Origin of the sequence: Streptomyces monashensis, assembly GCF_001866665.1 — a bacterium.
Lineage (GTDB): Bacteria > Actinomycetota > Actinomycetes > Streptomycetales > Streptomycetaceae > Streptomyces > Streptomyces monashensis.
Genome location: NZ_MLYO01000029.1, coordinates 56,568 through 114,238, shown reverse-complemented (window position 1 = coordinate 114,238; position 57,671 = coordinate 56,568). Strand labels below are relative to the sequence as shown.

The 57,671-nt window shown below is 71.6% G+C and carries 45 protein-coding genes and 1 riboswitch (2 of these 46 cut by a window edge); of the genes, 16 read left to right on the top strand and 29 right to left on the bottom strand.

The genetic code is table 11. From position 1 onward, the window contains the following. Together BIV23_RS17920 and budC are read right to left on the bottom strand one after the other, a co-directional pair. Window positions 1-40, bottom strand: the 5' portion of a protein-coding gene (locus BIV23_RS17920; RefSeq protein WP_071381880.1) for an alpha/beta hydrolase fold domain-containing protein. 926 nt of this gene lie to the left of the window's left edge; only the first 40 of its 966 coding nucleotides appear in the window; the start codon lies at window positions 38-40; its stop codon lies beyond the left edge, outside the window. A gap of 20 nt (window positions 41-60) precedes the next feature. Continuing rightward, a complete protein-coding gene (budC, locus tag BIV23_RS17915) occupies window positions 61-828 on the bottom strand; it encodes a meso-2,3-butanediol dehydrogenase (RefSeq protein WP_071381879.1) in 768 nt (255 codons plus the stop codon). Between the two features lie 122 nt (window positions 829-950). Between budC and BIV23_RS17910 the strand changes: the two genes are divergently transcribed. From BIV23_RS17910 to BIV23_RS49630, 7 genes are all read left to right on the top strand, one after another. Continuing rightward, the gene (locus BIV23_RS17910; protein WP_245790560.1) at window positions 951-1,496 is read left to right on the top strand and encodes a TetR/AcrR family transcriptional regulator; all 546 of its coding nucleotides are present in this window, start codon (window positions 951-953) and stop codon (window positions 1,494-1,496) included. A 502-nt stretch (window positions 1,497-1,998) separates the two neighbouring features. Then, window positions 1,999-2,904, top strand: a complete 906-nt coding sequence (locus BIV23_RS17905) for an oxidoreductase (RefSeq protein WP_071381877.1) — start codon at window positions 1,999-2,001, stop codon at window positions 2,902-2,904. Window positions 2,905-3,664: 760 nt separating this feature from the next. Continuing rightward, the gene (locus BIV23_RS17900; RefSeq protein ID WP_071381876.1) at window positions 3,665-4,042 is read left to right on the top strand and encodes a pilin; all 378 of its coding nucleotides are present in this window, start codon (window positions 3,665-3,667) and stop codon (window positions 4,040-4,042) included. 365 nt (window positions 4,043-4,407) lie between these two features. Further along, window positions 4,408-6,051 carry a TrbL/VirB6 family protein gene (locus BIV23_RS50365; RefSeq protein ID WP_071381875.1) on the top strand — a complete coding sequence of 548 codons (1,644 nt, stop codon included), beginning with the start codon at window positions 4,408-4,410 and terminating at the stop codon, window positions 6,049-6,051. Between the two features lie 5 nt (window positions 6,052-6,056). Further along, window positions 6,057-7,010 carry a PrgI family mobile element protein gene (locus BIV23_RS17890; RefSeq protein ID WP_071381874.1) on the top strand — a complete coding sequence of 318 codons (954 nt, stop codon included), beginning with the start codon at window positions 6,057-6,059 and terminating at the stop codon, window positions 7,008-7,010. After that, complete coding sequence (locus BIV23_RS17885; protein ID WP_071381873.1) at window positions 7,007-8,869, top strand: VirB4 family type IV secretion system protein; 1,863 nt, start codon at window positions 7,007-7,009, stop codon at window positions 8,867-8,869. The genes BIV23_RS17890 and BIV23_RS17885 overlap by 4 nt, the downstream gene beginning before the upstream one ends. Window positions 8,870-9,518: 649 nt before the next feature. Beyond that, window positions 9,519-10,271 carry a hypothetical protein gene (locus BIV23_RS49630; protein WP_071381872.1) on the top strand — a complete coding sequence of 251 codons (753 nt, stop codon included), beginning with the start codon at window positions 9,519-9,521 and terminating at the stop codon, window positions 10,269-10,271. Window positions 10,272-10,736: 465 nt separating this feature from the next. Here the strand turns inward: BIV23_RS49630 and BIV23_RS17875 are convergent, their stop codons facing one another. The 5 genes from BIV23_RS17875 to BIV23_RS17855 all read right to left on the bottom strand — a co-directional run bounded on the left by BIV23_RS17875 (window position 10,737) and on the right by BIV23_RS17855 (window position 16,688). Beyond that, window positions 10,737-11,387, bottom strand: coding sequence for a thymidine kinase (locus BIV23_RS17875; protein ID WP_071381871.1), 651 nt, complete (start codon window positions 11,385-11,387; stop codon window positions 10,737-10,739). A 217-nt stretch (window positions 11,388-11,604) separates the two neighbouring features. Further along, entirely contained in the window at window positions 11,605-12,798 is a 1,194-nt protein-coding gene (locus BIV23_RS17870) for an alkaline phosphatase family protein (protein ID WP_071381870.1), read from the bottom strand. Then, a complete protein-coding gene (locus BIV23_RS17865) occupies window positions 12,798-13,385 on the bottom strand; it encodes a DUF5998 family protein (protein ID WP_071381901.1) in 588 nt (195 codons plus the stop codon). The genes BIV23_RS17870 and BIV23_RS17865 overlap by 1 nt, the downstream gene beginning before the upstream one ends. Window positions 13,386-13,449: 64 nt before the next feature. Then, the gene (locus tag BIV23_RS17860) at window positions 13,450-13,821 is read right to left on the bottom strand and encodes a hypothetical protein (protein ID WP_071381869.1); all 372 of its coding nucleotides are present in this window, start codon (window positions 13,819-13,821) and stop codon (window positions 13,450-13,452) included. A 32-nt stretch (window positions 13,822-13,853) separates the two neighbouring features. Then, window positions 13,854-16,688: a bifunctional acetate--CoA ligase family protein/GNAT family N-acetyltransferase gene (locus BIV23_RS17855; protein WP_177239932.1), complete on the bottom strand. Its 2,835-nt coding sequence runs from the start codon at window positions 16,686-16,688 to the stop codon at window positions 13,854-13,856. 176 nt (window positions 16,689-16,864) lie between these two features. On the opposite strand from BIV23_RS17855, the gene BIV23_RS17850 reads away from it, so the two are divergent. Further along, window positions 16,865-17,146, top strand: coding sequence for an HPr family phosphocarrier protein (locus BIV23_RS17850; protein ID WP_071381868.1), 282 nt, complete (start codon window positions 16,865-16,867; stop codon window positions 17,144-17,146). A 184-nt stretch (window positions 17,147-17,330) separates the two neighbouring features. Here BIV23_RS17850 and BIV23_RS17845 read toward each other — a convergent pair whose 3' ends face one another. The 4 genes from BIV23_RS17845 to BIV23_RS17830 form a co-directional block, all read right to left on the bottom strand. Then, the gene (locus tag BIV23_RS17845; RefSeq protein WP_071381867.1) at window positions 17,331-18,017 is read right to left on the bottom strand and encodes a GntR family transcriptional regulator; all 687 of its coding nucleotides are present in this window, start codon (window positions 18,015-18,017) and stop codon (window positions 17,331-17,333) included. Between the two features lie 217 nt (window positions 18,018-18,234). After that, entirely contained in the window at window positions 18,235-18,975 is a 741-nt protein-coding gene (locus BIV23_RS17840; protein WP_071381866.1) for a M23 family metallopeptidase, read from the bottom strand. A 12-nt stretch (window positions 18,976-18,987) separates the two neighbouring features. Further along, window positions 18,988-19,146: riboswitch (cyclic di-AMP (ydaO/yuaA leader) on the bottom strand. 210 nt (window positions 19,147-19,356) lie between these two features. Continuing rightward, window positions 19,357-20,739, bottom strand: coding sequence for a M16 family metallopeptidase (locus BIV23_RS17835; protein WP_071381899.1), 1,383 nt, complete (start codon window positions 20,737-20,739; stop codon window positions 19,357-19,359). Between the two features lie 17 nt (window positions 20,740-20,756). Next, complete coding sequence (locus tag BIV23_RS17830; RefSeq protein ID WP_071381865.1) at window positions 20,757-22,151, bottom strand: M16 family metallopeptidase; 1,395 nt, start codon at window positions 22,149-22,151, stop codon at window positions 20,757-20,759. Window positions 22,152-22,420: 269 nt separating this feature from the next. Here BIV23_RS17830 and BIV23_RS17825 point away from each other — a divergent pair, with 269 nt between their 5' ends. After that, on the top strand, window positions 22,421-24,880 hold the full coding sequence (locus BIV23_RS17825; protein ID WP_071381864.1) for a DNA gyrase/topoisomerase IV subunit A: 2,460 nt from the start codon (window positions 22,421-22,423) through the stop codon (window positions 24,878-24,880). Here BIV23_RS17825 and BIV23_RS17820 read toward each other — a convergent pair. Then, window positions 24,877-25,947 carry a CobW family GTP-binding protein gene (locus BIV23_RS17820; protein WP_071381863.1) on the bottom strand — a complete coding sequence of 357 codons (1,071 nt, stop codon included), beginning with the start codon at window positions 25,945-25,947 and terminating at the stop codon, window positions 24,877-24,879. The genes BIV23_RS17825 and BIV23_RS17820 overlap by 4 nt on opposite strands. 65 nt (window positions 25,948-26,012) lie before the next feature. Continuing rightward, on the bottom strand, window positions 26,013-27,179 hold the full coding sequence (locus BIV23_RS17815) for a citrate synthase/methylcitrate synthase (RefSeq protein WP_071381862.1): 1,167 nt from the start codon (window positions 27,177-27,179) through the stop codon (window positions 26,013-26,015). A gap of 125 nt (window positions 27,180-27,304) precedes the next feature. Here BIV23_RS17815 and BIV23_RS17810 point away from each other — a divergent pair, with 125 nt between their 5' ends. From BIV23_RS17810 to BIV23_RS17795, 4 genes are all read left to right on the top strand, one after another. Beyond that, complete coding sequence (locus BIV23_RS17810) at window positions 27,305-28,561, top strand: citrate synthase (protein WP_071381861.1); 1,257 nt, start codon at window positions 27,305-27,307, stop codon at window positions 28,559-28,561. A 77-nt stretch (window positions 28,562-28,638) separates the two neighbouring features. Continuing rightward, entirely contained in the window at window positions 28,639-29,580 is a 942-nt protein-coding gene (locus BIV23_RS17805) for a ferredoxin family protein (RefSeq protein ID WP_071381860.1), read from the top strand. Between the two features lie 87 nt (window positions 29,581-29,667). Further along, on the top strand, window positions 29,668-31,365 hold the full coding sequence (locus BIV23_RS17800; protein ID WP_071381859.1) for an ATP-binding protein: 1,698 nt from the start codon (window positions 29,668-29,670) through the stop codon (window positions 31,363-31,365). Continuing rightward, a complete protein-coding gene (locus tag BIV23_RS17795; RefSeq protein WP_071381858.1) occupies window positions 31,362-32,042 on the top strand; it encodes a DUF7342 family protein in 681 nt (226 codons plus the stop codon). The genes BIV23_RS17800 and BIV23_RS17795 overlap by 4 nt, the downstream gene beginning before the upstream one ends. Before the next feature lie 18 nt (window positions 32,043-32,060). Here the strand turns inward: BIV23_RS17795 and BIV23_RS17790 are convergent, their stop codons facing one another. The 3 genes from BIV23_RS17790 to BIV23_RS17780 form a co-directional block, all read right to left on the bottom strand. Continuing rightward, window positions 32,061-33,116 (bottom strand): ABC transporter substrate-binding protein, encoded by a 1,056-nt coding sequence (locus tag BIV23_RS17790; RefSeq protein ID WP_071381857.1) that lies wholly within the window; start codon window positions 33,114-33,116, stop codon window positions 32,061-32,063. 67 nt (window positions 33,117-33,183) lie between these two features. Next, the gene (locus BIV23_RS17785) at window positions 33,184-34,047 is read right to left on the bottom strand and encodes an ABC transporter permease (RefSeq protein ID WP_071381856.1); all 864 of its coding nucleotides are present in this window, start codon (window positions 34,045-34,047) and stop codon (window positions 33,184-33,186) included. Next, a complete protein-coding gene (locus BIV23_RS17780) occupies window positions 34,037-34,852 on the bottom strand; it encodes an ABC transporter ATP-binding protein (protein WP_071381855.1) in 816 nt (271 codons plus the stop codon). The genes BIV23_RS17785 and BIV23_RS17780 overlap by 11 nt, the downstream gene beginning before the upstream one ends. 158 nt (window positions 34,853-35,010) lie before the next feature. Here BIV23_RS17780 and BIV23_RS17775 point away from each other — a divergent pair, with 158 nt between their 5' ends. After that, a complete protein-coding gene (locus BIV23_RS17775; protein ID WP_071381854.1) occupies window positions 35,011-35,703 on the top strand; it encodes a response regulator in 693 nt (230 codons plus the stop codon). A gap of 16 nt (window positions 35,704-35,719) precedes the next feature. Here BIV23_RS17775 and BIV23_RS17770 read toward each other — a convergent pair whose 3' ends face one another. The 6 genes from BIV23_RS17770 to BIV23_RS17745 form a co-directional block, all read right to left on the bottom strand. Next, the gene (locus BIV23_RS17770) at window positions 35,720-37,312 is read right to left on the bottom strand and encodes a solute symporter family protein (protein WP_071381853.1); all 1,593 of its coding nucleotides are present in this window, start codon (window positions 37,310-37,312) and stop codon (window positions 35,720-35,722) included. Further along, entirely contained in the window at window positions 37,309-37,857 is a 549-nt protein-coding gene (locus BIV23_RS17765) for a DUF485 domain-containing protein (protein ID WP_079173216.1), read from the bottom strand. Before BIV23_RS17765 ends, BIV23_RS17770 begins: the two co-directional genes overlap by 4 nt. A 69-nt stretch (window positions 37,858-37,926) precedes the next feature. Continuing rightward, window positions 37,927-38,619: a response regulator transcription factor gene (locus BIV23_RS17760; protein WP_071381851.1), complete on the bottom strand. Its 693-nt coding sequence runs from the start codon at window positions 38,617-38,619 to the stop codon at window positions 37,927-37,929. Continuing rightward, on the bottom strand, window positions 38,616-39,767 hold the full coding sequence (locus tag BIV23_RS17755; protein ID WP_071381850.1) for a sensor histidine kinase: 1,152 nt from the start codon (window positions 39,765-39,767) through the stop codon (window positions 38,616-38,618). The genes BIV23_RS17760 and BIV23_RS17755 overlap by 4 nt, the downstream gene beginning before the upstream one ends. Further along, a complete protein-coding gene (locus BIV23_RS17750) occupies window positions 39,764-40,285 on the bottom strand; it encodes a DUF1453 family protein (RefSeq protein WP_071381849.1) in 522 nt (173 codons plus the stop codon). The genes BIV23_RS17755 and BIV23_RS17750 overlap by 4 nt, the downstream gene beginning before the upstream one ends. 746 nt (window positions 40,286-41,031) lie before the next feature. Beyond that, window positions 41,032-43,155, bottom strand: a complete 2,124-nt coding sequence (locus BIV23_RS17745) for a DNA gyrase/topoisomerase IV subunit B (protein WP_071381848.1) — start codon at window positions 43,153-43,155, stop codon at window positions 41,032-41,034. Between the two features lie 439 nt (window positions 43,156-43,594). On the opposite strand from BIV23_RS17745, the gene BIV23_RS17740 reads away from it, so the two are divergent. Further along, a complete protein-coding gene (locus BIV23_RS17740; RefSeq protein ID WP_071381847.1) occupies window positions 43,595-43,825 on the top strand; it encodes a DUF7455 domain-containing protein in 231 nt (76 codons plus the stop codon). 101 nt (window positions 43,826-43,926) lie between these two features. On the opposite strand, the gene BIV23_RS17735 is transcribed toward BIV23_RS17740, so the two are convergent. The 7 genes from BIV23_RS17735 to BIV23_RS17705 all read right to left on the bottom strand — a co-directional run bounded on the left by BIV23_RS17735 (window position 43,927) and on the right by BIV23_RS17705 (window position 55,841). Beyond that, window positions 43,927-44,787, bottom strand: coding sequence for a serine protease (locus BIV23_RS17735; protein ID WP_071381846.1), 861 nt, complete (start codon window positions 44,785-44,787; stop codon window positions 43,927-43,929). Window positions 44,788-44,910: 123 nt separating this feature from the next. Then, the gene (locus tag BIV23_RS17730) at window positions 44,911-46,452 is read right to left on the bottom strand and encodes an RNA polymerase sigma factor (RefSeq protein WP_071381898.1); all 1,542 of its coding nucleotides are present in this window, start codon (window positions 46,450-46,452) and stop codon (window positions 44,911-44,913) included. Between the two features lie 467 nt (window positions 46,453-46,919). Then, window positions 46,920-47,807, bottom strand: coding sequence for a FadR/GntR family transcriptional regulator (locus tag BIV23_RS17725; protein ID WP_071373124.1), 888 nt, complete (start codon window positions 47,805-47,807; stop codon window positions 46,920-46,922). Between the two features lie 162 nt (window positions 47,808-47,969). Further along, a complete protein-coding gene (locus BIV23_RS17720) occupies window positions 47,970-50,534 on the bottom strand; it encodes an ATP-binding cassette domain-containing protein (RefSeq protein ID WP_071381845.1) in 2,565 nt (854 codons plus the stop codon). Window positions 50,535-50,694: 160 nt separating this feature from the next. Then, entirely contained in the window at window positions 50,695-51,453 is a 759-nt protein-coding gene (locus BIV23_RS17715) for an NUDIX hydrolase (RefSeq protein WP_071381844.1), read from the bottom strand. 129 nt (window positions 51,454-51,582) lie between these two features. After that, on the bottom strand, window positions 51,583-53,772 hold the full coding sequence (locus tag BIV23_RS17710) for a glycogen debranching N-terminal domain-containing protein (RefSeq protein WP_245790559.1): 2,190 nt from the start codon (window positions 53,770-53,772) through the stop codon (window positions 51,583-51,585). Window positions 53,773-54,278: 506 nt separating this feature from the next. Then, window positions 54,279-55,841: a DUF4192 domain-containing protein gene (locus BIV23_RS17705; RefSeq protein ID WP_071381843.1), complete on the bottom strand. Its 1,563-nt coding sequence runs from the start codon at window positions 55,839-55,841 to the stop codon at window positions 54,279-54,281. Window positions 55,842-55,984: 143 nt separating this feature from the next. On the opposite strand from BIV23_RS17705, the gene BIV23_RS17700 reads away from it, so the two are divergent. After that, window positions 55,985-57,671, top strand: the 5' portion of a protein-coding gene (locus tag BIV23_RS17700) for a RecQ family ATP-dependent DNA helicase (RefSeq protein ID WP_071381842.1). Its footprint extends 479 nt past the window's final position; only the first 1,687 of its 2,166 coding nucleotides appear in the window; its start codon is at window positions 55,985-55,987; the stop codon falls past the right edge of the window.

The window sequence follows — 57,671 nt, the reverse complement described above, 5'->3', positions numbered from 1 at the left end:
CCAGCGCGGCTGCGAGTTCGGGGTCGATGCCGTAGTCCATGGTCTCTTTCCTCTGCGGGATCAGAACAAGGGGGGCTGGCCGCTGCCGGCGGTGATGCCGCCGTCGACGGGCAGGATGGTTCCGGTGATGAAGCGGGCGTCGTTGGAGGCGAGGAACGTGACCGCGCCGGCGATGTCGGCCGGGGTGCTGTAACCGGTGAGCGCCCGGCGCTGGTTGAACCGTTCGACCAGGTCCGCTGCCATGGGGTGATCGGCGTGTTCCGCCCCGATCGTCAAGGCCGGGGCGACGGTGTTGACGCGGATGCCGAACGGGCCGAGGTCGAAGGCGAGCCCGCGGGTGAAGTTCACGACGGCGCCCTTGGCCGCGTTGTAGGCGGTGAGCATCCGGTCGCCGCCCAGCCCGGAAGCCGAGGCAATCTGCACGATGCTGCCACGGCTCTGCTTCAGGTACGGCAGCGCCGCCTGTGCTCCGAAGAAGCAGCTGTCCACATCGGTGCTCATGACCAGCCGCCAGTCGGCGAGCGTGGTCTCCTCGAACGCCTTGCCCAGACCCACGCCGGCGTTGGACACCAGCACGTCCAGGCCGCCGAACCGGTCCGCGCCGGCTTCGGCCATCGCCCGCACTTCGTCCTGTTGGGTGACGTCGGTGGCCACCGCCAGCGTCCGGTCCGCCCCGAGTTCGGCCGCGAGTGCCTCCAGCCGGTCCTTCCGGCGCGCCGCGAGTACGACGTTCGCTCCCTCCGCGGCGAATCGCCGGGCAATGCCCACACCGATCCCGGAGCTCGCGCCGGTGACGACCACCGTCTTTCCATCGAAGCGCCGTTCCACGTGAGCGACCTCCCAAATATGTGTCAGTCACTGACTCAAAACCTGTCAGGCACTGACACTACGTTGAGTCAGTCACTGACGCAACGTGCTACGGTTGGCGCATGCCAAGAAGTGGGGAAGCGGTGCGCCAGCGACTCCTGCAGGCCGCCCTTGAGCTGTTCACCGAGCGGGGCTTCGACCAGACACCGGTCGAAGCCATCGCCGCCCGTGCCGGTGTCACCGAGCGCACCTTCTTCCGGCACTTCGCCGACAAACGCGAGATGTTCTTCGACCGCGAGAGCGAGCTCCGCGACCTACTCGTCCAGGCCGTCGCCGCCGTCCCGCACGGCACGAAACCGCTGCCGACTCTGCGTGCCGCCTTCCACGAGTCAGTGCCCCTCTTCGAACGCAACCGCCCGATCACCGAGCCCGGCGCCCGCCTCGTAGCCGAAACCCCAGCCCTGCAGGAACGCTCCCTGGCAAAGCGGGCCATGTTGGTCACCGCGCTGACCGATGCGCTGCGGGCCCGCGGCGTCGACGCCCGGACCGCGCCGCTGTGCGCCCAGGTCGGCATGGACACCTTTGCCATCGCCACCCATCGCTGGATGCAGGACCCGTCGGTCCCCCTCCACGACCAGCTCGACCAGGCATTCCGCGAACTGCGGCTCGCCACCGCTGCCCTCAAATAGCCAAAACCGCCGATTCGGGTACGGCCGGGCCCACGCGCCTCGGCCCGGCGGAATCGGCGTCACGGCCGGGTCGGCGTTGCCGGACCGAGGGTGTGGACGAGCTGTGACACCGGCTCAACTGGTGAAGTTGATGGGGCTATTTGAAAATCCCCACCCTGTACTCAGGCACGGGACGGACCTGCTCGCCTCGCTTCCCCACTCGCTGCCCCGGGCAGGTTGCGTTCCTTCTGGCTCGTCTGAGCCACGTTCGACCGGCGGGGTGGTGATCGCCTTGCCCGCCTGCACGGGACGCAGCCTCCGCCGTCTGCCGCCTCGGCAGGGCAGCGGCACAAGGTCTGAATGCTTCTCCCGACCGACGCTCTCTTGCCAGGTCCAACGGCAGTGCGGCGATGGTTAGTTCCCGATAAAGATGTGACGTTTCGCCCAGCCAAAAGACCTGTCGCAGTACACCGTGACGGCCCCATACTCCGGGACCTGACGAACCGACGGGTGAAGGAGCACGGTGAGCGCAGCAGCGGCAGCAGGGACCTGGAAGCTCGGGGACCTGGAGGTGAATCGCATCGGCTACGGCGCGATGCGGCTGACGGGCAACGGCATGATGGGCAACTCAGACGGCGCGCCGATCGACCGCGATGTCGCCGTCGGCCTGCTGCACAGCGCGTTCGAGCAGGGGGTCAACCACGTCGACACGGCCGCCTTCTACTTCTCACCACTGCGGTCCGCGAACGAGCTCATCAACCGCGCCCTCTCGTCCTGGTCCGGCAATGTGGTCGTGGTGACCAAGGTCGGCCCGGGGCGTGATCCCTCCGGCAAGTGGCTCGACGCGGTCCGCCCCGATCAGTTGCGTGGCCAGGTGGAGGAGAACCTGCGTCAGCTCGGTCGGGACTGCCTGGACGTGGTGAACCTGCGCGCCGGTGGCCCCCGCACGGCCTCGATCGCCGAGCATTTCGGCGCTCTCGCCGAGCTGCGCGAGGCCGGCCTGGTTCGGCACCTCGGGCTCTCCGCTGTCCTGCCTGAGCACGTGACCGAGGCCCAGAAGATTGCGCCTGTGGTCTGCGTGCAGAACTCATACGGCCTGGACTGGCGCCGTGCCGACGAGAGCGGGCTGGTGGACCTGTGCGGGGAGCAGGGCATCGCCTTCGTCCCGTTCTTCGCAGTCTCCGGCCTGCGGCGCGAGGCAGCCGCAGGCCAGGAGCACGACGCGCGGGTCCGCTCCGTCGCTCGCGCCCACAACGCCACGCCGACCCAGGTACGGCTCGCCTGGACCCTCCACCGCGGTCCGCACGTGCTGGCCATTCCCGGTACCACGAACCCGGCGCACCTCGCGGAGAACATCGCCGCCGGAAGCCTGCGCCTGACCGAAGACGAATGGGCTCTCCTCGGCAAGCCGGACGAGGGCACTGTCTGAGACTCCGCTCCCGATGCTCGGTGAAATTCCCCAGTCCGTTGAGAACTGGACCGAGTGGGGCGAGGAGTCTCACTGGTCGTTTTCAGGAATCGCCATCAAAGTAGAGGATCGTGCGCCGCAGGGAGTCCGGACACCGAGTGGTCACGGCGTCGTGGCGGGCTCTCATCACGGAGAGTGTCGCCGAGAGACTCCCTCATCACGTCGGCTCCTGCGCGACGACCGCACCTTCAGGCCGGACTTCAAGACATACCGCAGGCCCGTCGACGAAATGGGCAATCTGCCGACCGTCCTTACCAGATGACATCTCCGTCGGCCGGGTGGCACCGAGGTGCTGCCGCTTCTCATGAGCATCGAACACAGCGCGGCTGCAGTGCCTCCCGAAGCCATGACCAACTGCTGCCGAAAGCGGTGAACAAAGCCACCGGCCGGGTGATCTCCCGTGGCCGGATGGCAATTCCCTTCATCGAGCTCCCTATTCACGTATGACGGCGGCCCAGCCCGGCTCGGGCCAGGCTGCCCGTTCCGATCCGGGGCGGCGACCGATGCCCCGGGCCGGGCGCCGTACGGCGTGTGGTGAGCACGACCGTCTCGTGCTGACACCCGAGAAACCCGTTCCGCCGCACCCCGCAAGGAGGCCCGGCCCCGGGCCCAGGGTTCTACTCACCGCGCGTCTAGTTCTCCCACGCCGCCCTTCGGGCGCTCCGTCTCCTGTTCCCCTTTTCCGTCCTGTCCGGCTGTGTGCCCGTGGAGGTTTGCTGCCATGTTCGCAAGGCTCCGTTGGCCTTATCAGCCGGTGGACCGGTCGCTCGGCCGCTGGTTCCTCCGGCTGGGATTCGTCGCGACCTGCACCGTTTCGGCGCTCCCGGCAGACCCGCCTTACGTATGGGCGGTCGCGGACATCCCGACCGTCATCACGAATCTGCGGAACTGGATCGTCGGCATCCTCGCGGGACTCGCCACCCTGTTCCTGACCTTCGGTGGACTGCGCTACCTGATGGCCGGCGGCGATCCCGGCGAAGTAGAGGCCGCCAAGCGGGGATTGAAAGCCGCCGCCATCGGTTACGGACTGGCGATCCTGGCGCCGGTCGTCGTGACGGTGTTGCAGGGCATCGTCGGGGCAGGCGGAGGCAAGCAGTGATGCGCGAGGGGCGTGTGGCCCGTGCCCTGACACTGCTGTTCCTGGCTGCTCTCGTGCTGGTTCCGCTCGCCCAGCCGGACTCCGCATACGCCGTGGGCCTGGTTGCCCTGGGCCAGGCTTCCCCTGAACCGCCTCAGCCCGAACCGCGGCCCGCACCCGGCCCCGTGGCGCCCTCCCCCGCCCCTGAGCCTGGACCGAGGCCGAATCCCACCCCAGGGCCCACGCGACCCGCAGGCCACCCCGCGTCAAAACCAGAACAGCCGTCGCCCACCGAACCGGCGCCGGGAGCCAGCCCTTCGGCGTGCGAGGCCACAGGCGTCGGCTGCGACAAGGACAGCGGCTGGGGCTTTCTCGACATCCCCGGCATGATCGTGAACGCGGTCACCTCGTTCCTCGGCACGCTGATCGAGCAGGTCATGAAGCCGATCCGCGAGTTCCTCGCCGACACCCTGCTCGCCACCCCCGACGTCACCCAGCACGCGGACATCAAGCGGTTGTGGACCTGGACGCTGGGCACCACCGCCGGGATCTATGTGCTGTTCGTGACCGCGGGCGGCATCACGGTGATGGGCTACGAGACCGTCCAGACCCGCTACACCCTGCGGCAGATCGCCCCACGCCTGCTGCTCGGGATGGCCGCGGCGACTGCCTCGCTGACCATGATGGGCAAGGCGATCGGCCTGTCCAATGCCCTCGCCCACGCGATCATGGCCAGCGACCTGTCCGACGCCGGACAGGGCATGGTCGAACGCGTCCTGCCCTTCACCCTGTTCGGTACCCCCGGGCTGCAGCTGTACCTGCTCATCCTGGCGATCGTGACGACGGCACTCGTCCTCGCCGTGCTGATCGGCTTCCTGGTGCGTGTCGCGGTGATGGCGCTGCTGGCCGCAGGCGCGCCCCTGATGCTGGCGTGTCACGCGCATCCGCTGACCGATCCGGTCGCCCGCCTGTGGTGGCGCGGGCTGGCCGGCTGCCTGGTCATCCAGGTCGCCCAGTCGATGACGTTCGTCCTCGCGCTGAAGCTGTTCTTCGCCCCTGGTGCCACCGCCCTGGGCATCCCGAAGGCCGACCAGCTCGGCACCGTGCTCGCCGGTGTGGCCCTGTTCTGGGTGCTGTTCAAGATTCCCGGCTGGACGTTGCAGGTCGTCCTGCGCGGCACACCCGCGCACCAACCGCACGCGCCCGGAGTACGGATGCTCAGGCATCTGGCGATGTACCGGCTCATCAACCACTACCTGCCAGGCATGTACCCACCGCGTCGCCGCCCAGGCGGAGGAGGCCGCGGGCCGGGCCCGGGCCGCGGCGGCCCTGGCGGCGGCGGTGGCGGAGGAGGCGGTGGAGGTGGCGGAGGTGGTGCACGCCGGGGCCGGGTCGGCCCCGGCGGCGGAGGAGGCCGTCCTGGACGGGGCAGGCGCGGGCCGGGTGCAGGCGGCCCGCCTGCCCCTGGACCCGGGAGTGGGGGCGGGCACGGCCGTGGCCGCGCCCTGCCCGCTCGCGGACCAGCGGGCCCGCCCCGTCCCGGTGGCCGCCCGGGGCCAACTGGTCAGCCCGCACCCGGTGCTCCGCCCGGACCGGGCGGGCGCCGTGTCGGCGCACCGCCGGTTCCCGCCACGGCCGGGACTCCTGTCGGCGCTGCCCCACCTCGCCAGACGCCGCAGCGCCGCAGGCCCGGTGTGGCTCCCGCTGTCCGCACGCCGAGAGGTCCCCGCGCTGTGATCCATCCCGCCCAAGCCCGCCAGACCCGGCAACTGGCCCTGCCCGTCACCACCCCGCGCGCCCCGACTCGGCCGGCAAGGGCCACTCAGCTCTGGCTGCCCATCCGCGCCGAGCGCGTACCGACCCCACCTCCGGCGACCCGCGCCATGCCAACTACTCCACCTCCAGCGGTGCGGCCCGCCCCTGCGGCTCGAGCGCGCCAACTGGCCCTGCCCATTCCCGCCCGCCGCGTCCACGTGCGGCCACCGCGCCCCATGCAACTGCGCCTGCCCCTCGAACCACCTCGGAGGTAACCCGCATGAATCAGCACGACGATGCGGCAGACGCCCCCTACGCCACCCGCATTCCGGCAGACATCTCCCGCCCCGACCGCCTCCTGGGACCTTTCACCGCCGGGCAAACGGCCGTTCTCACAGTCGCGGCGCTCGCGCTGTACGGCGGCTGGTGGGCCGCACACCCCTTCATGGCGCCACTCGCGTACGTGGTCCTCGTCATCCCGGTCGCCGGCGCGGTGGCCGCCCTCGCGCTCGGCCGGCGGGAGGGCATCGGCTTGGACCGCTTCCTGCTCTCCGCGCTCGCCCATGCCCGCGCGTCGAAACGCCAGGTGCACGCCCCCGAAGGAATGCCCGCGTTGCCGACCGTCGTTCCCGGCCGCTGGGCCACAGCCGCAGGCCCGCCTCCGGATGCGATGCGTATGCCGTACGACGGCATCACCTCTGAAGGGGCGCTCGACCTGAACCGGGAGGGAAGAGCGGCCCTGGCCACGTGCTCCACGGTCAACTTCGAGCTGCGCTCAGCGGCCGAGCAGCAGGCCCTGACCGCTGCGTTCGCTCGCTGGCTCAACTCCCTGACCGGCCCGACCCAGTTGCTGGTGCGCTGCCACCGCATCGACTTCGCCTCGCTGGCCGCCGCCCTACAGCAGGATGCCGCCGCGCTGCCGCACCCTGCGTTGGAGCGGGCCGCCCGGGCGCACGCCGATTTCCTCACCGACCTCGCCGCCAGCGGCAACCTGCTCGGTCGGCAGATCGTGCTGGTCGCCCGCGAAGAAGCCGCCGCACCCGGCATACGAGGCCACTCCGGCGAAGGACGGGCACGTCAGCGTGTGGCAGAGGCTGCCCGCGCGCTGGCCGCCGCCGAGATCACCGTCACCGCGCTGGGCGCCGATGAGTGCGCCGAGTTGGTCGGTGCGGCCTGCAACCCCGACACCCCCGCCCCACCCGAGAACGGACCGGAAAGTGAGGCCCTCGTATGACCCGGTTCCGCTTCCGCCCCCGTGATACCACTGTCGATACGCCGATCGTGGACGGCGCCCACCTGCTGGAGGTGGCGGGCCCCGAGGCCATCGAGGTGCACGCCCGCGCCCTGGCCATCGGAGCGCACCTGGCCACCACGCTCGTGGTCACCGGCTACCCGGCCGAAGTCACCGCCGGCTGGCTCGCCCCGCTGCTGAACTTCCCCGGCCATCTCGACATCGCCCTGCACATCGAGCCCGTCCCCAACCCGGTCGCGGCCGCCGGGCTGAAGAAGCAACGTGCGCGCCTGGAGTCCGGCCGCCGTACCGGTTTCGACAAGGGCCATCTGGACGACCCGGACGTTGAGGCCGCCGCCTCGGATGCCGCCGAACTCGCCTACCGGATCGCCCGGGGTGAGGGAAAGCTCTTCCACGTCGCCCTCTACCTGACCGTGCACGCCGCGGACGAGGAGGCCCTGGCCGAGCAGGCCTCCGCCGTCCGGGCGATCGCCGAATCCCTCCTCATGACCGTCGCCCCGACCACTTACCGGGCCCTGCCGGGCTGGCTGGCCACCCTGCCCCTCGGCATCGACACCCTGAAGATCCGCCGAACCTTCGACACCGCCGCACTTGCCGCCTGCTTCCCCTTCACCAGCCCCGACCTGCCGATCACCACCGACGAAGCCGGCATCGCGTCAGGAGTGCTGTACGGGCTGAACGCGGTCTCGGGCGCTCCTGTGCTGTGGGACCGCTTCGGGCAGGACAACTACAACTCCATCACCCTGGCCCGCTCCGGCGCCGGCAAGTCCTACCTGACCAAACTGGAGCTGCTCCGCCTGCTGTTCACCGGCGTCACGGCCTCGGTCATCGACCCGGAGAACGAGTACGTCCGCCTCGCCGAAACCGTCGGCGGCCACGTCATCGCGCTCGGCACCGACGGCGTACGCCTCAACCCCTTCGACCTACCCGCGGCAACGGACGGCAGCGAGGACGTCCTGACGCGGCGCGTGCTCTTCCTGCACACCTTCCTCGCGGTCCTTCTCAGCAGCGACCTGAACGCGGCCGAGAAAGCCGTGCTGGACCGGGCTATCCTCGCCACGTACTCACGCGCAGGCATCACCACCGATCCGCGCACCTGGCAGCGCACCCCGCCCACCCTCACCGACCTCGCCGCTGTCCTCAGCGAAGACGGGATCGAAGCGTCAGCTGATCTCGCCAACCGGCTTGCCCCCTTCACCACCGGCTCGCATTCAGCGCTGTTCAACGGCGACAGCACGGCCTCCACCACCGGGCATCTCGTCGTATTCGCTCTGCGTCAGCTTCCCGAAGAGGTCAAGGCACCAGCCATACTCCTGGCGCTGGACACGATCTCGCGGCAGGTCACCCACCGCACGCAACCTGGCCGGCATCTGGTCGTGGTGGACGAGGCGTGGCTGCTGATGCGCGACGGCGCTGGCGCCGGCTTCCTGTTCCGCATGGCCAAGACCGCCCGTAAACGCTGGACCGGTCTTGCGATGGTCACCTCGGATGCCGACGACGTCCTCGCCTCTCCCCTCGGGCGGGCCATCGTCTCCAACGCGGCCGCCCAGATCCTGCTGCGCCAGGCCCCGCAGGCCATCGATGTGATCAGCGACAACTTCCATCTCTGCCACGGCGAGCGGGAGTTCCTGCTTTCCGCGACGCGCGGCGAGGCCCTGCTGCTGACCGGCGACCGCCGTCACAAGGTCGCCCTGATCAGCGTCGCTGCACCGGGCGAACACGAAGTGATCACTACAGATCCGGGCGAGCTCGCCGCCCGTGATCTGGCAGGCGAGGATCCCGAGGCCGACGGCCTCTATACCGATGCGCGCTTCCTGCACGACACGGGATGGGAGTCATGACGGCGCACATCCCCCACGTCGTCTCTCGGCAGGGCGACCCGCTGGTGGACTTCCTCACCGATCCGGGCAGTTTCTGGGGCACGATCGGCGACCGCGGCATCGGCTGGATCGGGGCCCATGCTCTCGTCCTCGCCCCGTGCGCGGCCGTCGCCGTGGCCAGCGGTTCCGCGCTCAGGTATCGCGTGCGCCTGTGGCGCGAGCGACGCCTCGCCCAGGGCTCCCGCTGTGTGGAGATTCTCGCGCCGCCCAAGGTCGCCGTCCGGGGCGGTGAAGTCCTGTGGGCGCAGCTCGCCGGTCTCCTGCGCCCCTGGTGGCGCCGTATCACCACCGGGCAGCCGCATCTCGCCTTCGAATACGTCTGGTCCCACACCGGGCTGTCCATCCGGCTGTGGCTACCCGGCACCGTGCCGCTGGGCCTGGTACGCCGCGCCGTCGAGGCCGCCTGGCCAGGCGCCCACACCCGCGTCACCGCGCCGACCCTGTTCCTCCCTCCCGGTCACAGCGTGAGCGCCGGGCGGCTGCGCTCCGCACGTCCCGACGTGCTGCCGGCGACGAGGGCTGCTCAGTCGTCGAAGCGGCAACGGCCCTCGCCTGCGCGCACTCCGCAAGCCGGTTCACGGCCCGGCTGGTCGCGGCCGACTCCACGGACGTGCTGTGGGAACGCGGCAGTAGCGGAATCTACGACCCGCTGTTCCGCACCGTGCCCGGCGTCTTCGAGACCTGGAACGCGGTCCGCATCCTCCGCGAGACCCGCAAGGCCCTCCGCCCGGTGCGCGAACAGTATGAGAAGCGGGGAGTAGCCGTCATTGACGATGGAACGTTCCTTCTCGCCCACCTCGTCTTCCGGCAGTTGCTGGACGAAGACGCCAACATCGCCGAACCCGACCCCTCCGGCCCAGACGCCACCACGTGGTACGCCAAGTCGAGTTCCCGAATCCCCGACCTGCTAGCCCGCACGGTTCCCGTGCTACTCGGAGTTCTCGATGCCCGGCACGGAACCCGCACCAGCCTCAAGCAGGTCTGCATCGATGACACGGAGTGCGCCGCCCTCGTGGCCGACATCCTGAACGTCCTCGCTGCGGGCGGCGAGACCCAGGACATCTCCTCATACCTCCGCAAGGACGAACGGCCACGTAGGCCCCGCCGCCCCAACTCGGTCCACGTGATCGTGAACCAGCGAGCGCTCCCGGAGGGTGCGCCACTCCGGCTCAGCCTCTACGTCCCGGCCGAGCAGGAAGCGTTGGAAGCCTGGCTCGGCGGACCCCACCCGGTCCCGCGCGACCTGGACCGCAAGCACCAGCAAGGCCCTCGTCTGGGAGTACGACCGTCAGCGCTACTCCCCCAGCGGCCTTGTCTCCCGCATGTGGGAGCTGGCTGGTTGGGAGGAGCGCCCGGTGTCTAACCAGGGCACCGCGCGCTGGATCACCCAGGACGGAGAAACCCTCGCCGAACTCGCCGAGCGCCTTCTCAGCAGCCTCGAAGGAGCCAGCGGCGAGTGAGTGCCGCGTAGCCCGCCCTCTCGCTGGCACCTCGCGCCCGGACCAAGCAAACGCTCGGCGCCAGCAAGAGGGCAGCCTCCGGGCGCCCCCGCATGCCACTGTGCACACAGCCGGATAGGTGACGTCGCCGGCCCACCCCGTATCCGTCACACGACCCGCGTCTTCGGTAGGTGCCCTGACAAGGTCACCACGAGCGAATCTCCGCAGCTCACAGCGGGTGCGCCGCGACCAGCCCTCACGAGCGGCTCCCGTCCAGGACTCGAATCTGCGTCCAAGGACACCCTCCCGAGCCCACGGTCCAGAACCTCCCGCTCCCCACGACCAGCGCGGCCGACAAGCAGGTTGACGCGCCTACCGCCGGCCAGAGGTCAAGTGGCGGTGACCGGCAGCACGTCCGGCGACAGCGCCGCCGCTCGCGCCGTGGCGCTCGTCATGCGTCTGCGGTGATGACGTCGACAGAGCACCTCGTACCCGACCTCCGCCGCCGACTGAGCCACATCACCCACAACGACCTGCTCCCCCTCCACGACCATCTCCCCGCCCACCGTGCGCGCATTGTGCGTGGCCCGAGCACCGCACCAGCACATCGCCTCAACCTGCAAAGTCTCCAGGCGATCGGCAAGTTCGATCAGACGCTGCGAACCGGGGAAGAGCCTCGTCCGGAAGTCGGTGGTGATGCCGAACGCGAAGACGTCCAGCTCCAAGTCGTCCACGATCCTGGCCAGTTGATCGATCTGCCCGGACAACAGGAACTGGGCCTCGTCCACGATCACGTAGTCGACCCGGCCACCCCGAGACAACTGCTCCACCACATATCCGTACAGATCCAGCCCCGGCCCGGCCTCCACCGCGTCGGTCACCAGCCCCAGACGCGACGACAGCTTGCCCACACCCGCACGGTCATCACGCGTGAAGATCAACCCCTGCAGACCACGCGCCGTTCGATTGTGTTCGATTTGTAGCGCCAAAGTTGACTTCCCGCAGTCCATAGTCCCTGAAAAGAACACCAACTCGGACATCAGAGACTCGGAACCTTTCGAGTCGAAGAAAGACGACAGACATCGCCAATACGGGCAAATGCACCATCAGGTGACACCACACCGCCCACGACACGGCCGCCCGATGGCGAATACCCAAGCAAGTCAGTCGACTTCCCGCAGTCCATCGTTCCGGAGAAGAACACCAGCTCGGGCATGAGGAGTTGAACACCTTTCGGCGAGTAGTCGGGGGCGTGCGTCAGGAGCGGACTTCGAGCAGCGGGACGAGCTGCTCGGCGGGGGTCATCGAGCCGTGGTTGCCGACGAGCGCCGACTCCTTCGGCTCCCGCTCGGTGGCGATGATCAGGACGTCGTCGTGGGCGGCCGCGACCACGTCCCCGAGCCGGTCGTACACCCGCTCGTCGATCCGCGGTCCGAACCAGCCCGCCGCGATCGCCTCGTCGCGCGAGGCCACCCAGAACTGCTCGCCGAGGACCTCGCGCCAGCAGGTCAGTACGTCGATCTCGGCGCCCGGCACCGCGTACACGTGCCGTGCCCGGCCCTCGCCGCCCAGCAGGGCGACCCCGGCGCGCAGCTCCCAGTCCGTGTCGAAGTCGAAGCGGTGCTCGTCGTCGAACGGGACGTCGACCATGCCGTGGTCGGCGGTGACGTAGAGCGCGCTGCGCGGGGGCAGCTGCTCGGCGAGGCGCTGGGCGAGCCGGTCGACGTACATCAGCTGGCCGCGCCAGGTGTCGGAGGCGACGCCGTAGCGGTGGCCGGAGCCGTCCAGCTCGGAGTAGTACGTGTAGACCAGCGAGCGGTCCCCGGCGGCCAGTTGCTCGGCGGCGGCGTCCATGCGCTCCTCGCCGCTCAGCCGGCCGTGGAAGGTGCCGCCGCTGAGCGCGATCTTCGTGAGCGGGGTGTGCTGGAAGGCGGGCGAGGAGACCTGGGCGGAGTGCACCCCGGCCTCGTGGGCCAGCTGGAAGACGGTGGGGTATGGCTGCCAGGGGCGCGGGTCGGTGTACGGCTGGAAGCGGAGCTGGTTCATCAGCTCGCCGGTGGCCGGGTTGCGGGCGCTGTAGCCGGGCAGGCCGTGGGCGCCGGGCGGCAGGCCGGTGCCGACCGAGGCGAGGGAGGTCGCGGTGGTCGCCGGGTATCCGGCGGTGAGCGGGCGGCCGGTGCCGCCGCGCGAGCTGCCGAGCAGGGAGGTCAGGAAGGGGGCCTCGTCGGGGTGGGCCCTCAGCTGCTCCCAGCCGAGCCCGTCGACCAGGAGGACGCAGACCCGGTCGGCCGGGGTCAGTTCCCCGATCGTGGCGGTCATGCCGGGGACGCCCATGCCCGCGGCCAGGGTGGGCAGCAGGTCGGCGAGGGAGCCGGTGCCGTACTCGGGCAGTGGGGCGGTGTCCAGGGCGAGGGGTTCCGGGTGGTCCCAGGCGGAGGTGAGCTGGGACATCAGCGCGTGAGGTCCGCGGTCGCCTCCGAGACGGCCTGCGCGAAGGCGAGCGCCTGGCGCACCGTCTCCGGGCCGTCCCCGGCCTCGCTGACGCGCAGGCTGAGGTCGTCCGCCGTGGAGTTGCCGGTGTAGCCGTGGTCGGCGTCGCAGTTGGGGTCGCCGCAGGCGGCGGGCTCCAGGTCGATGCGGCTGACGGCGCCCCAGCCGATGGTGAGCACGACCTCGCGGGGCAGGGTGCCCGGGGTGTACTGCTCGGGGTTCGCGACGACCCGGCTGACCACGACCGAGGAGATCCGGCCGAGCTTCACGGACTCGGTGGAGGTGGTGGCGTACGGGGTCGGGGAGGTGCTGTCGGCGGCCTGCTCGTCGGTGTGGCTGACGATGAAGCGGTTGCCGGTGAGGACCAGGACGGTCACATGGCGGCGCACCTCGTTCTGGTCGAACGTGGTCTCCTGGTGGACCAGGTACGACCGGATCGGCTCGCCGCCCACAGCGGCCTCCACCGCCTCGGCCACGAGGGCCGGGTAGTAGCCGCTGCGCTCGATCGCCGCGCGCAGCCCCTGGGTCGTCGTACTGGTCTTGGCCATGGCGTCCATCCTAATCCGTGGGCAGGGCCGCTCCGGGCCAGTCACCGGGACCGGGGCGGGCCGTTCACGCGCGCGTGGCCCGCTCGTCGTCGTCCCGACGGACGAACCCCGGCACGATGTCCAGTCGCTCGGCGGCGATCAGGCAGGAGACCGGTCCGGGCCCGCCGGCGTCGGCCTCGAACGCGACCACGACGGGCGGCTCCCCGCCGAGCGCCCGCCGCAGCCGCGCGGTCTCCTCCGCCGTGGGCTCCCGGAAGACGGGGTCCTGGAAGGCCGCGGGGCACGAGACGAAGCACGGGTCGGTGAGGACCACCTCCAGGCCGTGGTGGTACGTCAGGTCGTGTCCGGCGGCCAGCCGCAGCCGGCCGCCGTCCCAGACGATCACTTCCCAGTCCCACCAGCTGCCCTCGGGCAGTACCCGCCCCGCGATCTCCACCGTCCCCTCCGCTCGCCCCGTTCGGCCGGCCGTCAGTACGCCGGCATCGTGCGCGGCCCGAGGTCGTCGCGGGCCGGCGGGGGTGCGAGGCGGACGGTGGCGCCGAGGACGCCGACGCCGTGCGGGGCGACGACGACCGGTTCCAGGGTGACGGCGACCACCTCCGGGTGGTCGTCGACCAGCCGGGACACCCGCAGCAGCAGCTCCTCCAGGGCAGGGGTGTCGACGGGGGTGGAGCCGCGCCAGCCGAACAGCAGCGGAGCCGTGCGGATCGCGCGCACGAGCGAGGTCGCCTCGCGGTCGGTGACCGGGATCAACCGGTGCGCCATGTCCCCGAGCAGCTGGGAGGCGGCCCCGGCGAGCCCGAAGGACAGCACCGCGCCGGCGGCGGGATCGATCACCGCGCGGACGACCGTGTCGACACCTCGGGGCGCCATGCCCTGCACCACCGGCCGCAGCTCCTCCGGCGCCCCGAACAGCTCGGTCAACTCGGCGTACGCCCGGCGCAGTTGCTCCTCGTCCGCGAGATCGAGGCGTACGCCGCCCAGGTCCGCGCGGTGCCGCAGATGGGGGGCGGTGGCCTTGAGGGCCACGGGGTAGCCGAGGGTGCGGGCGGCCTCGGCGGCGGCGTCGGCGGTCGGGGCGGGCAGGGCCTGGCGGACGCGGATGCCGTACTTGCCGAGCAGCTCGCAGGTCTCGGCGGCGGAGATCGTGAGCCCCTCCCCGCGCGCGAGCAGCCCTCCGATCAGCCGCGCGGCACCCTTCTCGTCGATGTCGTCATACTCGGGCACCTTCCCGGGCTCCGCCGCCTCCCGCCGCCACTGCCCGTACTTGACGGCCTCGGCGAGGGCGCGCACCGCGCGTTCGGCGGCGGGGTAGGCGGGGATGGCCTGGGCGGACGCCGCTGGGTCGGTGGGCAGCCGTTCCGCCGGGCGGAAGGGTGGGGCGGCGCCCTCGGTGCCGGGAGTACCGGGCGTCTTCCCGACGGCCTGCGGTGCCGTGCTCGCCGCGGCCGACAGGGCCTCGGCCAGTCCCCCCAGCTCCACATGCACCACCAGCACCGGCTTGCCCGGCACCGCCGCCGCGGCCGACCGCAGCGCCTGCGCCAGCTCGGCGTCCCCCGGCGAGCCCTCTCCGATCGCGGGGATCGCGGTGACGACGACGGCGTCGCACGTCTCGTCCGCCAGCGCGGCCCCCAACGCCCGGTGGAAGTCCGCCGCCGTCGCCCCGGTCGTCAGGTCCAGCGGGCGTGACGGCCGCAGCCCTTCGGCGAGGCAGCGGTCGTACGCCAGCACGCCCAGCGACTCGGAGTTGCCGAGGATCGTCACGCGCGGCCCGGCCGGCAGGGGCTGCCGGGCGAGCAGCAGGCCCGTGTCGACCAGCTCGGTGATCGTGTCGACGCGCAGCACGCCGGCCTGCCGGAGCAGGGCGGAGACGGTGGCGTGCGGCAGCCGGGTCGCCCGCACCGCGTGCCCCTGCGGGGCGGAGCCGACGCCCTGCACGACGACCAGCGGCTTCGCCGCCGCCGTGCGCCGCGCGAGCCGCGTGAACTTGCGCGGGTTGCCGATGGATTCCAGGTACATGAGGGCGACGTCGGTCTCGGGGTCGTCGTACCAGTACTGGAGGACGTCGTTGCCGGAGACGTCGGCGCGGTTGCCGGCGGAGACGAACGTGGAGACGCCCGTGACCCCGGTGACGCCTCCCCCGCGCCGGTGCAGCCGGGACAGCAGGGCGATGCCGATGGCGCCGGACTGGGCGAACATGCCGATGCGGCCGGGGCGGGGCATCTCGGGGGCGAGCGAGGCGTTCAGCCGGACGTCGGGGGCGGTGTTGATGATCCCGAAGGCGTTGGGGCCGATGAGCCGCATGCCGTACGCGCGCGCGTGGCGCACGAGCGCCCGCTGCCGCTCCCGCCCGTCGGGCCCGCTCTCGGCGTATCCGGCGGACAGGACCACGAGCCCCTGCACGCCGTGCTCGCCGCACTCCGCGACCACCGCGGGCACGTGATCGGCCGGCACCGCGATCACCGCGAGGTCGACCGGGCCGTCGATGTCCCGCACCGAGCGGTGCGCGGGCACCCCGTCGATCTCCTTGCGGTCCTCGGCGAAGGCCTGGTTCACGGCGTGCAGCAGGCCGCCGTAGCCGCCGTCGCGGATGTTGTCGAGGACGCTGCGGCCGACGCCGCCGGGGGCGCGGCCGACGCCGATGACGGCCACCGAGCCGGGTGCGAGGAGCCGCCGTACCGAGCGGGCCTCGGCGCGCTGTTCCCGCGCGCGCTGGACCGCGAGCGAGCGGTCGGTCGGTTCGAGGTCGAACTCCAGGCGGACGACGCCGTCCTCGAAGCTGCGCTTCTGGGTGTACCCGGCGTCCGTGAACACCTTGATCATCTTGGTGTTGGCGGGGAGCACCTCGGCGGCGAAGCGGCGGATGCCCCGCTCGCGCGCGACGGCCGCGATGTGCTCCAGCAGCGCGGAGGCGACGCCGCGGCCCTGCTGGGCGTCCTGCACCAGGAAGGCGACCTCGGCCTCGTCGGAGGGCGCGGAGGCGGGCAGGCCGTCGGCGCCGATGCGGTCGTAGCGTACGGTGGCGATGAACTCGCCGCCGATGGTGGCCGCGAGTCCCACCCGGTCCACAAAGTCGTGGTGCGTGAAGCGGTGGACGTCCTTGGCGGACAGTCGTGGGTACGGCGCGAAGAAGCGGTAGTACTTCGACTCGTCCGAGACCTGCTCGTAGAAGCTGACCAGGCGGTCGGCGTCATCAATGGTGATGGGCCGGATGCGCGCGGTGCCCCCGTCGCGCAGCACCACGTCCGCCTCCCAGTGGGCGGGGTACTCGTACCGGTCCTGCCGGTCCGCCGAGCTCTGCATGGGCCCCAGAGTACGGCTCGCGTCCGACAACGGCGCGAGGCAGTCTGTGGGGGACGCACGTCGGATCGAGGCCGCGATCCGATGTCACACCGGAGGGGACGAGGGTCCGCTCCGGGCACGCTTCACGATATGGGAAACTGGTCTAGACAACCCTGAACACCGAAGGGCAGCAACACATGGCTGAGCGCCGCGTCAACGTCGGCTGGGCCGAGGGCCTCCACGCCCGCCCCGCCTCCATCTTCGTCCGAGCCGCCACGGCCGCAGGCGTCCCGGTGACGATCGCCAAGGCTGACGGCAACCCCGTCAACGCGGCCTCCATGCTGGCCGTCCTGGGTCTGGGCGCCCAGGGTGGCGAGGAGATCGTCCTCGCCTCCGACGCCGAGGGCGCGGACATCGCCCTGGACCGTCTGGCCAAGCTGGTCTCCGAGGGCCTGGAGGAGCTGCCCGAGACCGTCTGAGCCGGCCCGCCCGGAACACCGAAGCCGCGTCGCCCTTTCCGGGCGGCGCGGCTTCGCCGTTTGGCACCGCTTTTTGTGAATGCCCGAGCGTGAATGCCCGGGCAGGCACGTGCGAACACACCGGAATTCAGGCGGCAGGAATACACCTCCGCCGAATTACTCTTCTTTGTATACGGCGCTCGTGTTAATGACGCAGGCCGCTCATGTTTACGGCGTGTTGCGAAGTTCTCACGCCCTCGCCGCCCACGGAAAAGCGAAGCCGGTGCGCGGCCGTCGCGCGCTCGCCGTGCAGGGCCGTGAGCGCCCGCGCGCGCTCGCCGTCGCCGCGCGCCACCGCGTCCACGATCGCGCCGTGCTCCGCCCAGGACTCGACCGGGCTCGGCAGCGCCTCCACCGCGTACATCCAGGCGATCTTGTGGCGCAGCTGGGTCAGCATTGAGGTCAGCGACGGGCTCGCGCAGGCCTGGGCGAGCGTCTCGTGGAACCAGCCGCCCAGCGACCGGAGATCCTCGCTACTACCCCGCCTGGCCCGCTCCTGACCCAGTCTGACCAGGCCACGCAGCACCTTCAGATGCGCCTCCGTGCGCCGCTGCGCGGCCCGGGCGGCGCCGAGCGGCTCCAGGAGCATCCGCATCTCCAGCAGGTCGGCCGCCTCCCGCTCGGTCGGCTCGGCCACGCACGCGCCCGCGTGCCGGCGCGTCACCACGAATCCCTCCGCCTCCAGCGTGCGCAGTGCCTCGCGGACGGGCACGCGCGAGACGCCGTAGCGACGGGCCAGGACTTCCTCGGTGAGGCGGCTGCCGCGTTCGTGGACACCGGCGACGATGTCGTCCCGGATCGCCGTGCATACCGAGTGCGCCGGAATACGCATGACCGACCTCCGCCTTAATCCCCGTGACGCGTCGACGATGGACGCGTGTTCCGTGACTCTATTGCAATGAGCCAGAATTTCCGACGGCGGGCCGGAATCCATGGATATTTTTTGGACAGCGGCTCCCCTGAGCGCACTGCGGACACCGCGGAAAACGACGAAAGCCCCGGCTCGGTGAGCCGGGGCTTCGGATGCCGTGTCGCGTGCGCCGTGCGCGTCAGACGTTCACGCCGTGCTTGCGGAGATAGGCGACCGGGTCGACGTCCGAGCCGTAGTCGGGGGTCGTACGGGCCTCGAAGTGCAGATGCGGGCCGGTGACGTTGCCGGTCGCGCCGGACAGGCCGATCTGCTCGCCCGCGGTGACCTGCCGGCCCACCGTGACGCCGATGGACGACAGGTGGCCGTACTGGGTGTACATGCCGTCGGCCATCCGGATCACGATCTCGTTGCCGTACGCGCCGCCCCAGCCGGTGGAGACGACGGTGCCGGAGCCGACCGCATGGACGGGCGTGCCGACGGCCGCGTGGAAGTCGATGCCGGTGTGCGAACCGGAGGACCACAGGGAGCTGCTGGCCTTGTAGCCCGTGGAGACGTACGAGTCCGTGATCGGGGCGACGAAGCGGTTCAGCCGCTCGCGCTCGGCCTCGCGTGCGGCGCGGGCCCTGGCCTCCCGGATCTCCTGGGCCCGCCGGGCCGCGGCCTGCTCGGCCGCCTTCTGCGCGGCGGCCTGCCGCTGGGCGGCTGCCTGCGCGTCGATCTGCTCGGCGATGTCGTCGCCCACGCTGATCACCGGGGTGAGGCCGGTCTGCTCGACGGAGTTCTGGGCGGCGGACGCGGGGGACGCCGCGAGCGTGCCGATGACACCGGTGGTGAGAGCCGCGACGCCGGCCGCCTGAGCGGCGGTGCGCGTGACCCGGCCGGGCTTGCGGTGCTTCCCGGTGGCGCACATGAACGCCATGGAGTGGCTGGTCCTTTCCTTCCCTCTCGCCTACCGGGTTAGCTGACGGGTTCGGAGCAGGAAGGTCTCCTACGGCCGCCACGCGCACGCGTGGGCGTCCGATTCACCCCAGGGGACTGGGTCCCCGGCTCCCCTGGCTCGCGCCGTACGGGGACTCGGCGATGGCTGTCCGGTGCCGCGGGCGCGGCGCACTGCCTGACGAACAGCCCGGACGACGCTAGGCGGGCCTGGCGCCGGTCCCCAAACCGAACCGGGCTTTTGTAGCGCATCCCACAGGGCAGACAGGCAACCTCCGCCTCAAATCGGGCATCTGGAGAAGAGAGCGGAACAGCAAGGGGCCCTGACGACCCGTAGGCGGTCAGGGCCCCACGCGTGCGTGCCCTACTCGGCCGCGACCACGCTGACTTCGCCGATGCCGAGCGCCTCCACCGGCGCCTTGATCTGCGAGGCGTCACCGACGAGGACGGTCACCAGGCCGTCCACCGGGAAGGCGTTCACGACGGCGGCCGTGGCCTCCACCGTGCCCGTGGCGGCCAGCTGCCGGTACAGCGTCGCCTGGAAGTCGTCGGGCAGGTGCTGCTCGACCTGGTCGGCCAGCGTGCTCGCGACGGCCGCCGCCGTCTCGTACTTGAGCGGCGCCACCCCGACGAGGTTCTGCACGGCCACGTCCCGCTCGGCGTCGGTCAGGCCCTCCGCCGCGAGAGTGCGCAGCACCTTCCACAGGTCGTCCAGCGCGGGACCGGTGTTCGGCGTGTCCACCGAGCCGCTGATGGCGAGCAGGGAGGCGCCCGTAGCCCCTCCGGGAGAAGGGGGCGCGGACCGCAGGACCTGGCCGAAGGCGCGCACACCGTAGGTGTAGCCCTTCTCCTCGCGCAGGACGCGGTCCAGGCGGGAGGTGAGGGTGCCGCCCAGGCAGTACGTGCCGAGCACCTGCGCGGGCCACACGCGGTCGTGCCGGTCGGGGCCGACGCGGCCGATGAGCAGCTGCGTCTGGACCGCACCGGGCCGGTCCACGATGACCACGCGGCCGGTGTCGTCGGCGGTCACGGCCGGCACGGGCCGGGGCTGCCCCGGGGTGCCGCTCCAGGCGCCCAGGGTGTCGCCGAGCAGGGCGTCCAGGTCGATGCCGGTGAGGTCACCGACCACGACCGCGGTGCCCGTCGCGGGGCGCACATGGCGGTCGTAGAAGGCGCGTACGGCGGCCGCGTCGATCTTCTCGACCGTCTCCTCGGTGCCCTGGCGCGGGCGCGACATGCGCGAGGTCGCCGGGAACAGCTCCTTGGACAGTTCCTTGGCGGCCCGGCGGCTGGGGTTGGCCAGCTCGTGCGGGATCTCGTCCAGGCGGTTGCGGACCAGCCGCTCGACCTCGCTCTCGGCGAACGCGGGCGCGCGCAGGGCGTCGGCGAGCAGGCCGAGCCCCTTGGCGAGGCGGGAGGCGGGCACCTCCAGGCTGATGCGGACGCCCGAGTGGTCGGCGTGCGCGTCGAGCGTGGCGCCCGCGCGCTCCAGCTCGGCCGCGAACTCCTCGGCGGAGTGCCGGTCGGTGCCCTCGGAGAAGGCCCGCGCCATGATCGTGGCGACGCCGTCCAGACCGGCCGGCTCGGCGTCCAGGGGCGCGTCGAGCAGCACCTCCACGGCGACGACCTGCTGGCCGGGGCGGTGGCAGCGCAGCACCGTCAGGCCGTTGTCGAGCGCCGCGCGCTCGGGAGCCGGGAACGCCCAGGGCCTGGCCTCGCCGGGCCGCGGCTGAGGGTGGAAGTCCATGCTGGCGAGCTGCTCGGTCACTTGGCCGTCTCCTCGTTCTCGTTGCCGGCCTCTACGGTCGCTTCCTGCTCCGGGTCCTCGGGCACGTCGGCGTCAGGGGCCTGTTCCGGGGACTTCGGCTCGTAGACGAGGACCGCGCGGTTGTCGGGGCGCAGGCGGGCCTCGGCGACCTCCTGGACCTCCTCGGGGGTCACCGCGAGAACGCGCTGCACGGCCGTGAGGGCGAGCTGCGGGTCGCCGAACAGGACGGCGAACCGGCACAGTTCGTCGGCGCGGCCGGACACCGTGCCGAGCCGGTCCAGCCACTCGCGCTCCAACTGGGCCTGGGCGCGCTCCATTTCCTCCGGCGTGGGACCCTCCTCGGCGAACCGGGCGAGCTCCTCGTCGATGGCGGCCTCGATGACCGGCACCTCGACGTCGCCGGAGGCCTTCACGTCCAGCCAGCCCATCGAGGGCGCGCCGGCGAGGCGCAGCAGGCCGAAGCCGGCCGCCACGGCCGTACGGTCGCGGCGCACCAGCCGGTTGTAGAGGCGGGAGGACTCGCCGCCGCCGAGGACGGTCAGGGCGAGGTCGGCCGCGTCGCACGCGCGCGTGCCGTCCTCCGGCAGCCGGTAGGCGGCCATCAGGGCGCGCGCCGGGACCTCCTCGACGACGACCTCGCGCTTCTGCTCGCCGATGACGTCGGGCAGGGAGCCGTCGCGGGGCGCGGGCTTGCCGTCGTGCGCGGGGATCGAGCCGAAGTACTTCTCGATCCAGGCGAGGGTCTGTACGGGGTCGATGTCGCCGACCACGGACAGCACGGCGTTGTTCGGCGCGTAGTAGGTGCGGAAGAACTGGCGGGCGTCCTCCAGTGTGGCCGCGTCCAGGTCCGCCATCGAGCCGATCGGCGTGTGGTGGTAGGGGTGGCCCTCCGGGTACGAGAGGCCGGTCAGCTTCTCGAAGGCGGTGCCGTAGGGGACGTTGTCGTAGCGCTGGCGGCGCTCGTTCTTGACGACGTCCCGCTGGTTCTCCATGGATTCGTCGTCCAGGGCGGCCAACAGCGAGCCCATGCGGTCGGCCTCCAGCCAGAGCGCGAGCTCCAGCTGGTGGGCGGGCATGGTCTCGAAGTAATTGGTGCGCTCGAAGCTGGTGGTGCCGTTCAGCGAGCCGCCTGCGCCCTGCACCAGCTCGAAGTGACCGTTGCCCTTCACCTGTCCCGAGCCCTGGAACATCAAGTGCTCGAAAAGGTGAGCCAGGCCGGTACGCCCCTTGACTTCGTGGCGGGAGCCGACGTCGTACCAGAGGCAGACCGCCGCCACCGGGGTCAGGTGGTCCTCGGAGAGCACCACGCGCAGACCGTTGGCCAGGCGGTGCTCGGTCGCTGTCAGGCCCCCGGAGCCTGCCTCGGCTGTGGTCGTGTGACCCATGGGCATGTACGTCCCTTCGCGAGCGGTGGCGGTTGTGCTAACCGCGGTTTTCCTGCCGTGCCTGCCACTGTATGCAAAGCGCGCGGGACCTCGGCGAAGTTCCCGCGGGCCGTACGCCCACAGCGGATCGCGCACGCCGTGCCGGACGGGCGCCGAGGCGGCTTTCGGCGGCCGACGGGGCCGCCGTTACCGGGTCGTGGCACGGGTTGTCAGTGCCTCGGTCCACAATGGTCGGCGTCAGATCCGTCAAACGCTTCAGCAAGGAGCCAGGCAGGATGGCCCGCCGCAGCACGAAGACCCCGCCGCCCGACGACTCGTACGAGGAGAAGATCCTCGACATCGACGTCGTGGACGAGATGCGTGGCTCCTACCTCGAGTACGCGTACTCGGTCATCTATTCGCGCGCCCTGCCGGACGCCCGTGACGGCCTCAAGCCGGTGCACCGCCGGATCGTGTACCAGATGAACGAGATGGGCGTGCGCCCCGACCGCGCCTACGTGAAGTGCGCGCGTGTCGTCGGCGAGGTCATGGGCAAGCTGCACCCGCACGGCGACGCGTCGATCTACGACGCCCTGGTGCGCATGGCCCAGCCGTTCTCCATGCGCGTGCCGCTCGTCGACGGCCACGGCAACTTCGGCTCGCTGGGCAACGACGACCCGCCGGCCGCGATGCGGTACACCGAGTGCCGGATGGCCGAGGCGACGGGCCTGATGACCGAGTCGATCGACGAGGACACGGTCGATTTCGCGCCCAACTACGACGGCCAGGAGCAGGAGCCGGTGGCCCTGCCGGCCGCCTTCCCGAACCTGCTGGTCAACGGCTCCTCGGGCATCGCGGTCGGCATGGCGACGAACATGCCGCCGCACAACCTCGGCGAGGTGATCGCGGCCGCCCGCCATCTGATCCGGTACCCGAACGCCGACCTGGACGCGCTGATGAGGCACGTCCCGGGCCCGGACCTGCCCACCGGCGGCCGGATCGTCGGCCTCGACGGCGTCCGCGACGCGTACGCGACGGGCCGCGGCACCTTCAAGATCCGTGCCACGGTGTCGGTGGAGACGGTGACGGCCCGCCGCAAGGGCCTGGTTATCACCGAACTGCCCTTCACGGTCGGCCCCGAGAAGGTCATCGCGAAGATCAAGGACCTGGTCAACGCGAAGAAGGTCCAGGGCATCGCCGACGTCAAGGACCTCACCGACCGCGAGCACGGCCTGCGCCTGGTCATCGAGATCAAGAACGGCTTCGTGCCGGAGGCGATCCTGGAGCAGCTGTACAAGCTCACCCCGATGGAGGAGTCCTTCGGCATCAACAACGTGGCGCTGGTGGACGGCCAGCCGCTCACGCTGGGCCTGAAGGAGCTGCTGGAGGTCTATCTCGACCACCGCTTCGACGTGGTCCGGCGGCGCAGCGAGTTCCGCCGCACCAAGCGCCGCGACCGGCTGCACCTGGTCGAGGGTCTGCTGACCGCGCTGGTCGACATCGACGAGGTCATCCGGCTGATCCGCTCCAGCGAGAACTCCGCGCAGGCCAAGCAGCGCCTGATGGAGCGCTTCTCGCTGAGCGAGATCCAGACGCAGTACATCCTCGACACGCCGCTGCGCCGGCTCACCAAGTACGACCGCATCGAGCTGGAGGCGGAGAAGGACAGGCTCACCGCGGAGATCGAGGAGCTGACCCGGATCCTGGAGTCCGACGCGGAGCTGCGCAAGCTGGTCTCGGCCGAACTGGCCGCCGTGGCCAAGAAGTTCGGCACCGACCGGCGTACGGTCCTGCTGGAGTCCGCGGGCGCCCCGGTGGCCGCGGTGCCGCTCCAGGTGGCCGACGACCCGTGCCGGGTGCTGCTGTCCTCGACCGGGCTGCTGGCCCGTACGGCGGCCGACGAGGCGGTCCCGGAGGGGGCCGACGCGAAGCGCGTCAAGCACGACGTGATCGTCTCGGCGGTGCCGGCGACCGCGCGCGGTGAGATCGGCGCGGTGACCTCGGCGGGCCGGCTGCTGCGGATCAACGTGGTCGACCTGCCCCAGCTGCCGCCGACGGCGAGCGCGCCGAACCTCGCCGGGGGCGCCCCGCTCGCGGAGTTCGTGTCCCTGGAGGACGACGAGACGGTGGTCTGCCTGACCACGCTCGACGAGTCGTCCCCGGGCCTCGCGCTCGGCACGGAGCAGGGCGTCGTCAAGCGGGTGGCGCCCGACTACCCGTCCAACAAGGAGGAGTTGGAGGTCATCACGCTCAAGGAGGGCGACCGGATCGTCGGCGCGGTGGAGCTGCGCACCGGCGACGAGGACCTGGTGTTCATCACGGACGACGCACAGCTGCTGCGCTTCCAGGCGTCCATCGTGCGCCCGCAGGGCCGCCCGGCGGGCGGTATGGCGGGCATCAAGGTCACCGACGGCGCCAAGGTGATCTCGTTCACGGCGGTCGACCCGGCCGCCGACGCGGTGGTCTTCACGGTGGCGGGCTCGCGCGGCACGCTGGACGACTCCGTGCAGACGACGGCCAAGCTGACCCCGTTCGACCAGTACCCGCGCAAGGGCCGGGCCACGGGCGGCGTGCGCTGCCAGCGGTTCCTGAAGGGCGAGGACTGCCTGTCGCTGGCCTGGGCGGGCCCGGTTCCCGCGCGCGCGGCCCAGAAGACCGGTGCCCCGGCCGAGTTGCCGGAGCTGGACCCGCGCCGGGACGGCTCGGGTACGTCGCTGCCGAAGACGGTCTCGGTGGTCGCGGGACCGGCCTTCTAGGCCGGCGGGTCCTGCGGCCCGGCCTCCGTCTCCTGAGGCCCCTGGACGTACCTCAGGACGCCCCACATGCCGTGTTCGTCGGCGTGTGGGGCGTCGTTCCTGGCCGCCTCCAGCTCCTTGCCCAGGGTGCCGGTGTCGATGCCGGAGCCGATCAGCACGAGCTGGGTGAGCCGGTCGCCGGCCCCGGTCCAGGGCTCTGGGTAGAAGCGCAGGAACCGGCCGACGGCGTGCACGGCGTACCGGTTGCGAGTGTCGTACGGCCCGAAGTCGACGTATCCCTTGATCCGGTACAACCCCTCGGGCCGGCTGTCCAGGAACCGCATGAGCGCGCGCGGGTCCATGGGCAGGTCGGAGGTGAAGGACAGGCTGTCGTAGCCGGTGTGGAGATGACCGGTGTGGTCGTCGTCATCGGTGTGGTCGTGCAGGTCGTCGAAGGACAGCTGCCCGATGCGCTCCCCGCTGGGCTTGCAGTCGAAGAGGAACTCCGGGTCGATGCGGCCGTAGGTGGCCGGGACGACGGCTGCGCGGTCGGCGAGGGACTGCACGAGGCCGAGCACGCGCTCGCGGTCCGCGGCCCGGTCGAGCTTGTTGACCACCACGAGGTCGGCGAGGGCGAGGTGCCGGTCGACTTCGGGGTGGCGGGCCCGGGTGTCGTCGAACTCGGCGGCGTCGACGACCTCGACCAGGCCGCCGTAGACGATCCCGGGGTGCTCGCTGGCCAGCACCATCCGCACGAGTTCCTGCGGCTCGGCGAGTCCGCTGGCCTCGATGACGATCACGTCGATGCCGACGCCGGGGGCGGCGAGCCGGTTCAGGTAGACGTCGAGCTCGCTCGCGTCGACGGCGCAGCACAGGCAGCCGTTGCCGAGCGAGACGGTCGAGTCGCCGAGGGCGCCGGCGACGGCCATCGCGTCGATCTCGATGGCCCCGAAGTCGTTGACGATCGCGCCGATCCGGCTGCCGCCGCTGCGGTGCAGGAGGTGGTTGAGGAGCGTGGTCTTCCCGGAGCCGAGGAATCCGGCGAGTACGACGACGGGGATCTGCTGCGGGGTGCTGCTGTTGCCCAACGGGCGCCCTCTCTCACGTGGACCGACTGCCGGTCCAGGATAAGAGCGGCGCCCCGGGGCCGGGCTCACGGCTGAGCCGGCACCGCCACCGGGGGCTCCGGCCCGACGTAGCGGGCGACGGGACGGATGATCTTCGAATCGGCAGCCTGTTCCAGGATGTTGGCGCTCCAGCCCACCACCCTGGCCGCCGCGAAGGTGGGGGTGAACATCTCGCGGGGCAGACCGCACAGTTCCATGACCACGCCGGCGTAGAACTCGACGTTGGTGTGGAGTTCGCGGCCGGGCTTCAGCTCGGCGAGGATCGCCTCGACCTTCCGCTCGACCTCCACCGCGAACGCGACACGCGGGCCGCCGAAGCTCTCGGCGATCTCCCGCAGCATCCGTGACCGGGGGTCCTCCGTGCGGTAGACGGCATGTCCGAACCCCATGATCCGGTCGCCGCCGAGCACCCGTGCGCGGATCCAGGAGTCGATCCGGTCCGGTGTACCGATGGCGTCCAGGGTGTCCAGGGCCCGGCTGGGCGCGCCGCCGTGCAGCGGCCCGGACAGGGCACCCACGGCCCCGGTCAGGCAGGCCACCACGTCGGCGCCGGTGGAGGCGATGACCCGGGCGGTGAAGGTTGACGGGTTGAATCCATGGTCAATGGTGGAGATCAGATATTGCTCGACCACACGGGCGTGCCGCGGCTCGGGTTCCTCGCCGGTGAGCATGTACAGGTAGTTGGCCGCGTGGGCGAGGTCCTCGCGCGGCTCGACCGGATCGAGTCCCTGCCCGAGCCGGTACAGGGCGGTGAGCAGGGTGGGTACGGCCGCGCAGGCGGCCAGGGTGTCGGCGCGGCGCCGGCCGGCGTCGATGTCGTACACCGGCCGCATGCCCTGGGACGCGCCCAGCAGTGACAGGGCCGTGCGCAGCCCGGACAGCGGGCCGGAGACCCGGCTCGCGGCGGCGATCGCGGGCAGCGCGGCGCGGGCCTCCGCGGGCAGTCGGCGCAGCGCGGCGGTCTCGGCCGCGAAGGCGGCCCGGCGCCGCGCGTCCGGGAGCGTGCCGTGGACCAGGAGGTGCCAGACGTCCTCGAAGCCGCGGGTCCGCGCGAGTTCGACGGCCGAGTACTGGCGGTAGTGGTAGAAGCCCTGCTGTCCCCGGACGTCACCGATCTCGGTCTCGGTGACGACGACGCCCGCGAGGCCGCGCGGGGCCTCGATGAGCGGAGTGGCGGTCCTGTTGACGGACATGGATTCCCTCCCTGTTTTCCTCCCTGGACTTGATCCGACTGTCCATGCTTGACTGTTTTCTTGTCAACGTTGATTGAATCAATATATCACTATCAAGATGTGCAGAGACGGCTACGGTGACCCCCATGCGCGATCACGAACCCGCCCCCGGCCGCCCCGGGCGAAGGCTGACCACCAAGGAGACCGCCGAACTGCTCGGTGTGAAGCCCGAGACGGTCTACGCGTACGTGAGCCGCGGCCTGCTCAGCAGCAGACGCGAACCAGGTGGCCGGGCCAGCACCTTCGAGGCGAAGGAGGTCGAGGCCCTCGCCCGGCGCAACCGGCGTGAGGCGGCCGGGACTCCGGGCTCCGGCGGCGACCTGTCGGTGCGGACCCGCATCACGCTGATCGAGCAGGACCGCTACTTCTTCCGCGGCGTGGACGCCGTCGAGCTGGCCCTGCGCCACTCGTACGAGGAGGTCGCGGAATGGCTGTGGACGGGCCGGCCGGCTCCGGGGGTCGCGTTCTCCGCCCCCGCCGCCACGGTCGAGGTCGCCCGCCGCGCGGTGAACGCCCTGTCCGAGCACGCCTCCCCCACCGACCGGCTGCGGGTGGCGGCGATCGCCGCGGCGGCCGAGGACCCGCTGCGCTTCGACCTGTCCGAGGACGCGGTGCTGAACACCGCGCGGATCCTCATCCCCACCCTCGTCGCCGCGCTGCCCCCGGTCCGGCACACCCACAAGGACGACGGCCCGCTGGCCCACCGGCTGTGGGGCCGGTTGACCGGACACCCCGCCGACGAGGCGTCCCTGCGGGTGCTGGACACCGCGCTCGCCCTGCTCGCCGACCACGACCTGGCCGCGTCCACGCTCGCCGTCCGGGTCGCCGCCTCGGCCCGGGCACACGCCTACGCGGCCGTCTCGGCCGGGCTCGGCGTCCTGGAGGGCCCGCTCCACGGTGCCGCGAGCGGCGGCGCCCACCGCATACTGCTCGACGTGCTCGACCAGGGCACGGCGGTCCCGGTGATCGCCGACGAACTGCGTGCGGGTCGCCGTGTTCCCGGACTCGGCCACCGGCTGTACGCGGGCGAGGACCCCCGCGCGCGCGTGCTGTTCGGTCTCCTGGAGCAGGTGCCGAGCGCGGAGTCCGCCCTGCTCGCCGCCCGGGACATCGTCGCCACGACCGCCCGGCACACCCCGCTGCACGCCAACGTCGACCTGGCCCTCGCGGTGTTCACGGCGTCCAGCGGCATGCCCGCCACGGCCGGCGAGACGATCTTCGCGGTCGCCCGGACGGCGGGCTGGATCGCGCACGCGCTGGAGGAGTACGGCGAGCGCCCACTGCGCATGCGCCCCGTCGGCCACTACGTCGGCACCCGACCGCCGCAGCCCCTGCCGGACTAGGACCCGCGCCCCCCGCCGGAGCAGTACATGGCACGGCCGGAAGTCGCCCCACACGGAGTCAGGTTAGGCTCACCTCTGTGAGTAGGTGCGCGACCGTCTCCCGGAGCCTCGACGAGCCCGTTTCCGGCACGGCGGCCACGGCGACGACGTGGCTGCTGCTGGAACAGCCCGGCCCGTGGGGTGCCAAGGCGCTCACTTCGAGCCATCTGGACCCCCGGCTGGGCCGGGCGCTGGAGCGGGCAGCCGAGGGAACCGGCGTCCGCGTGGCCCTCATACGGCGCCCCGGGCGGCACGCCGACCCCGGCACGCCGCCGCTGCGGCATGTGTACGCGGCCCACACCGTTCCGGGAAACGTGTGGCTGCACAGCGCCACCGTCCGCGCCCCGGAACGGCTGCTGGACCTCGATTTCACCGCTCTCGGCGCGGGCGACCACGACTCGTTCGGCGCCGTGCTCGACGGCCGCCCGCATCCGCGCGAACCGCTCGCGCTCGTGTGCACCAATGGCAAGCGCGACCGCTGTTGCGCCCTCCTGGGCCGCCCTCTCGCCGGCGAGCTGGCCGCCTCGGGGGTGCGCGGGGTCTGGGAGGTCACCCATCTGGGTGGACATCGCTTCTCGCCGACGGTGCTCGTCCTGCCGTACGGCTACGCCTACGGCCGCGCCGGGGCGCACACCGTCAAGGAGGCCCTGCACGGCGTCCGGGAGGGGCGCGTGGTGGTCGAGGGATGCCGGGGGTGCTCCGCGTGGGAACGGCCCGGCCAGGCGGCCGAGCTGGCCGTCCGGACGGCGGCGGGCGAGGACCGCGCGGACGTTTTGAGCGTCGCACGGACCGATGGCGCGGCCCCGCACTGGGAGGTCACCGTCGCCCATACCGACGGCCGTCTGTGGCGAGTCACCGTGGCGCAGGGGGCGTCGCTGCCGCCGCGCGCGGAGAGCTGTGGCGCGGAAGTGCTCGGCACGCCCGCGCGGATGGACGTGACGGCGGTGCGCGAGCTGCGGCCGACGGCAGTGGCGAGCTGAGCATGGCCCCATCGTTCAAGAATTGGTCAAGAGATCCCCACCACAACCCCTGGGGCACACGGGACCTTCCCACGTAACGTCGTCCCCATGAGCCCCCGTCCCCCCGCCCGCCGTCTGCGCCTGGGTCTGCCGCGACGGGCGTTCTCCCAGGTGCTGCTCATGCAGGTGACGATCGCGGCGGGAGTGGCGGTGCTGGCGACCGGGCTGTTCCTGGCGCCGCTGAGCAAGCAGCTGGACCACGAGGCGATGCGCCGCGCGCTGGCCATCGCCCAGACCACGGCCCAGGACCCGCAGATCGCCGAGGGCGTGCTGACCACCGAACCGACGACGAACGGACCGGTGCAGCGGGAGGCGGAACGGATCCGGCGGGCCACCCGCGCCGAGTACATCGTGGTGATGGACCGGCGGGGCGTGCGCTGGTCGCACACCACGCCGTCGGAGATCGGCGCGCACGTCTCTACCGACCCCCGCGAAGCCCTGGCCGGCCGGCAGGTCATGGAGATCGACGACGGCACCCTGGGCCGCTCGGCCCGCGGCAAGGTGCCGCTGTACGACGCCGGCCACCGGATCGTCGGCGCGGTCTCCGTCGGCATCGCGTACGACAGTGTGCGGGCACGGCTGATCAGCGCGATCCCGGGGCTGTTCGCGTACGCCGGGGGCGCACTCGCGGTGGGCGCGCTGGCCGCCTGGGTGATCTCCCGCCGGGTCCAGCGGCAGACCCGTGACCTGGCTTTCTCCGACATCTCGGCGTTGCTCGCGGAGCGCGAGGCGATGCTGCACGGCATCCGCGAGGGCGTGGTGGCCCTCGATCGCGGCGGCCGCGTCCGGCTGCTCAACGACGAGGCGCGGCGGCTGCTGGGCATCGGTGACGAGGCGGTCGGCCGCACGCCGGACGAGGCACTCGGCGAGGGCCGTACGACCGATGTCCTGACCGGTCGCGTCACCGGTACCGATCTGCTCACCGTGCGCGGTCAGCGCGTCCTGGTCGCCAACCGGATGCCCACCGGCGACGGCGGCGCCGTGGCCACCCTGCGCGACCGCACCGAACTGGAGCAGCTCGGGCGCGAACTGGACTCCACCCGCGGGCTGATCGACGCCCTGCGCGCCCAGGACCACGAGCACGCCAACCGCATGCACACCCTGCTCGGGCTGCTGGAACTGGACATGTACGACGACGCCGTGGAGTTCGTCGGCGAGGTGGTCGGCGACCACCGGGTCACCGCCGAGCAGATCACCGAGAAGATCCAGGACCCGTTGCTGGCGGCGCTGTTGGTCGGCAAGGCGACCGTGGCGGCCGAGCGCGGCGTCGCCCTGTGGGTGTCGGAGCGCACCCGGCTCCCGAACGGGCTGGTCGATCCCCGGGGCCTGGTCACGGTCGTGGGCAACCTGGTGGACAACGCCCTGGACGCGGTCGCGGGCACGCTCCACGCGCGCGTGGAGGTCGAACTGCGCACTGAGGGGCGTGCGGTCGTCCTCAGGGTGCGCGACACCGGCCCCGGCATCCCGGCGGACCAGCGGGAGTTGATCTTCACAGAGGGCTGGTCCACCAAGGAGCCGCCCGCGCACGGCAAACGGGGCCTCGGGCTCTCGCTGGTGCACCGGCTGGCCGAACGGCAGGGCGGCAGGGCGACGGTGGGGACCGCGGACGGCGGCGGTGCCGAGTTCACGGTGGTCCTGCCCGAGGCGCTCCCCGAGCCGGAACCGGACCTGGAACCGGCGCTCACGGGATCGGCCGCACCGGCTCCCGAGCACACCCCCACCGCCGCCGAGGAGGAGACGCGATGATCGAGGTCCTGGTCGTGGACGACGACTTGCGCGTCGCCCGTGTCAACGCCGCCTACGTCGAGAAGGTCCCGGGCTTCCACGTGGCGGGCGAGGCGCACAGCGCGGCCGGAGCGCTGCGTCTGGTGGAGACGCTGGCGCGGGTGGACCTGGTGCTCATGGACCACTATCTGCCGGACGACACCGGGCTGTCGGTCGTCCGTGAGATGCGCCGGCGCGGCCATCAGTCCGACGTGATCATGGTGACGGCGGCACGGGACGTGTCGACCGTGCAGGCCGCCATGCGACACGGGGCGCTGCAGTACCTGGTGAAGCCGTTCGCCTTCGCCGGCTTGCGGAGCAAGCTGGAGGCGTACGCGGAGCTGCGGCGTACCCTGAACGGCGGCGGGGAGGCCGAACAGGCCGAGGTGGACCGAATCTTCGGCGCGCTGTCCGCGCCGTCGGAGCCCGGCCTGCCCAAGGGCCACTCCCCCACGACGGCCGAGCTGGTGCGTCAGGCACTGATGCATGCTCAGGAGCCGCTGTCCGCACAGGAGATCGCCGAGCGGACGGGGGTGAGCCGGCAGACCGCCCAGCGCTATCTGAAACTCCTGGAACGCACAGGACGGGCGCGGCTCACTCTCAAGTACGGCGACGCGGGCCGCCCCGAACACCGTTACGTGTGGGCGCCCCGCGTCTGAACGGGCATGTCTTGCCTGCTACTTGGCGGCCTTCACGAACTCGGTCGTGTACGTCTTGCTCAAGTCGACCTTGGCGTTCTTGATGTTGGGGTTGAACGACTTGAGGACCTTCTCCACGGTCTCGGGGCCGCCCTCGGGCATCACGCCGTCCTTGGTGAACATCGGCAGGGTGCTCTTGACGGCCTGGGTGTAGAGCGCCTTGTCGCCCTGGGAGTAGTCGGCGGGCATCTTGGCGGCGATCTCGTCGGCGCTGTGGGTGGACATCCACGTGAGCGTCTTGACGAATGCATTGACCAACTTCTGGACCGTGTCCTTGTGTCCGTTCACCCAGTCCGTCTTCATGTACAGACTTGACGAGGGGTACGGCCCGCCCAGCGCCTCCTGCGAGCCCTCGGGGGTGCGCATGTCGAGGAGGATCTTGCCCGCCTTCTTGTCCAGGATCGTCGCGACGGTCGGATCGGTCGTCATGCCGCCGTCGATCGCGCCGTTCTGGAGCGCCGCGATGAAGGTCGGCCCGGCGCCGACCGAGACCGGCGTGAACTCGCTGACGTCGACGCCGTTCTTGACCGCCAGGTACTTGGTGAGGAAGTCGGTGGAGGAGCCCAGGCTGGTCACGCCCAGCTTGCGGCCCTTGAAGTCCTTGGGCGACGTGAGATCGCCCGCCGCCTCGGCGGAGACGACCTCGACCTCGCCGGGCGCGTGGGAGAGCTGCACGACCGACTCCACCGGCTTGCCCTTCACCTGGAGGTCGAGGGTGTGGTCGTAGAAGCCGACCGCTCCCTGCACCTGGCCGGAGACGAGCGCGGTCTCGGCCTGGACCCCGGCGGGCTCGCTGAGCAGCTGGACGTCGAGTCCCTCCGCCCGGAAGTAGCCGAGGCGCTGCGTGAGCATCGCGGGCAGGTAGATGACCTTGTCCAGGCCGCCGACCATGATCTTGACCGACTCGCCCTTGCCGCCCCCGCCGCTGCCGGTGTCGGCCGTGGAGCTTGCCGCGTCGTTGGCGCAGGCGGTGAGCGAGGAGAGGGCGAGGAGTCCGGCGGCGGCCAGGGAGGAGTATCTGGCGGTCTTGCGCATGGCGGTGTCACGTCCTTGTGAGAGGGCGGTGCGGGAGAGGCGTGGGGGGCTGGTCCGAGGAGGCCGGTCAGTCGTCGGAAGCGGCGGGCTTCCAGCGGAAGATGCGGCGCTCGGCGAAGGTCAGCAGCCCCTCGGCGACGAGGGCGACGACCGCGAGGATGACCATCGCGGCGTAGACGCCGGCCGCGTTGAAGGTGTTCTGCGACTGCGAGACGAGCAGGCCGATGCCCTTGGTGGCGCCGATGTACTCACCGACGATGGCGCCGATCAGCGCGAATCCGAAGCTGACGTGCAGGCTGGTGAAGATCCAGGAGGTGGCCGACGGGATGACCACCTGGAGGGTCACCCTGCGGTCGCTGGCGCCCAGGATGCGGGCGTTGGCCACGAGGTTGCGGTCCACCTCCCGGGCGCCCTGGAAGGCGTTGAAGAACACCGGGAAGAAGACGAGCACGACGGCCGAGGCGACCTTCGAGGAGGGGCCGAGGCCGAACCAGATCAAGAAAATGGGTGCGAGGACGATCCTGGGGATCGAGTTGAGCACCTTGATGTATGGACCAAGCACCTCGGCGAGCAATCTGATCCGCCCGAGCGCAATACCGAGCAGAACACCGGCGATCACACCGATGATCCAGCCGAGCAGTGCCTCGTAGAGCGTGTACCAGATCTGTTCTCCCAGGGAACCGAGCGCGGTGCCGTGCATCACCCAGGTCCAGATCTGGTCCCAGATCTTCGAGGGCATCGAGAAGTTGAACGGGTCGATCACCTTGGCACGGGACAGTCCCTCCCACAGGCCGAGGACGGCGACCAGGAGCACCACGCGCACGGCGTTGACGAAGACCTTGCGGCGGCGGGCGGCCTGGGCGCGGCTCTGCGCGCGATCGGGAACCTTCGCGGTCTCGACGGCCGGTGTGCTGATCACGTCAGGCGACACGGGCGGTACCCCTCTCGCGGGTGATGCGGACCTCTTCGCCGAGCGACTCCCAGATCTCGCGGTAGATCTCGATGAACCGCGGCTCCAGGCGCACCGATTCGACCTTGCGCGGCCGTGGCAGAGCGATGTCGAAGACCTGCTTCACGGTCGCGGGTCCGGCGGTCATCACGACCACCCTGTCGGCGAGCGCGATGGACTCCTCCAGGTCGTGGGTGACGAAGACGACCGAGGCGCCCGTACCCTCCCACAGCTCAAGCAACTCGTCCGACATCAGCGCCCTGGTCTGCACGTCGAGCGCGGAGAACGGCTCGTCCATCAGCAGGATCTGGGGGTCGTTGACGAACGTGGCGGCGAGCGCGACACGCTTGCGCTGACCGCCGGAGAGCTGGTGCGGGTAACGGTCCTCGAAGCCGGCGAGTCCGACCCGGGCCAGCCAGTCCCGCGCCTTCTCCTTCGCCTCCGTCTTCGGCACGCCCCGGAAGCGCGGGCCGGCCATGACGTTCGACAGCACCGTGCGCCAGGGGAAGGTGGCGTCCTGCTGGAAGACGAAGCCGACCTTGTCGCCGACGCCACAGACCGGCTCCCCGGCCACCAGCACCTCGCCCTCGCTGGGCTCCTCCAGGCCGCTGACCAGCGTCAGCGTGGTGGACTTGCCGCAGCCGGTCGGTCCTACGACGGCCACGAACTCGCCGCGCCGCACGGTGAGGTCCAGGCCGCGCACGGCGGTGTGCAGTCCCCCGGACGGGGTTCTGAAGGTCTTGCTCGCGCCCCGCAACTCGATGGCGGGGCTGGTATGTGCGCTCATGGCCCGGGACGGTAGGTGTGGCCCCGGCCGCAGCAGGAGTCTTGTGGGCACAAGCCGTTCTTTTGCTCGCAAGAGCCTGTTGTGATCTTTTTGCTCGCGCTACAACTGCGGAGCCGAAACACGGGCTTAACGCTCGTCGGCCTTGAAGGAGAGGCCTGATGATTGACGTCCTGGTCGTGGACGACGATTTCCGCGTCGCAGAGATAAACGCCAAGTACGTGGGAAAGGTTCCCGGGTTCCGGGTGACCGCCCGCGCGCACAGCGCCGCCCAGGCGCTGGCGGCCGTCGAACGCGGCAGCGTCGACCTGGTGCTGCTCGACCACTTTCTGCCGGACCGGACCGGCCTCGACCTCGTTCACCGCATGCGTGAGCAGGGCCACCGCACGGATGTCATCATGATCACGGCGGCCAGTGAGGTGACGACCGTTCAGCAGGCGATGCGCCTGGGCGCCCTGCACTACCTGGTCAAACCGTTCACCTTCGCCGCGCTGCGCACCCGCCTGGAGTCCTACGCCGCCCTGCGCCGCACCGTGGACCGGGTGGGCGGCCACGGTCTGACGGGCCAGGAACAGGTCGACCGCATCTTCGGGGCACTGCGCACGGCCCCCGCACCGTCCGCGCCCGGCCTGCCGAGCGGCCACTCGGAGCCCACGACGGACCTGATCTGCGGCGTCCTGCACCACGCCGGCCAGCCGCTGTCGGCCCACGAGGTGGCCGCCAGGACCGGCCTGAGCCGCTCCACGGCCCAGCGCTACCTCCGCCACCTGGAACAGGCGGGCCGACTGCGCCTCTCCCTGAAGTACGGCGACACCGGCCGTCCGGAGCACCGCTACGCCTGGGTGGCGCCGTAGCGATCCTTCCGGCGCGCTACGCGGCCCCGGCACCGGTCAGCGACCGCACCTCGGTCTCGGCGTACTTGGCCTCGTCCGCGACCTCGGCCGAGGTGACCGTGCCCAGCCAGCCGGCCACGAAGCCGAGCGGGATGGAGACGATGCCGGGGTTCTGGAGCGGGAAGTACTGGAAGTCGACGCCCGGGAACAGCGAGTCCGGGCTGCCGGAGACCACCGGGGACAGCAGGACGAGCCCCAGCGCCGGGATCAGTCCGCCGTACACAGCCCACACCGCGCCGCGGGTGGTGAAGCAGCGCCAGAATAGCGAGTACAGCAGCACGGGCAGGTTCGCCGACGCCGCGACCGCGAACGCCAGGCCCACGAGGTAGGCGACGTTGAGGTCACGGGCCAGCAGGCCGAGCGCGATCGCCACGACGCCGATGCCGAGCGCCGCGAACCGTGCCACCACGACCTCGCCGCGCGGTGTGCCGGACCTCCGTCGCAGCGATGCGTACAGGTCGTGCGCCACCGAGGCCGACGAGGCGAGCGTGAGGCCGGCGACCACGGCGAGGATCGTGGCGAAGGCGACGGCGGCGACGACTGCGAACAGAACCGTTCCACCGGTGGAGCCCGCGCCGCCGCCCAGGTCGAGGGCGAGGAGCGGCACCGCCGTGTTCCCGGCGGCGTTCGAATCACGCACGGCATCCGGCCCGACCACCGCGGCGGCGCCCAGGCCGAGGACGATCGTCATCAGGTAGAAGCCGCCGATCAGCCCGATGGACCACACAGCGGAACGGCGGGCGGCCCGTGCGGTGGGCACGGTGTAGAAGCGGGACAGGATGTGCGGGAGCCCCGCCGTGCCCAGCACCAGGGCGAGCCCGAGGCTGATGAAGTCGAGGCGGGCGGTCCAGCTCCCGCCGTACTTCAGGCCCGGCGCCAGGAACGCCCTGCCGTGACCGCTGCGGTCCGCCGCCGTGAGGAGCAGCCGGTCGAAGTCGCCGTGGAAGCGCAGCAGAACGAGCACGGTCAGCACGACCGTCCCGCTGAGCAGCAGCACCGCCTTCACGATCTGGATCCAGGTGGTGGCCCGCATCCCGCCCAGCGACACATAGATCACCATGAGCGCGCCGACCACGATGACCGTCCAGGCCCGGGCCGCCCCACCCGTGCGCCCCAGCAGCAGAGCCACCAGGCTGCCCGCGCCGACCATCTGCGCCACCAGATACAGGACGGACACCGTCACCGAGGACGTTCCCGCGGCGATCCGCACCGGCCGCTCGCTCATCCGCGCGGCGACCACGTCGGCCAGGGTGAACCGCCCGCAGTTGCGCACCAGTTCGGCCACCAGGAACAGCACCACCAGCCAGGCCACCAGGAAGCCCACGACATACAGCAGCCCGTCGTATCCGTAGAGCGCGATCAGCCCCGTGACGCCGAGGAAGGAGGCCGCCGACATGTAGTCACCCGCGATGGCGAAACCATTTTCCATCGGGGAGAACAACCGTCCGCCCGCGTAGAACTCCTCGGCCGAACCGCGCCGTCGCCGACTCACCCACGTCGTGATCCCGAGAGTGACGGCCACGAAAGCGCTGAACAGCAGTAGCGCCAGCGTCTGATGGCCCCCGGTCACGAGGCACCTCCCCGCGCCTCACGGGTCAGTTCCTGGGTGTCCCAGCGCAGCTCCAGCGCCGCCCGGTCCCGCCGCAGCCGCGCGTGCCGGGCGTAGGCCCAGGTGAGCAGGAACGTGGTGAGGAACTGTCCGAGCCCGGCCAACATGCCCACGTTGACCGCTCCCGCCACGGGCCGGGCCATGAGTCCGGGCGCGGCCGTGGCGGCGACCACATACCCCACGTACCAGACGAGGAAGGTGACGACTCCCGGCACGACGAACCGCCGGTACCTGCTGCGCACCTCCTGGAAGGCCGCGCTGCGCTGCACCTCGACGTACACGTCACGCGCGCGCAGCGACGGTCCGCTCTGCTCCCCGCGAGCGGACGGCACCACCGACGCCGGCATGCCCGCGCCGTCCAGCTCGCCCCAGCCGGACGCCAGCGTGTCGTACCAAGGGTCCCCGTACATCGCGTCGTGCGAGGGCGTGCCGTGCTCTTCCTGGCTCCCGCCCGAACTCTCGGGACCGTCCCCGGATCCGCGGGCACGGTCGTTGCTTGACTGCATGCCCAAGGATGGACAGATCGGGAAGATCCCTGACTCTTCTTCCCCCGGCTCTTCACCCCATCAGGTGATTCACTGCGTGGGCGGCCTCACCAGCCCCTTGCCGTAGGCGTAACGCACCGCCTGTGCCCGGTCCTTGAGGCCCGTCTTGGCGAAGAGGTTGTTGATGTGCGTCTTCACCGTCGCCGTCGACACATGCAGCCTGCGGGCGATCTCCTGGTTGCTGAGCCCGTCGGCGATCAGCACCAGGACCTCGGTCTCGCGTGCGGTCAGCCCGTCGGGCGCGACATCGGTGGGCGCCGGCTCGGGCGGGTGCTCGGGCTGCGACAGCCGTTCCAGCAGCCTGCGCTGCACACTGGGCGACAGCCCCGCGTCCCCCGACAGCACGCTCTCCACGGCCCGCACGATCTCGTCGCCGCCGGCATCCTTGGTCAGATAGCCGCGGGCACCTGCGCGCAGCGCGGGGAACAGCGACTCGTCGTCCGCATACGTGGTGAGCACGACGACCTGGGTCCCGGGGTACTGCGACCGGATCCGCCGGGTGGCCTCCACGCCGTCGCAGCGGGGCATCCTGAGGTCCATCAGGACAACATCCGGCGCGAGTTCGCCCACCAGCTGCACCGCCTCCTCGCCGTCTCCCGCCGCACCGACGACCTCCACGCCGGGCAGCAGCCCGAGGAGCATCACGATGCCTTCCCGGACCACGGTCTGGTCGTCGGCGACCACCACCCGCGCGGGCTTCTTCTCTCCCTCCGCCTCGGTCATACCGGCACCTTCAGCGTCACCACGAACCCCTCCTCGTCCGGCCCCGCGTCCAGTGAGCCGCCCAGCAGCTCGGCACGCTCGCGCATACCCAGCAGACCGTACCCGCCGCCGGATCCGGTGAGTTCGCCCGGCAGACCGCCCGAGTCCCTCACGTTCAATGTCACTTCGTGGTCGCTGTAGTCGAGCCGCAGCTGCACCTTGGCGCCCTGGGCGTGCTTGCGGATGTTGGTGAGCGCCTCCTGGGCGACCCGGCGTACGGCCTGGGAGGCCTCGGCCGACAGTGGTCTGCGCTCACCCGTGACAGTGACCTCGGCGCCGTCGGCTCCGGTGACGAGTTCGCTCAAGAATTGCTCCAGCGGGGTCAGTTCGCCCCGCAGCGCCGACAGCGCCTGCCGGGTCTCCGCGAGCCCGTCGCGGGCCATTCCGCGCGCGGCCACCACGCGCTCCAGGATCCGTTCGCGGTCGGCGCCGTTCTCGATCAGCAGCCGGGCCGCCTCCAGGTGCACGAGCTGAGCCGAGAGGCTGTGGGCCAGCACGTCATGGATCTCGCGCGCGATCCTGGTTCGCTCGGCCAGTGCCGCGGACTCGGCCTCGGCGGCCCGGGCCGCCCGCTCCTGGGCGAGCAGCCGCTGCGCGTTGCCGCGGGCTTCGGCGTCCAGCCGCAGGACGTATCCGGCGAGGGCCATGCCGGCCACCGTGGCGGCCGTGGTCAGCCAGACGTCGTTGTTGAACGCGGAGTACGACGCCAGGGCCACCGAGGTCACGGGCACGGCCGCCGCGAGCGGCAGCCGCTCCAGGGCGCTGATCCCGCATCCGCACCAGAGCAACAGGGCCGGTCCTCTGAACCCCGTGGCCTCGGCGGCGACCGCGATGGCCAGGAGCACGCCCATGAGCGCGAGGGAGGGCACCAGCCGGTGCTGGTAGGTGGTCCGGAAGAAGGCCCAGGAGACGGCGGCGGCCAGGAGGACTCCGGCCGCTGCCGCGAGCCCTCCGGCGAGGCCGACGTGATTCTGGTTGAACGCGCCCCACAGGAGCAGCGCGAGCACGAGGAGCCGCACGGCCCAGGCGAGCATGCGCCGGGGCCGGCTGATTCCCGCACGGCCGAGCGCCTCGCGCGACGGCCAGCGGGTCCAGAGGTTCTCCGTCACACGCTCTCCTTCCGGGCCGTCCACATGTCGTCACCGTACGCCGGGGAGGGACGGGTCGCGGTGCCGAGGGACTGGGCCCGCCAGACCAGGACGCCGCCGCGGACCAGCAGGGTGCCGGCGAGGCCGAGCATCAGGGCCGAGCTGTCCTGGTGCAGGCCCAGCGCGGTGCCGAGGGCGTAGATACCGATCCGCAGGACGATGCCCACGGCCCACACGGCGCCGCTCGCCTTGGTGCTCTTGGTCCACACGACGCCGTCCGGAGCGGTCCAGATGCGGGTCGTCCAGGCCCAGCCGGCGCCCATGGCCAGGCCTATGAGCATCTCCACCGCGAGCAACGCGGCGGACTCCGTGCGGTGATGTGCGTCGAGGATGCCGGGCTCGCGCAGCGCGACGACGGCGAGGATCACGGGGATCAGCCACCAGCGCCGGTCGGTGTTGATCGAGCGGGCACGGAACTGCCGCGCGATCACTATGGCGACCACGGCCACGATCACCAGCACGTTGACGAGCGCGGACATCAGAGCCTCCGTGAGCGAGAAGGTGGTGCCGGAGCATGCGCTGCCGACACCGACGACGCTACGGAAACTCCCAGGTCCGGAGATCGGAGCGGAGGTGGATCACGGGTGGAAACCTCGGGCGGCTCTTCTCCACCCACGGGTGTAGAGGCCGGGCGGAGGAGACTCAGGGACGGGGCGGAGCAGGAGGTGCCGGGGCAGGGCTCGGGATGCCACGGGACGTGGTGCTGCACCTGGCAGGGGTGCACCGCGGGCCGGGTCACAGCGGGAGATCGGCAGGGCGTCGGGGCCCCGAATCCGGGTGGGGGTGACAGCTCGGGGGCGACGGGATGCGGAGGACCTGGGGCAAGGTGTCGTGGGAGTGCGACGGCCGACCCCGATCAGCCGGGGAAGGCAACGGGGACTCGGCTGAGCCGACGGACGCCACGACGGCCGGCGGGCGCGGTTCTCGGGCGCGCTGGCCGCTCTGGCGGCCCGGGCCCGCCAGAGCGGCCAGAGACCTGCGTCCGGGCGGACTCGGTCGGCCCTGCCGGTCCGCCCTGCCGGTCCGACCGCGCACCGGACCACCACAGGAGGCAGCCCGGACACGCGCCCCGCAGCCACCGCGACTCGGACGCGCACCGAACCGCCACCGCTCGCCGGCCCGGGGCCAGGGCCCCGTATCCCTGCCCTGCCCGCACGATGCGTCGGGTCCGCCTCGCCCCGGCCTGCCCGGGCACTCTCCGGTCGGCCGGAGCCCGGCGCAGTGGCTACGCGTCGATGCGCGAACGGTCCAGCGTCGCCGCCGAGCTGGAGATGAACTCCTTGCGGGGTGCCACGTCGTTGCCCATCAGCAGGTCGAAGACCTGTTCCGCGGCTTCCAGGTCGGCGAGGTTGATCCGGCGCAGGGTGCGGTGGCGCGGGTCCATCGTGGTCTCGGCCAGCTGGTCGGCGTCCATCTCGCCCAGACCCTTGTAGCGCTGGATGGAGTCCTTGTACCGGACGCCCTTGCTCTGGAACTCCATGAGCTTGTCCCGCAGCTCGCGGTCGGAGTACGTGTAGACGTACTTGTCCTGGCCCTTCTTGGGCTGGACGATCTCGATCCGGTGCAGCGGCGGCACCGCGGCGAAGACCCGGCCGGCCTCGACCATGGGCCGCATGTAGCGCTGGAAGAGGGTGAGCAGCAGGCAGCGGATGTGGGAGCCGTCCACATCGGCGTCGGTCATCATGATGATCTTGCCGTAGCGGGCCTGGTCGATGTCGAAGGTGCGGCCCGAGCCCGCTCCTATGACCTGGATGATGGCGCCGCACTCGGCGTTCTTCAGCATGTCGGTCACCGACGACCGCTGGACGTTGAGGATCTTGCCCCGGATCGGCAGCAGGGCCTGGAACTCGGAGTTCCGGGCCAGCTTCGCCGTACCGAGCGCGGAGTCGCCCTCGACGATGAACAGTTCGCTGCGGTCGACGTCGTCGCTGCGGCAGTCGGCGAGCTTCGCCGGCAGGGACGAGGACTCCAGGGCCGTCTTCCGCCGCTGGGCGTCCTTGTGCTGGCGGGCCGCGACGCGCGTGCGGGCGGCCGCCACGACCTTCTCCATGACGACCCGGGCCTGCGCCGCCGCGTCGCGCTTGGTGGCGGTCAGGAACGCCTTCAGTTCCTTGGTGACCACGTTGTTCACGATGCGGCGGGCCGCCGAGGTACCGAGGACCTCCTTGGTCTGCCCCTCGAACTGCGGCTCGGCCAGGCGCACGGTGACGACGGCGGTGAGGCCCTCCAGGGCGTCGTCCTTGACGATGTTGTCCTCGGCCACGCGCAGCATCTTCTTGGCGCGCAGCACGTCGTTCATCGTCTGCGTGAGGGCCTGCTCGAAGCCGGCCACGTGGGTGCCGCCCTTGGGGGTGGCGATGATGTTGACGAAGGACCTGACCTTCGCGTCGTAGCCCGTGCCCCAGCGCAACGCAACGTCCACGCCCAGTTCGCGGGTGACCTCGGTGGGCGTCATCTGGCCGTGCTCGTCCAGGACCGGGACGGTCTCCTTGAAGGTGCCCTGCCCCGAGAAGCGGAGGACGTCGCAGACCGGTTTGTCGTTCGCCAGGTACTCGCAGAACTCGCTGATCCCTCCGTCGAAGCGGAAGGACTCCTCGCCCTTGCTGCCGCCCTCGCCCAGGCCGAACTCGTCGCGGACGACGATCGTCAGGCCCGGCACCAGGAAGGCGGTCTGCCGGGCGCGCTGATGCAGGGTCTCCAGGGAGAGCTTGGCGTCCTTGAGGAAGATCTGCCGGTCGGCCCAGTACCGCACGCGCGTGCCGCTGCGGGTCTTCGGGACCTTCTTGGTCTTGCGCAGGCCGCTCTTGGCCTCGAACTTCGCCTCGGCGCCGTCGGCGGCGAAGGCGCCCGGCACGCCTCGCCGGAAGCTGATCGCGTGCGTGTGGCCCCCCCGGTCCACCTCGACGTCGAGACGGGCGGAGAGGGCGTTGACCACGGAGGCACCGACGCCGTGCAGACCGCCGGAGGCGGCGTACGAGCCACCGCCGAACTTGCCGCCCGCGTGCAGCTTGGTCATGACGACTTCGACGCCGGACAGGCCGGTCCTCGGCTCGACGTCCACGGGGATACCCCGGCCGTTGTCGCGCACCTCCACGGAGCCGTCGTCGTGGAGGACCACCTCGATGTGGTCACAGACGCCCGCGAGGGCCTCGTCCACGGAGTTGTCGATGATCTCCCACAGACAGTGCATCAGGCCGCGACTGTCGGTCGAGCCGATGTACATGCCCGGACGCTTGCGCACGGCTTCGAGGCCCTCGAGGACGAGCAGGTGCCGCGCGGTGTAGTTGGAACCGTCCCGGTCTGCTCCTGCCAGCAGCGCTGTGGACGGCACGGACGTATCGGCGGTCACGCGGTTCGCTCCTCGCTGAATTTCAGTTGACCCCTTGTTGGGTAAGGGGGCGGCTTCGTCTGCCGCTCAGAGGGTACCGAGGCCTGGTAGAGCCGGTGTAACGCCACCCTCGTCGAAAACTCAGACTAGTCCAGACTCGCATGCATGTTCGATCCCTCGTTGGAGTGAAGCACACATCACGTTCCCTTGGAGGCATGAACCATTTAGGCTCCGGGCACGTCCTCATGAACAACCGGCAACCCGGCCGGGAGGACCGAGACACAACACTGCGCGAAACCGTAAGCACGCAAGAGACGCACTACGGCACATTCGCCGCCAACCGGCAGCAGACAGCCGCCCCGGAAGATTTTTTCGAGGAAAAGCCACGAGCGGGAACGTTTTCGGGCTGGTTGGATGTTGACCCTGGTACGACAGCTCGTCGAGCTAGAGAAGAGGCGACGTGACTACTGTTCTGACCCCCGCGAGCCCGCTGACGGCCGCCGATCGCTGCGACCGCTGCGGCGCCCAGGCATACCTGCGCGTCGTCCTGCTGAGCGGCGGAGAACTGCTCTTCTGCGCCCACCACGGTCGCAAGTTCGAGCCGGAACTCAAGAAGATCGCCGCTGAGATACAGGACGAGACGGAGCGGCTGACGACCGTTCCGGACACCGCTTCCGACGAAGAGCGCTGAATCTCGCACACACGACGAGCCAGCGCCGGCACAGGCCGGTGGAAACGGGCGGCGGCTCCCGGTCGGGAGCCGCCGCCCGTTCTCGTACCCTCGTGCGCCCCTCAAGAGGGCTCGTCGGAACCCGCCCGGCCACCCGAGAACACGTCCAGCGCCCGTGCGACCGCGGAGACGCGCGTGTAGACCCCGGGATTGCCCGGTCTGCCGCAGCCGCTACCCCAGGACACCAGCCCGATCAGCCGCCCAGAGGCCACCAGAGGGCCTCCGCTGTCGCCCTGGCAGGCGTCCGGGCCGCCCTTGGCCTCTCCCCCGCAGAGCATGCTGCCCGCCCGGTAGGCACCCTCAGGGCCGCCCGGGTAGGCGCGGGCACAGGTGTCGTCGGGCAGCACGTGCACGCGTGCCGCGTGGAGCCTGCGCGCGTAGGCGCCCCCACCGCTCATGTCGCCCCATCCGGAGACGAGGGCCTCGGTGCCGGGCGTGTAGGCCGGGTCTCCCGCACCGGCCATGGGGACCACCGCACTGCGCGGCAGCGGCTTGGTGAGCGTGAGGACGGCGAAGTCGCCGGCATTCGTCGTGGCGTCGTACCCCGGGTTGACCCGGGCGTCCCGTACCGCGATCTCGTCGCCCTTGCCGGACAGCAGGTCGGTACGGCCCGCGATGACCTTGAGGTCACGCGCCGCGTTCGGCGGCCCCCCGAGCACGTCCTCACCGAGGCAGTGGGCTGCCGTGAGAACGGTGGTCGGTGCGACCGCCACGCCACCGCAGAACTGACCCGCCCGCGTACCTCCGAACCGGTCACGGCTGGACAGCGCGACTGTCCACGGGGCCTGCGAGACGTCGATCGGAAACCCCCCGACCACGACGCTGTCGGCGGCCGCGGGGGCCGCGCCGACCAGGGGTATGACGGCTGCGGCGGCCGCCAGGGCCAGCGGCCGGACCAGGGCCCGGGCAACGGAACGACGCATGAGGGAACCTCGCTCTCGGGTGGTGTCGGAACACCCAGAGTGATCCACAGCTCCGATGCGCGCAGCACGAAGACCCGGCTCCCGCGTGGGGGAACCGGGCCTTCGGTGTCGTACGGACGCGACCTAGTCGAGGTAGTCGCGCAGCACCTGGGAACGCGACGGGTGGCGCAGCTTCGACATGGTCTTGGACTCGATCTGCCGGATGCGCTCACGCGTCACGCCGTAGACCTTGCCGATCTCGTCGAGGGTCTTCGGCTGACCGTCGGTGAGACCGAACCGCATGGAGACGACGCCGGCCTCGCGCTCGGACAGGGTGTCCAGCACCGAGTGCAGCTGCTCCTGGAGGAGCGTGAAGCTGACGGCATCGGCGGGGACGACGGCCTCGGAGTCCTCGATGAGGTCACCGAACTCGCTGTCGCCGTCCTCGCCCAGCGGGGTGTGCAGCGAGATGGGCTCACGGCCGTACTTCTGGACCTCGATGACCTTCTCCGGGGTCATGTCGAGCTCCTTGGCCAGCTCCTCCGGAGTGGGCTCACGGCCCAGGTCCTGGAGCATCTGGCGCTGCACACGCGCGAGCTTGTTGATGACCTCGACCATGTGCACCGGGATACGGATGGTGCGGGCCTGGTCGGCCATGGCGCGGGTGATCGCCTGCCGGATCCACCAGGTGGCGTACGTGGAGAACTTGTAGCCCTTGGTGTAGTCGAACTTCTCGACCGCGCGGATCAGACCGAGGTTGCCCTCCTGGATGAGGTCCAGGAAGAGCATGCCGCGGCCGGTGTAGCGCTTGGCCAGGGAGACCACCAGGCGGAGGTTGGCCTCCAGGAGGTGGTTCTTGGCGCGCCGGCCGTCCTCGGCGATGATCTCCAGCTCACGCTTGAGCTTCGGCGCCAGCTTGTCGGCGTTGGCCAGCTTGTCCTCGGCGAACAGGCCCGCCTCGATGCGCTTGGCCAGCTCGACCTCCTGCTCGGCGTTGAGCAGGGGGACCTTGCCGATCTGCTTCAGGTAGTCCTTGACGGGGTCGGCGGTGGCGCCGGCCGCGGCGACCTGCTGCGCGGGCGCGTCGTCCTCGTCCTCGTCGGACAGGACGAAGCCGGCGCTCTCGGCACCCTCGGGCTCGTCGGCCACCTTGGCGTCCTCGAGAACCTCGTCCTCGAGAACCTCGACGTCGTCCTTCTTGGCCGCGGTCTTCTTGGCGGCCGTCTTCTTCGCGACGGTCTTCTTGGCGGCCACCTTCTTGGCGGCCGTCTTCTTGGCCGCGGCCTTCTTGGCGGGTGCGACTTCCTCGGCGGAATCGGCTGCGACCGGAGCGGCGGGCGTCGCGGGAGTGGCCGTGGTGGCGGTGGCCTTCCTCGTCGTCACCGTCTTCGCCGCGACCGTCTTGGTGGCGGTGCGCTTGGCCGGACTCTTCGCTGCGACGCTCTTGCGGGTGCGCTTGGGCTCTGCGGCACTGACCATCAGCGTCACACCCTCTTCCTCAAGGATCTGGTTGAGGCTGCGCAGTACGTTCTTCCACTGAGTGGCCGGAATCTGGTCAGCTTCGAAGGCCCGACGCACATCGTCGCCGGCGATCTGCCCATCAGCCTTTCCCCGCTCAATGAGAGCCATGACAGAGACGGACTCGGCGATCTCCGGCGGGAGCGTACGGGATGTGCTGGCCGACACGAACAACCTCTCGGAACGTTGGAAAACGGCTTCCGGCACCGTCCACTGCGGACAGGGGCCGACCACCGGCCTGGGGATGGGCCGACGGCGTGGGCGGGGGGCCGGGAAGATGCACAGCGCCTGTCATGGCGTCCGTATTCCCTCCGCGGCTGTCACCTCTTAGGTCATCGCGCTGTTTCCACGAGCGTTACGCCCAATCTGCGTGGCCCGAGTCACACCACGTAAGCAACCAAAAACGGTCAGACACGGACAGAGGAGATCACTGTCGGCCTCGCGTCCGGTCACGCCCGCGACCACGGCCGCCCCTCGCACCGCCGGACCCCGCCGATCCGCACTGGATCCGGCGGGGTCCGGCAGCGGCCGGTACCCGAGCCCGGCATCGACACGAGAAACGAGAAGCACGAGAAGCACGCTGACACCGCACACGGGCTGTCACACCGCCTTCATCGCGCGGATCAGCGCCTGCGTCAGTGCTCGCGCGGGGCGGGCACCACGCGTTCGACCTCGGGGTGGACCGTGAGCAGTTGACGCATGGCCGTCTCCGCCGCAGCGCCGTCGCCGGTGCCGAGAGCGTCGACGATGCGCGCGTGCTGCGCGAGGGACGCCTCGTTCGGCCGGTCGCAGGCCGTCACCGGGCCGCCCGACACCTGGAGGGCGGCGGACACGATCCCGGACAGGTGCTCCAGCATGCGGTTGCCGGCGATCTGGATGAGCAGGCCGTGGAACTCGTTGTCGGCACGCGAATAGGTCAGCGCGTCGCCCTGCGCCATGGCGTGACTCATGATCTCCACCATGTCGCACAGGCGCTGCTGCACCTCCTCCCGGCCGTGCCCGGCGGCGAGGCGGGCGGCGAGCGGCTCGATGGTCCAGCGCAGTTCGCTCAGCTCCCGGCGCTGGTCGTCGCGCTGCGGCCCGAAGGCCCGCCATTCGATGATGTCCGGATCGAGCAGGTTCCAGTCGCTGACGGGACGCACGCGCGTGCCGACGTTCGGGCGGGCGCTGACCAGGCCCTTGGCCTCGAGGACTCGGAGGGACTCACGGACGACGGTGCGGGACACCTCGAAGCGCTGACCGATCTCCTCGGGCACCAGCGGACGGTCCGCGCCCAGGTCGCCCGAGACGATCATCTGCCCCAGTTGTTGGACGAGTTGGCCGTGCAGGCCGCGTCCGCGGCTGCCCGCGGCACGCCTGCCTACGCGGCCCAGCTCCGGTTCCGCGCCCTCCCAGGAGGGCGTTCCCACGCGATCGGGCACAGGGGCCTCGGCGTAGGGGTAGCGGTCGAGTTCGCCCGGGCCGGCCAGACCGGAGTCGGTGGAGCGGGCGGCGGTCATCATGGTGTGCGCAAGGGTACTCACGGAACCTTTGTCGGCGCCGTTTCCAACTCCCTTGAGGTCTTTGGTGAAAAGCACACGAAAGGGTGATCGCTCACGCCGTCGCAATTGACGCCTTATCGGAAAGAAATGGGCTTCCTGAGGGGAGTTGTGCGCACGGCGAGATCGAAAGCGAACGCGCGCCCGTCATCGGAATCCGGTGCGCAGCGTCGTGAACAGGTACGCGCACAGGAGGGCTGCCAGCGACAACACCAGTGCTCCGCCCACGGGTTGGGCCATCACGCGTGCCAGCCCGAGGGCATACCTCTCCCCTCCGAAGGGCCACTGGAGCAGGAACACCTCCCGCGTCCGTCCCGGAAATCCGGCCGCCATACGCAGGGCGGGTCCCTGCGTCGCCTCGTGCAGGACGGGAACGACGAGGACGGGTACGGCGAGTACGGCGGCGAGACCCCCCGTGGTGGACCGGAAGACACCGGCCGCGAGGACTCCGGCCCAGGCGCAGCCGACGACGAGACCGAACCAACTCACGCCCAGCGAAAGCCAGTCCGCGGGAACTCTCGCCAGCTCCCGTCCGTAGACGATGTAGAGCGCCTCGGCGTCGCAGCCCACGGCGAGGAAGGCGAGCAGCGCCGCGGTGACTCCGGAGACGAGGAGTTTGGCGGCCAGCAGCCCCAGCCGCCGGGGCACGGTGCCGCGGTCCGCTGCGAGGGCGGGGTGGCGGAACTCGTCCCCGAAGGCCGACGCGCCGAGCAGCCCCGCCGCGAGCGCCGCGGGCGGCAGCGGGAGCTCCCGCGGCCATGCGGCGAACAGCCGCGCCTGCGGGGTGTGGCCGAGCCGAGCCAGCAGTACGGCGGTGAGCACGGACAGCGCCAGCACGGCGGCGCAGGTGAGGAAGCCGGCACCGATTCCGATGGTGCGCCGGATCTCGTAGCGCAGGGGACGGAGGGGGGTGGGGGCGGGACGGACGGAGATGGGCGGCGGGAGAGCGGAGAGGTCGTCGAGGGTGCGGACGCCGTCAGAGCGGGCGGCGCGGTCGGCCCACATCTGGCGCGTGCCCGGATTCCTGGCGCCGGGAAGGCGGGCGCGAAGTGCGGAGATGCCCGCCGCAGGGCTGCTGGTACCGGCGGCCTTCGCCTCCTGGGCCGCCACGGCCCGGCCCTGTGCGGCGCGGGCGCCCTGCGCGGAGTGCGTGCCCTGCGTGCCCGCGCTCCGGCCGCCGTCGGCACCAGCGAGCGTCTCCGCGGGGACCGCCCCCTCCGCCCAGCCGCGCATGCCCTCGTCACCGGGCTCCGCAGCTCCGTGCGCCGCCCCGCCGGTTTCCGGGAGGGCGCCGCTCGGCGATCCGCCCCCGGCCGGGGCGTCCCGCGCCGCCTCCGCGTACTCCGCCACCGGGCGGAGGCCCGACGCGTTCCCGTGGGACGATCGCTCGCCGTCGGCCGCCTTCGCCCCGTCCGCCGACGCGAGCGCGGACACACTCCGCCCCTCCTCGCCCGAGGAGAGACCGGCCCCGCTCGGCTGTGGTGTCGGCGCATCTGCTGTCGAGCGCTCCCGCCCCTCCGCCGAGAAGCCCGGCGGCACTGCGCCCCGGTCACTCGCCCGGGCCCCCGACGCCGTGTCGCTCGGCTTCGCCGGTGAGAAGCCGAACGACATCGCGGCCTTGCCCGCCGCGGGCGAGCCCGGCACCGGAGAGCCCGGTCCGGCCGGCGACGGGGCTGACGGCGCGGCGCCCGGCTCCGCCGTCGGCAGATCGGGCGCCGCGGTCTGCGCCTCGACCACCGACGCGTCTGCCGCATCGTGTTCACGCTGTGCCCGTGGCCCGTTCGCCACGAGGCCGGCCGCCTCCGTCGGCTCGGCGCCGGACTCCGCACCGGAACCCGGCCCCATGTCGCCTACCTCGTCGGCGAGTTGGTGGACGAGAATGCCGTTCCGGAAGGCCGTCTCACCGATGTCGGCGGTCGTGGAGCCGTACACCGAAAGGCGGTTGCCGTCCTCCCGCACGACTTCCACGGACCGGCGCGCGCCGCGGGCCTCCTTGGCGAGCAGGGTCGCGAGTCGTCCCGCCTGGGGGCTGCGGACGGCGACACGCGGGCGCAGCCGGGTGCGGGCGAAGTCTGCGGCGTCCTGGTCGGCGATGAGCCTGCCGCTGTCGAGGGTGACGACGCGGTCGGCCCTGCGTGCGGCCTCCTTGGGGTCGGCGGTGGTGAAGACCACGGTGCCGCCCTGCCGTGCGTGGGCGCGCAGCATGTCGTGCAGCCACTGCGCCTCAGGGGCGGAGAGTCTGTCGGCGGGCTCGTCCAGGACGAGCGTGTGCGGGTCGGGCAGCAGGGCGCAGGCGAGGCCGAGCCGGCGGTCCATGCCGCGCGAGAGCGTGCCGAGGCACTCCTCGCGGAGGTTGACGAGGCCGACGGCTTCGAGGACCTCGTCGGCGCGCCGCGCGGGGACGCCCGAGGCCGCGCAGAGCATGCGCAGATGACCGCGGACGGAGCGGGCAGGGTGCCCCGGCACATCGCCGAGGAGCACGCCGACCTCCCGGGACGGATGGGCGATCCGGTGCAGGGGCCGCCCTCTGAAGTAGGTGATGCCGCGCCCCTGTTGGAGTTCGAGCATCAGTCTGAGCGCTGTGGTCTTGCCCGCGCCGGCGCCTCCGAGGAGCGCGGTGACCTTCCCGGCACGCGCTTCGAAGGAGACGTCGTCGACGGCGGGCGGCTGCGCCTTGCGGGGATTGCTGGTCAGTCCGAACGCCTGGATCACCTGAAGCAAGATAGCTTGCGATGTCCGATTTTTCTGGTATCACCCGATCTGCTTCTAGACATGGCGCCGCCGAACGCGACTGACATCCGCCGTTCGCCGCAACCGGAGCCCCGGTGTCGTCGGTCGCCCCGTCCCGCCGTCCGGCCGACCCCCGCACACCTCAGACCTCAGGACGCAGCATCGGGGGGTTGAGGAGAGTGGCCCCGCCGGCCCGGAAGAGCTGCGCCGGCCGACCGCCCTGGCGGGTGGTCGTGCCCCCCGTGGGAACCAGGAATCCGGGCGTACCGGTGACCTTCCGGTGGAAATTACGGGGATCGAGAGCCACCGCCCACACCGCCTCGTACACCCGGCGCAGCTCACCGACGGTGAACTCCGGCGGGCAGAACGCGGTGGCCAGCGAGGAGTACTCGATCTTGGACCGGGCCCGCTCCACCCCGTCGGCGAGGATCTGGGCATGGTCGAAGGCGAGCGGCGCCACCGGCTCGCCGTCGCGTCCGTAGCCACCCCGCTGCAGCAGTTCCTCGACCGGTGCCCAGCGCGCGTTGCTGGCGTCGCCCCCCGCGCGCGGGGCCGGCAGGTCGGGCGCGAGCGCGAGGTGCGCGACGCTGACCACTCGCATGCGCGGGTCCCGTTTGGGGTCGCCGTAGGTGGCGAGCTGCTCGAGATGGGCGCCGTTGTCCTGGGCCGGGACCGCGGGATCGTGTGCCGTGAGCCCGGTCTCTTCCTCGAGTTCGCGCGCCGCCGCCTGGGACAGGTCCTCGTCGGCCCGCACGAACCCGCCCGGCAGCGCCCAGCGCCCCTGGAAGGGGGGCTCACCCCTGCGTACCGCCAGCGCGCACAGGGCATGTCGGCGCACGGTCAGCACGACCAGGTCCACGGTGACGGCGAAGGGCGGGAAGGCTGACGGGTCGTAGGGCATGCGGCGATCATAGTCGTCTGCCTGACGATAAACACTCCCTTCGTCGGCCGCATCGGTGGTGGTTCCGCTTCGTTCCGTTATGGGGCGCAGGGCCGGCTCCGTTTCTTCGCTCGGTCTCGTCGTACGAGGTCACACTCCCAGGTGCAGGCCCTCCGCCGCCGCCTCCACCATGGCGAGGCCGAGCCGGCTGATCCGTACGGCGAAGGGGGCGCCGGCGAGGCGCAGCCCGGTGAGACCGAGTTCGCCGAGCGGGGCGCTGCGCACGGGGCTCAGGGTGACCGTACGGGCCGGGGCGTCGGGGCGGACACCCGCGAGAGCGGTGAGCACCATGATCGCGGATGCCGCGGCGGTGGCCGCCGGCCGGCAGGCCGCGGGGTGCGGGAGGGGAGCACTCCCGGCGGTGCGCTGTTCGCCCCCGAACATCTCCGGAAGCCGGTGCCCGAAGTGTTCCGCCGCTTCCAGCAGGCCTCTCAGCAGGCCGGCGGCTTCCCTCTCGTAGCCGGCGGCGGCCAGTCCGGCGACGGCGACGGCAGTCTCGTGAACCCGGACGGCTCCACTCCGATGGCCGAACGGGTTGTGTCCCCTTTCCTTGGCGCCGAGACCGCGCAGCCCCCAGCCCGCGTCCATGGCGGGAGTGCCGAGCAGCCGGGCGAGCTGTTCGGTCTGCACCTGGTCGAGGAGGCCCCGGGCGAACCGGCCGGAACCGAGCAGGCCGGTGTCGAGCAGGTGGGCGGCGGCCGCACCCAGGTGCGGCACGGGCCGGCCGTCCGGCGCCAGGGCCGCGGCCGGGCGTCCGCCACCGTGGTCCTCGATCCAGAAGCCGGTCCGGAACGCTGCGCGCAGGGCCTGCGCCCACTGGCGCAACTCGGCGGCGCCCGGCCGGCCGTAGGCGTCGAGGAGGTCGGCGCCGAGCAGGGCTGCGCGGTACGCGTGGGCCTGCGTTTCGCAGCGGACCGGACCCGCGGGCTGCGGATCGGGGAGATAGGGCTGGTCGCCGACGGTGGTCCGCAGCCAGCTGAGACAGCGTTCGGCGGCGGGCAGCAGTTCCCTGGTCTCCCTGTCGGGCAGTCCCCAGCGACGGGCCTCGGCGAGCAGAACGGGGAAGAGCAGTGTGGCCTCCGTTCCCGTGCAGCTCGGCGGGAGGAGAGGGCCGGCGTCGCGTCGCGGCCCGGGGATCATGCCTGCCCGCGCAGCGTGGCCCGGGAGTTGTGTGCGGGCCAGGGTGCGCAGGGTGCCCGCGGCGAGCCGGGTGCCGAGGGGCAGGGCCATACGGGCGGCGGCGAGCGCCTCGGCGGGCGCCATCCCGCAGCGCCAGGGCGCGCCCGCCGCGAGATGGGTGTCGGAAGGGTGGGTGGCGTCACGCAGGAGGAGGGCCTGGAGATCGGCGACGGCCGTGTCGAGCAGCGGGGCCACCCGGGGATCGTCGCCCGTCGCCCGGGCGGAGGCGATCGGGCTGGTGGTGGTCCGTCCCGCGGCCCTCACGGGGCCCGCGCCGTCGAGCCGTACCCGGAGTTCCACGGTCGCCGTCCCGCCCGGCGGCAGTTCCAGTTCCCAGCGCAGGAGTCCGGCGGACGCCAGGACGTCGGAGGGAGGCGGGTCGGCGGTGACACTGGCGGCGGCATCGGTCGTGGCCCAGTGCAGACCCGAGTCGCGGACCGTGGCCGGGAGTTGGGGGCCCGTCCGGCCGGAGGCGACAGCGCCGAGTTCGGCGAGGTCCGTGCCGAGGGCGATCTCGACGGGGAGCCTCAGCGGTCTCGCGGAGGCGTTGCGGACGGTGATCCGTTCGGTTCCCTCGGCACGGCGTGTTCGTTCGACCAGGACATCCGGATCGGGGCCCGCCGCTGGGGAAGCGCGGAGCGTCGCGACGAAGCGGGCGCTGTCGGCTCCGGTCATCCTGGCCTGCACGGCGAGTGGTTCACGTCCGGCGACGCGGACCTGGCACCGTGAGAGCAGCCGCCGCCCGCCTCGGTAGAACCCGTCCAGACCCTGGCCGGTCAGCTGCCCCAGCTCGCCGGAGATCGCGAGGCCGGGCAGGGCGATGCAGATCAACGCGCCGTGGGTGGAGGGCAGTTCCGATATCGGACGGCTGCTCGCCGCCGTGCGGGGCGACGGCAGCGAGGCAGGCCGACGGGCGGGGTGTGGAGCGCGGGAGGGTGCGCCCGCGTCAGCAGGAAAGGCCGGCCGGGAGTCCTGGGACGGCGGTCGTACGCCGAGGGTCTCCACCGCCGTCATGATGGCGCCGTCCGGCCGGAACCGCGCGGGCCCGTCCCTCGGCGGTCGCTCGGCGGCGGCGAAGGACGGGGTCGGCTGCTGGTGCATGGAATGGCTTCTTCTGCTCTCGGTGCGCCAGGGACGCGCTGGGCGGCCGGTGGGGCGCCCCGGGGGACATCGGTCGTGCGGCGGCGGAGTGCGTTGTTCGGGCGCTCCGCCACTCAGGTGAACGCGGGGCGCCGCTTCCGGGTCACGGCCCGCCCCGGGGAGCCCGGCCGAATCGCGGCGCTGCGCGCCGGCGGGGGCGCCGTTCGAGACGGCCGTGGTCCGGTGCCACCACCGAGTGCGAGGTGCGCCCTCGCGTGCCCCCGAAGTCCCCGGAGCCTCTGGAGCCCTTGGAGCCCCTGGGCGAGGCCGGTGCACCAGGACGGCCAGGCGGCACAGGAAGGATGCCGCGCTGCGGCGGCGTCCCGGGGTCACCGGGCGGGACGCGGCCGGACTCTCGTGGGGCAGGGGCGCGCGCGGGTTCCGGGGGCGCACGCCCCGTGTCACCGTGGCCGCCGGCGCACCGTGAGGTGTCGCCGCGCGGGCCTGCGTGGCCGGTGCCGGGGCGTTCATCCGTCCCCCTCGGGCTCGCGGAGACCGCTCCCCGACGCGGTGGCGCTGGTCGTGCCCTGGTCCGACGCACGCTTGCGCGTGCCGCCGGGACCGCGCGTGGCCGGGCGAGAGGGCTCGGCTGCCGACGGCCCGGGGCGGGAGCCGGTCGGGCGCCGCCCTCCGCCCGCCGTCCGGGCTGCCCGCGCCGCAGGGCGGCTGTCGTTTCCGTCGAGGGACCGTACCCGGCGCCTTCGGCGCGCACCCGTCCCGGACGCCGGTTCCGCCACCTGCCCGTCCGGCTGCGCACGTGCTCCGGACGTGCCGCCGTCGACGGCGGGGAGCGCGCCGGGTGCCGCATCCACTGCCTCGTGCGTCTGCCGTGCGGCCTCGGCCCGCGCAGACCCCGGGCGCTCCGTGCGCAGACAGCGGCGGATCGCCTCGGGGTCGAGCCCTTCGTTGCAGGCCTGGTGCAGCAGGCGAGCGAAGAGGTAGTCGGGATCCGCGCCCAGGGCCATGGCCAAGGCCTCGCGGGCCTCCAGTTCGTCCCCCGTCGACCAGGCGACCCAGCCGGCCAGGGTTAGCGGCGCCGCGGCGTGCTCACCGTAGGAGCCGACGCAGCGGCGGGCCAGGGCGCGCCAGAGCCGGAGAGCGGGGCCGGCCTCCGCACCCTCCATCCAGGCGGCGGCCCGGTCGCGAGTCGTGCGGTCCTGGAGTCCGAGGATGACCGTGGCAGCCTCGTCATGTGCGAGCAGGCCGTCGTCGCGGACGTCCGCCGGATGCGTACCCGACACGGGCGCCGCCGCGGCGAAGCGGCGCATGACGCGCTCGGCCAGGGCGAGGGTCTCCTCGGCCACCTCCGGACGGGACGCCTCGTCGAGGATGCGAGGCACCAGGGCCATGCCCGCCGCGTCCAGCGCGGCCTCCTGCTCCAGGGCCGCGGAGGTCTCCCAGGGCTGGAGCCTGGCCCGCAACTCCCTGAGGGTGCCGCGCACTTGGATGCCCGCGTAGGTGGCCGCCGCGGCCAGGACCGAGGTGCCGGGCAGGCCCATCGGCGAGCCGTCCTCGGGGCAGCATCCCTCGACCGGGCAGCAGTACGACCAGTAGCGGCCGTCCGCGATGCACAGTGCCTCGACGACCGGCACGTCCAGGTCGCCGCACTGGGTGCGCAGCAACTGGGCCAGCCGCTCGAGCCGGCGCCTGACGTCCCGGCCGGACTCGCCCGGAGCTGGCTCCTGGCAGACGTAGGCCACCATCTGAGCCGGGCGGGAGCCCCGCCGCTCGCTGCCCTTGACCAGGCCCTGGGCCAGCTGCCTGGCGGCCGCCTCCCAGTCCTCCTCGTTCGCGGGAATGCCGAGCCGGGCCCGGCCGCCGAACCGGCCGCCGCTCTCGCGGTCGTGGAGGGCGACCAGCACCATGCTGTCCTCGGGTCGGTATCCGAGCAGGTAGGGCAGGGCGTCGGCCAGCTCGGCGGGGGTGCGCAGAGTGATGTGCGTGTCGGGCGCGGACAGCCCGGAGAACGGGTCGTGTCCGGAGATGTCATTGTTTTCGAACGGTCCCGTGGTTTCGCCGTGATTCGTCATGCGGAGACGATCTCGCGGATCCCGAGATCCCGCTTGCGCCTGTGGATAAGTCGAATCAGGGACACGACAAGCCCAGGGCGGTTGTCCACAGGTCCCACCCCGGCCCCGCCCGATTGTCGGTCCCGTCCTGTTGTATGGAGCCCATGGAGCACACGAGCAACGCGGATCTCCGGGCGCAGGCGGATGCCGTCCTCGCCCGGCTCGTCGGGGACACCACGGGCGGGGCCCGGCTGCGCGAGGACCAGTGGCGGGCGATCGAGGCGCTGGTCGCCGACCGGCGCCGGGCCCTGGTCGTGCAGCGCACGGGATGGGGCAAGTCCGCGGTGTATTTCGTGGCGACCTCGCTGCTGCGGGCCAGAGGCAGCGGGCCCACGGTGATCGTCTCGCCGCTGCTCGCGCTCATGCGCAATCAGGTGGAGGCCGCAGCCCGGGCCGGTATCCATGCCCGGACCATCAACTCCGCGAACACCGAGGAGTGGGACGCCGTCCAGGCCGCGATCGCGGCCGGCGAGGTCGATGTCCTGCTCGTCAGCCCGGAGCGGCTGAACAACCCCGACTTCCGCGACCAGGTCCTGCCCAAGCTGTCCGCGGCGACGGGCCTGCTGGTCGTGGACGAGGCCCACTGCATCTCCGACTGGGGTCACGACTTCCGACCCGACTACCGTCGGCTGCGCACCATGCTCGGCGAGCTGCCGCCCGGCGTGCCCGTGCTGGCCACCACCGCCACGGCCAACGCGCGGGTGACCGCGGATGTCGCCGACCAGCTCGGCACGGGCGGCACATCGGACGCCCTGGTGCTGCGCGGCCCGCTGGACCGGGAGAGTCTCAGCCTCGGAGTGCTTCGGCTGCCGGACGCGGCGCACCGGATGGCCTGGCTCGCCGACCATCTCGACGACCTGCCGGGCTCCGGCATCGTCTACACGCTCACGGTCGCGGCGGCGGAGGAGGTCAGCGCCTTCCTGCGACAGCGCGGGCATGCCGTCGCCTCTTACACGGGAAAGACGGAGAACGCCGAACGGCAGCAGGCCGAGGACGATCTGCTCGGCAACCGGGTCAAGGCGCTCGTCGCCACCTCCGCACTCGGCATGGGCTTCGACAAGCCGGACCTCGGCTTCGTGGTCCACCTCGGCTCGCCCTCCTCCCCGATCGCCTATTACCAGCAGGTCGGCCGGGCCGGCCGTGGTGTCGAGCACGCCGAGGTGCTGCTGCTGCCGGGCAAGGAGGACGAGGCGATCTGGCAGTACTTCGCTTCGCTCGCCTTCCCTTCCGAGGAGCTGGTCCGGCGCACCCTGGACGTCCTCGCCCGGGCCGGCGGACCGCTGTCCCTGCCCGCCCTGGAACCGCTGGTCGAGCTGCGCCGCTCCCGGCTGGAGACCATGCTGAAGGTCCTCGACGTGGACGGGGCGGTCCACCGCGTCAAGGGCGGCTGGGTCGCGACCGGGCAACCCTGGTCGTACGACATCGAGCGGTACGACTGGGTGGCCCGGCAGCGCTCGGCCGAGCAGGAGGCGATGCGGACCTACGCGTCCACCACCGCATGCCGGATGGAGTTCTTGCAGCGCCAGCTGGACGACGAGGACGCCAGGCCCTGTGGCCGCTGCGACAACTGCGCGGGGCCGCGCTTCACCGCCGACACGTCCACCGCGGCGGTGGACGCCGCCCGGAGCGATCTCGGCCGTGCCGGGGTCGAGGTGGAACCCCGTCGCATGTGGCCGACCGGCCTGCCGGCCATCGGCATCGCGCTCAAGGGGCGTATTCCGGCCGGTGAACAGGCCTCGCCGGGACGTGCGCTGGGCCGGTTGTCGGACATCGGCTGGGGCAATCGGCTGC

Bases quoted from the DNA above. Each gene is read 5' to 3' on its own strand.
- BIV23_RS17900 (WP_071381876.1), top strand. From the start codon at position 3,665: ATGTTCGCAAGGCTCCGTTGGCCTTATCAGCCGGTGGACCGGTCGCTC.
- BIV23_RS50365 (WP_071381875.1), top strand. From the start codon at position 4,408: ATGATCGTGAACGCGGTCACCTCGTTCCTCGGCACGCTGATCGAGCAG.
- BIV23_RS17890 (WP_071381874.1), top strand. From the start codon at position 6,057: ATGAATCAGCACGACGATGCGGCAGACGCCCCCTACGCCACCCGCATT.
- BIV23_RS17885 (WP_071381873.1), top strand. From the start codon at position 7,007: ATGACCCGGTTCCGCTTCCGCCCCCGTGATACCACTGTCGATACGCCG.
- BIV23_RS17875 (WP_071381871.1), bottom strand. From the start codon at position 11,387: ATGTCCGAGTTGGTGTTCTTTTCAGGGACTATGGACTGCGGGAAGTCA.
- BIV23_RS17870 (WP_071381870.1), bottom strand. From the start codon at position 12,798: ATGTCCCAGCTCACCTCCGCCTGGGACCACCCGGAACCCCTCGCCCTG.
- BIV23_RS17865 (WP_071381901.1), bottom strand. From the start codon at position 13,385: ATGGCCAAGACCAGTACGACGACCCAGGGGCTGCGCGCGGCGATCGAG.
- BIV23_RS17855 (WP_177239932.1), bottom strand. From the start codon at position 16,688: ATGCAGAGCTCGGCGGACCGGCAGGACCGGTACGAGTACCCCGCCCAC.
- BIV23_RS17850 (WP_071381868.1), top strand. From the start codon at position 16,865: ATGGCTGAGCGCCGCGTCAACGTCGGCTGGGCCGAGGGCCTCCACGCC.
- BIV23_RS17845 (WP_071381867.1), bottom strand. From the start codon at position 18,017: ATGCGTATTCCGGCGCACTCGGTATGCACGGCGATCCGGGACGACATC.
- BIV23_RS17840 (WP_071381866.1), bottom strand. From the start codon at position 18,975: ATGGCGTTCATGTGCGCCACCGGGAAGCACCGCAAGCCCGGCCGGGTC.
- BIV23_RS17835 (WP_071381899.1), bottom strand. From the start codon at position 20,739: ATGGACTTCCACCCTCAGCCGCGGCCCGGCGAGGCCAGGCCCTGGGCG.
- BIV23_RS17830 (WP_071381865.1), bottom strand. From the start codon at position 22,151: ATGCCCATGGGTCACACGACCACAGCCGAGGCAGGCTCCGGGGGCCTG.
- BIV23_RS17825 (WP_071381864.1), top strand. From the start codon at position 22,421: ATGGCCCGCCGCAGCACGAAGACCCCGCCGCCCGACGACTCGTACGAG.
- BIV23_RS17815 (WP_071381862.1), bottom strand. From the start codon at position 27,179: ATGTCCGTCAACAGGACCGCCACTCCGCTCATCGAGGCCCCGCGCGGC.
- BIV23_RS17810 (WP_071381861.1), top strand. From the start codon at position 27,305: ATGCGCGATCACGAACCCGCCCCCGGCCGCCCCGGGCGAAGGCTGACC.
- BIV23_RS17800 (WP_071381859.1), top strand. From the start codon at position 29,668: ATGAGCCCCCGTCCCCCCGCCCGCCGTCTGCGCCTGGGTCTGCCGCGA.
- BIV23_RS17795 (WP_071381858.1), top strand. From the start codon at position 31,362: ATGATCGAGGTCCTGGTCGTGGACGACGACTTGCGCGTCGCCCGTGTC.
- BIV23_RS17790 (WP_071381857.1), bottom strand. From the start codon at position 33,116: ATGCGCAAGACCGCCAGATACTCCTCCCTGGCCGCCGCCGGACTCCTC.
- BIV23_RS17780 (WP_071381855.1), bottom strand. From the start codon at position 34,852: ATGAGCGCACATACCAGCCCCGCCATCGAGTTGCGGGGCGCGAGCAAG.
- BIV23_RS17775 (WP_071381854.1), top strand. From the start codon at position 35,011: ATGATTGACGTCCTGGTCGTGGACGACGATTTCCGCGTCGCAGAGATA.
- BIV23_RS17765 (WP_079173216.1), bottom strand. From the start codon at position 37,857: ATGCAGTCAAGCAACGACCGTGCCCGCGGATCCGGGGACGGTCCCGAG.
- BIV23_RS17760 (WP_071381851.1), bottom strand. From the start codon at position 38,619: ATGACCGAGGCGGAGGGAGAGAAGAAGCCCGCGCGGGTGGTGGTCGCC.
- BIV23_RS17750 (WP_071381849.1), bottom strand. From the start codon at position 40,285: ATGTCCGCGCTCGTCAACGTGCTGGTGATCGTGGCCGTGGTCGCCATA.
- BIV23_RS17735 (WP_071381846.1), bottom strand. From the start codon at position 44,787: ATGCGTCGTTCCGTTGCCCGGGCCCTGGTCCGGCCGCTGGCCCTGGCG.
- BIV23_RS17715 (WP_071381844.1), bottom strand. From the start codon at position 51,453: ATGCCCTACGACCCGTCAGCCTTCCCGCCCTTCGCCGTCACCGTGGAC.
- BIV23_RS17710 (WP_245790559.1), bottom strand. From the start codon at position 53,772: ATGCACCAGCAGCCGACCCCGTCCTTCGCCGCCGCCGAGCGACCGCCG.
- BIV23_RS17705 (WP_071381843.1), bottom strand. From the start codon at position 55,841: ATGACGAATCACGGCGAAACCACGGGACCGTTCGAAAACAATGACATC.